Origin of the sequence: Litorilituus lipolyticus, assembly GCF_006439335.1 — a bacterium.
In the GTDB taxonomy this organism is placed as follows: domain Bacteria; phylum Pseudomonadota; class Gammaproteobacteria; order Enterobacterales; family Alteromonadaceae; genus Colwellia; species Colwellia lipolytica.
Genome location: NZ_SAWY01000036.1, coordinates 356 through 58,026, shown reverse-complemented (window position 1 = coordinate 58,026; position 57,671 = coordinate 356). Strand labels below are relative to the sequence as shown.

Genomic DNA, 57,671 nt, shown 5'->3' with positions numbered 1-57,671 from the left:
TAATAATAAAACTTTGATAAAAACGAGTGAAGTAGCCGGAATTTTAAGCAAGTCAGAGGCAACCATCAAAAGATGGGAGCTTGAAGGTAAAATCACTTCATTTAGAAATGAAAGAAATCATCGTTTATATTGTAAAGACGAAGTTTTGGGCTTAAAAACGACACTAGAGAATAAACATATCCCATCTGAGCATACATTACCTATATCTAGAGCAATAAAGCCCAAAGCCCATCCCGCACATTATTTAATGCATAAATATTGGGGAAGAAAACCACATAATGTAGTGTCAGAATATTTGGCAACTCATACAAAAAAAGGCGATAAAATATTAGACCCTTTTATGGGAAGTGGTGTAACAATAATTGAAGCCGCCAAACTTGAAAGACAAGTAATTGGCGTAGACCTTAACCCTATGAGTAAGTTTATTGTAGATAATACAATTAACAAAGTTAACATAGCAGAGTTTCAAGTTAGCTTTGAAAAAATCTACGATAAGCTATATGAACAATATAGATCATATTACAACTCTGCATGCCCCAACTGTAACTCAACAGTTGAATTTTCTTCTTTAGTTTGGGAAGAAAAAATTATCAGCACCATTAGACTTAATTGCTCAAATTGTAAGAAAGTAATTAAAATATCAGATGAAAATGATATTGCCTTAATATCATATATTGAGGCGAACTTTCATAAACTAATGAAAAACAAGTCATTTCCTATAGATAAAGTACTCCAATATGTAAAACGAAGCGGAAATGAAAGGATTGACGAATTATTTTCAAAACGAGCGTTAGTTATACTTTCATCGTTCATTGAAGAGTTTAATAAAATACAAGATAAAGCTATTCGTGATTTATTACTTTTTGTATTTTCTTCGGCACTACCAAATTGCTCCCGTATGTTACCCGGTGATGTCAAAACAGCCTCCTATAAATCTGGCTGGGTAATTAGTAAATTTTGGGTTCCTAAAACTCATACAGAAAGAAACGTATTTGAGTGTATAAAGTTACGCTATAAAGCTATTTTGAAAGGCAAAAGCGAAACTACACAGATAGACTCTAGGTTTGTGAAAACTTTTAACCAAGACTCAAAGTATTTATCACAAATAGAAGATGAATCTATTGATTACATTTGGACTGATCCACCTTATGGTGAAAGTATTGCCTATCTTGGGTTAAGTCATTTATGGAATTCATGGTTAGGATTTGAGCCTGACTATAGTAATGAGATAATTATTGATTCATTTCGAAGTAAAAAAATTGATAGTTTTGAAGAAGGTATGAATGGGGTATTTAGAGAACTCAACAGAGTACTAAAAAAAGGAAAATATATTTCTTTCTCTTTTCACAATAGGGATTTAAAAGTTTGGAAAGCGATTGTTGAACCATTACTCAGAAATGGCTTTCAATTAGTAAACGTAGTTATGCAACCACAAGCTGTTTCATCTGGTACACAAGGTATTAATAAAAACAATACGCTGAAAGGTGATTTTATTTATAATTTCATGAAAGTTTCAAAGCCAATAGAAACTTCTTTCGAGCATCACCCTGATGCATATAACTTAATAAAAAGTCTAACTACAGAGTATCTAAGAAAGCATGAAAAATGCAGTGCAGCCGAACTCTATGAGTACTTGATACCGCAAATAATTTTAAATCATGCTTTCATCGACAAAGACGGCAAAGTCATAGACGTTGAAGCTCTTTTAAACAAAGAATTTACTTACTTTTCAGAAGGAGATGAGTTTTTCTGGAAGAATAAGGTTCAACTATGTAATCAACCTCTTGGTGTTTTAGATTTATTCTCTGGAGCAGGAGGATTTTCAACAGGATTTAAAAAATCTGGCTATGTAGTAGCCTCAGCTGTTGAATTTGACAAAGAAATTGTTGCTACATATAAAAAAAACCACCCTGAAACAAATATTCACAATGTAGATATTAGAAAGCTACCCACTAGTGCAGTTATAGAGGACTTTAAAGAAAGAAATATTAAATGTGATGTAATTATTGGTGGGCCTCCGTGTCAAGGTTTCTCTATGTCAGGTAACCGAATTCGAAAAAGTTTCGAAGGAAAATTCGATGAACGAAATGAATTATTTATGGAGTTTTTCCGTTTTGTCAAAGATTTACGACCATCCTATTTTATAATTGAAAATGTAGAAGGTATTTTGAATTATAATAATGGACAAGTAAAAGATGAGATTTATCGCCTGTTTGACTCTATAGGATATAAACTCGATTCTAAAGTTTTATTAGCTGCAAACTATGGCGTTCCACAATTACGTAAAAGAGCTTTCTTTTTTGGAACGAATAAAGATATTGCTCCTAGCAAATTAATTCCCAATGAAACTCATGATGCAAATAGCTTTGTTTCTGTTTGGGATGCTATTAGCGATTTACCTAAGATTGAAAGCTCTGAAGGTTCGGATCTGCTCGTAAAAGATAAGCACCCTAAATATTCTGAATATCAGTTAAAATTAGGCGCTCATTCGCAAAATGTCATACACAATCATAAAGCCTCAATACACAGCAAAGAAACTATTAACAAGCTTAAAATGATTAATAACGGTAAAAAGCAATCTGATTTACCCGAACATATGCAAACTAAATCTGTTCATAGTGGTTCATGGGGGCGAATGGAAAAAGATAAACCTGCGTATACATTAACAACAAGAATTAACACTCCTTCAGTAGGTAGAATAGTGCATCCTGAAAGCAACCGAACAATTACACCGAGAGAGGCTGCTAGAATTCAATCCTTCCCTGATGATTTTATTTTCATTGGCGGTATTACAACTATAGGAAAACAAATAGGCAATGCTGTTTCGCCTCTGCTAGCTGAGCAGTTAGCTAAACAAATAAAAATAGCAGAACAATTACACAAAGATATTGGTCAGCAATCCAAAGAAGAAATAGAGAAACAAATAGCTAATTCTTTTGGATAGCCTTTGTTATCTGAACTAGCTTTCACAATCGAGCCTTAATTAATGAAGTTATTTTGGCTCTTTTGTTAGTTTTACGAAACGATCATTTCCCGTTCTTTTAATGACTCACCACTTTCATAAATCCAATGTTTTCGGCCATTAATGGCATAACCAACTAGAATGGCAGCTGCTTGTGATGGGCTTGTAAACAAACAATCTTGAGAAAAAACAAAAAGCCCATTTACTTCATTTAATATCTGGTTTTCTATGAGTTGTTTGCGAAATTTTTTATAACCATTTGATAAACTTTTCCTAACTGTTAATGCTCCCTGAGAGCCTTTTAAAACAATAAACCCTTCATCGCTTAGTAATGCCTTAGCCTTGATGTTACTAATCTCTAATCGAAGACTTGATTTAGAAATATTTAAATTATCACTTTCTGTGTCTTTAGACTGTTTTGTTAAAGACTCAAGCGTTTTATGGCCTAATACTCCAAGCAATATTTTTAAATTATTAAAATATTCTTCCATAGAGGATTGTTCACTTATAGGTAAAGCTGGTTTTTGAGGGGTATTCGCATTAAGAATATCTAGCCGGTTCGCAATTTTAGCCTCTGAAACCAAACTAGCTTCGAGATGCTTGACGTGTGCTTTTGTTAAATTTTCATCCTTGCTAGTAAAGAAGACAACTTCGTTCCAAAAATCTTTTTTAGCTAAATGGTTCTGTAACCTTTCATAAACATTTTCAGCCTCTCCAATATAAACAGCAGATTTTCCGGTGCTCTCATTTATCCCATATAAAAAATATACGCCCGGTTTTTGAGATTCTGCCCAACTATTAAGTCTTTTTACTTGTAGACGCGGGCATGAAATTGCTTGACCTGTCCAATTTACAATTTCAGCATGCTTTATACCTGAAACGGAACCGTCTTCTAGATATATCTTTATTGTTCTGCCCAAGGCCATATAAGTATCAATCTTTTTAATAAATTATTAGAGCTAACAAGCTATATCGTAACAATATTCTAGATATTTAAATATAGGCTTAACTACCCTTTTGCTTATCAAATTAAAATGACGCAGCAAATCTAGTATTGTTTGGCTATCACAAAATGCCACAACTGTTTTAAAAGTAAACTTTTGGGACTATACTGGGACACTGAGGTAGTTACTTGTAGTTATATATACTTTCTCGTAATTACCTTTCAACCCTAGCTGATCAGGGTTTGTTTGATAAATGGCTTATATATAGGCTCCCAGCTTTCGCCCTCCGGAGGGCGAGGCCGCAGGTTCGACTCCTGCAGGGTGGGCCATTTTTAAACTTGGTTACTTTCTATAACGATTAATAATTTGCTGATACTCTTGTTGAGTTTTCAACTCTATTAATGCTTTGTTTAACTTATCTACCACTGCATCTGGCACATTACTATTTAATGCTAAATAATTGCCTTGTGTATCTGGAATTTTGATTACAGGTTTTACCGCTGAAATATCACTTCCATTTTCAGATAAAATATAGGGTAGGACAATATCTGAACCAAGTATTAAGTCGACTTTTCCTGCTAAAAATGGCTTGGTATATTCAGCATTATAACTAAATAAAATGAGGTTTTTGTTTAACTCAAAACCTAAATCTTGAAATAGCTTTTGGTAAACATCACCTCGAACCACTGCAACCAAATACTGCTTAGCATCTTCGATTGAATTAACATGAATATCATTGCGTGAACTTAACTGGTACAAAAAACCTTTACCCGAGGCCAAGGGCCCAACCCATTTAAAAAGCTTTTCTCGTTCAGGAGTTCTAGCGGTTGAAATTAAACCTGCATTAGCTTCATTTAGGGTTAATTTATATGAGCGAACCCAAGGGTATAAATTAAATGTCGCGTTAATATTCGTTCGCTTTAATATGGCTTTGACAATGTCTACATTGATGCCAACGATATCATTACTTTCATTATAAAAATTATATGGCACCATCACCTCGGTATTAATATTTAGGTGATAGTCATTAGCATGGCTTAGCCAACTAAAGAATAAACAAAATAGCCAAATAAACTTTTTAAAATACATAGGTACTTACGACATAAGGTTGTCGACCACAAAGTTAAGTTGAGGAATAATTTTCAGTATAGACATAATTCTGAAAGGATCACCGCACAAAACTATAAAAATAACGACTAATCTAAGTTTTTCTTAAAGCGTAATGAAGAAATCAGTAAGCCCAACAAAGTAAAACCGATCAGCCAGTACATATCAAATTGCATCATAATTACTTCAACATCTCGCAATACTACCCCGCGAATTAAACGCATAAAGTGAGTAGCTGGCAGCACTTCGGCAATATATTGTGCAACCACGGGCATACCTTCATAAGGAAACATAAAGCCAGAAAGTAGAATTGACGGCAACAAAACAAATACCGTCATTTGCATCGCTTGTAATTGATTTTTAGCTATTGTTGAAATCACCAAACCAAGTACTAAACTTGCAGCAATGAATAGTAAAGTCGCGCCAGCCAATTGCCATAAACTGCCATTTATTGGCACATTAAAAACGTAATAACCTAAACCAAGAATAATAGCGACTTGAACTAAACCGATAAAGATATAAGGAATTATTTTACCTAACATCAGCTCATATGAACGCACAGGCGTGGTAATAAGCATCTCTAAATTACCTCGCTCTCGCTCACGAACAATGGCCGCAGAGGTAAACATTATCATAGTCATAGTTAAAATTACGCCAACCAAGCCTGGAACAATATTCACTACCGTTCTTTGTTCGGGGTTATAGAGTAGCGCTACTTCAAATGTAGGCGTTTGCCTGTTGCTTGGTTTGCTCAACAATTCAGTTAATGGCATAGATCGTAAGCTTTTTATCGCGCCTGCAATCATAGTATCAGAGCCATCAACAAGCCATTGAGCTATTGGCCGACTTGTTTCTTGATCGCTTGATGGGGGAGAGGCTAAACCAACACTTGCATGGCGAACTAAGCGCTGACTAACATCATCAGGAATAATGAGTACCGCCCTTACTTTTGCACTAGCAATAGCCAGCTCCGCTTGTTGAATGTCATGATAACTTTCAACAAAGTCAACTACTTGAGTAGCACTTACTGTTTGCACTAATACTCGACTTAAACCAGATTGGCTCTGATCCACCACGCCAACAGGGATATTTCTAATATTGGTATTAATAGCAAAACCAAACAGCATCAATTGAATAAGCGGGATCATAATAACCATGCCAAAGGTCATTCTATCGCGCTTTAATTGCGTTAATTCTTTAGAGAATATCGCCCGCACACGCAATAAAGAAATCATTGTCGACCCTCACCCGTACAAGTAACAAACACATCTTCTAAGCTAGGCCTTACTAGGGTTAACTCATCATTGTTATTTATCATCGGGTGCTGCATTAAAAAAGCTTTTGGCTCTGTAATAGTATTATTTACCAATACACGTAACCTTGCTCCTAACTGCGCCGCAGAGATCACTTGCGGAAAACTTAATAATTCCTGTTTTAATTGTCTTAAATTATCAGCGACTATTTCAACCACATTGGCATTCATGTTATTCATTAACTGCTGCGGACTACCATCTGCGCGTTTAATTCCTGCCTCTAAAATAGCCAGTTTATGACAACGCTCTGCTTCATCCATATAATGTGTTGAAACTAAAATAGTTGTGCCTTGATCAGATAGATCAAAAAGTTGTTCCCAAAAGTCCCTTCTATTTTCTGGATCAACCGCCGAAGTAGGTTCATCCAGAAAAAGTAGTTCTGGCTGATGAATAATTGCGCCAGCTAAGGCTAGACGTTGTCGTTGGCCACCACTCATACTACCCGCTAATTGGTTAGCTTTTTGATCTAAGCCATAAATAGCGAGCAACTCGTTAACGCGCTTATTTTGTACTTTTGCCGATAAACCATAAATTTTAGCTAAAAAATTTAAATTCTCTTTCACCGTAAGATCATCATAAAGAGAAAATTTCTGAGTCATATAGCCAATATTCAAGCGCAGTTTCTCAGCATCTTTTGGTAGGCTATACCCTAAAACATTAATGTCACCAGAGCTTGGTTTTAATAGCCCTGTTAATAAGCGAATGGCCGTTGTTTTACCACAGCCATTTGGCCCTAGAAATCCGTAAATACTGCCTTTTTCTACTTCAAGATCAAGTGATTGAATAGCTTTTAGTGAGGCAAAATTCCTAGATAATTGTTTAGCTTGAATTGCAAGTTGAGTCATCAGTTAGCAACTCACGGCAGTTCTACTTGTGCAGGTAGTCCATTAGGTAAGCTTTGTTCACTTTCAGGTAATTGAACTTCCGCTAAAAACATTAAGCGCGCTCGCTCATCTTGGTTTAAAGCATAATAGGGCGAAAATGCCGGCTCATGAGCAATCCAGCGCACTTTTCCTTCAATACTTTGCGCTAAACCATCAACATGAACCGTTAAGGTATCGCCAATATTCACTTTAACGCGGTAAGGTTCAGGTATATAAACGCGAGCAAAGGGGGATGTACCCGCTAAGACAATGGCTAATGGGCTACCTTGAGTAACTCGCTCTCCTAAATTCCAAGGTAAATTATCTAAAATACCATCACGAGTAGCACGAACTGTTAAATCATCTAACTTTTTCTGTTCGCTATTAACAGTGGCTTGCGTAGCAAGTAAATTAGCCTCCGCCATTTGCAAATCTTCAATACGTGTACCGTTGGTTAATTGACGTAAAGCCTCTTCAAACGCATGTAAAGTTGCGCGTTTTTTATCTCTTGAAGCTAAGGCACGATTTAAGTTAGCCTCACTAGCTAAGTTATCTTTAGCTAAGTTTTTTGCTCGTAAGTAGTTAGCTTCACTTTCAATTAATGCAGCTTTTGCTCCTTCCACATTAGCACTAGCTTGTGCGACTTCTTCTTCTCTTGCGCCTTGCCTGAGCTTTTCTAAATGTGCTTGACTTTGCATTAACTCAGCTTGGGCTTTTTTTAGTGATGACTGTTGTAAGTTATCATCTAGCACAACCAAAATATCGCCCTTTGATACCTGACTTCCAGGTAAAACAGGTAAACTGACGATAACTTCGTTCACTGTCGCTGTGTGTGCAATACGATCACGCTCTAACGTCCCCAAAGCAACATTAACTTGTTTACTTGGGTTACAAGCAAACAGCAGCAAACTGAGAACTGTACAGAACAAAATTTTCACGATGATTCCTTATTTCGTCTATGCACTATTAAGTTAACTTTACAACGACTTAAAAATAATACCTTAAACTGGCATAAATACTTAGCGGATATGCGCCAAATTCAGAAGTAAATTGTAGTTGATTTTGTTCATTTTCAACTTGATATTGCAGGTTATCGCCATGTGTTAAGAATACACCAAAATCTGAATATAAATTATCTGACCAACTGGTTTCGCTACTGATATTAATAAAGATAGAGCGATCATCTATATTATAAAAGGCACTGGTATTAACCGTCATTAATGGTGATGCAAGCCAAGTGACTGCCGGAATCAAGTAGTGTTGACCTAGTAAAAAAACACCCGCTTGTTGATACGGTGCTTGCTGAGCAAGTTCATGATATTTAGAAGTGTCTTTGCTACCTGCACCATTATAATGATATTCAAGCATTAAAATAATATCTTCATTAAGCGCATAGTCTGAACCCACAGAAGTGCGCCAATAATCATCTGTGTAAAGTGTTGGGGCATGACTAAGCGTTAAATCTTTATCTACAGTATTATCTAAGTTGTTATCTACTGGCTTTTGCTGCCAACGCATAAAAGCTGTTTCAAACCAAAAACCAAAGTCGCCAATAGCACGTTCAAGACCACCACCTAATAGCCATGCATCATCAAGGGCAATGGCCATAAGCTCAATATCGTTACCAGCAATAGAATTTTTTGTTCGTAAAAATGCAGCGCTGTGTTGTTTCTTGCCATCTTCACCGATAATAACGCCCATATCTAAAATGGAAAAGTCGTCTATATCTGCCGTATACCTTATTGCATCAATACCAACTCGATACTCTTGATTTAAGGTTTGAATGACAAAAGGAATGAATATGTCTGTCGGATTAATAAACCGAGAAGAGCCAAATGATAAAACTTGTCGCCCTATGGTTAAATCGCCATATTGATTACTGTATTGATAATTTAATCGATCTAGGTTTTGTAAAATAACAGCGTTATCGCCCACTTCGCTCATCAGCGCATCAAAATCTTTAAAGCGATACTGGGTATTAGCAATACTAATTGTTGCACCTAATCCACCTGAGCTTTTAGCAAACTCAGTGTTGGAAAAATACAAAGGCTGTACTTCATAATGCAGCTCAAAATTACCCTGCTCTGGTGATATATATGATGCCATTAATCGTAAAGCATTTTGAGATTGCCCATTTCCAGCAATAGTATAGTCGTTGTTTATCGTATCCATTGACTCAATGGTTAAACTGTCTTGAGCGAGAGCGTAGCTTTTTAAATAGCCGCTAAATGTAAGACTTTCAGCATAACTGTTATCACTACATAACAGTATCAATCCACTGATAATAAATGGCCTTATTACGCTCATTAATTACGACGCTCATCATCAACAACGCAGCCATCAACTAAACGTATAATCCGTTTTGCGCGCTCCATAATTTTAGGATCATGAGTTGAAAAAACAAAAGTCATGTTTTGTTGTTCATTTAAGGTCTTCATCATATCAAGTAATTCAATACCTGTTTTTGAGTCTAAGTTAGCCGTTGGTTCATCAGCCAATATAATACTAGGTTCAGAAACCATAGCCCTTGCAACAGCAACACGTTGTTGTTGACCACCAGAAAGCTCAGCAGGGCGCCTATCTTCTAAACCTTCAAGACCAACAGCATGCATTATGGTTGTGACACGCTTGGCTCTTTCATGGGCAGAAATACCTTGCAGTAGCATAATATATTCTATGTTCTCTTTTGCACTTAATACAGGTATCAAATTATAGGCCTGAAAGATAAAACCAATATGATCTCGCCTAAAGTCTGAAAGCTCAGAGCCCGTCATCTGACTAATGTGTCTGTTATCAAGCAATACGTCACCGCTTGTTGGACTATCGAGTCCACCAATGAGTTGCAACAGCGTTGACTTACCTGATCCTGATGGGCCAATAATGGCAGTAAACTCACCTCTTTCAATGGTTAAGTTGGCATTTGTTAATGCTTTAACTAAAGTATCTCCTTGCCCAAAATGACGACATAATGCTTTCGTTTCAATAACTGTCGCACTATTAGCTGAATCATCATTTTTTGGCTTTTTATTTTGAGCTAAAGTTGTCATAAAGGTGGCTCTTGTTAAAGTGTTTTTCGCATAGCAAAAGAGGGTTGTAGCCTAGCAGCATGAGCGGCTGGATATAAACAAGCAAGTACCGTAACCAATAACGTGGCTAATGCCATTTTTATAAAACTTGTGATATCTACTATTAAATAAATAGGCTCGTTAAGTGTCATACCTGTCATTTCTAAATCCGTGTAATCAATACCGACATTAGCGCCCCAATAACAGACAATATACGCCAGTAATAGCCCCAGCGTGACACTAAGTAAGCCGATGAAAAAACCTTCAAGTAGTATTTGTATAAAAAGCTGTTTTGGACGCGTGCCAATGGCCAATAAAATTCCAAACTCAGTTTGCCGCTCAAAAATAGACATAAACATTGTATTGATCAGCCCTAAACACACTAACACATACAAAATAATTGAAACGACCAAGGTAGAGTATTCGGTCATTGCCAACATACTGCTTAGTTGAGGTACCAGCTCTTGCCAAGACAGTGTTTCTAACGTTTCTGTATTAAATGTTTGCCAAAGTGGTAGTGATTTATCATCTGCTTGTTGTAGATTTTGCAGTCTTAGGGCGATTTCATGAACTCCGCTAATATTTAACAATTGTTGAGCTTGGCTTAAGTTAATGAATGCCATGCCATTATCCATATTTCTTTCATTAAAACTGAATAAGCCTGAAACACGAAACAAGGCTTGTGATAAATCACCACCATGAGCTTGCGATACTGTAACCACTAATCGATCACCTAATGATACTTCCAGTAACTCTGCCAACCGTTGACCCAGTAAAATCTCGCTTTCTTTGCCACTAAGGTAATCCCCCTCAACCATGGCTTGTTTTAGTTTGCTGACCTTAGCTTCTTTATGACCGTCAACACCATATATAATCGCTGAAGCAACATTATCTGATGATGAGGTCATCGCACCACTAATTACTCTAGGTGCATAGGCTTTTATAGTTTCTGTGTCTGCAATTTTTGCGTAAACATTCCTAGTGTTTTCAATATATAAATCAATATCATTTGTTGCTCTAAATCCTTGGTGATGTATTTGTGCTTCACCAAGAAAGGTTTGCGTTGATATTTTTACCATAGTACTGACCATGCCCCGCACAAAAGCATCGGTAAATAAAATGGCGACTAAACTGCATGATATGAGCAGAACGGTAAGTAAGGTTCGACGTGTATTACGAAAAATACTGCGTTTAGCTAAACGAGTTACAATAGCTGTTGCTGTATTTTCATTATGACTGGCGTTGTTATTTGTCATATTAAGACGCCTGTAATGCTTTTAATGGTGATATTTGTGCTGCTCTCATTGCGGGAATAAAGCTCACCAATAATGTACTAGCAATCACAACACCACTTGGCAGCAATACAACATACCAGCTAATTTCACCCAACATAGTATCAAAGATGATACCGCCCATATCGATAGGCTCAGGCATTGGAATACCACTTGTTGCTAACCAATAGCAAACAGGTAAAGATAACAGTAAGCCTAGTAGACAACTGAACATAGCTAATATAAATGATTCTAGTAGTATTAAGTTAAACACTGACATTGGGCGCGTACCTATGGCTTTAAGAACACCAAACTCTCTAGTACGCTCTAACGTGCCCATTAATATGGTATTTAACACCCCTATGGACACAATAAAAATAATAATGCCCATAGAAACATAACTGCCTTTTTTATCGGCTTGCATACTATTGTAAAAAGACGACTCAACCACTTGCCATGGTGCAACCGTTAATTCGCTCGCTAATAACTGCTGTTGTAATGATTTAGCAAAAGACTGAGCCAGTTGCTGATGTTCTAAAATAATGGCTAATTCATGAGCTTGACTTTGCTCACCTTGTCCCATAGCTAAAAACTGCTGCATTGCTGGCAAGCTCAAATATACATTCATTTTTTCATAAGAGTTAGCGTCACCAACGATGGCTTTAACAATAAATATATCGTTGGCAATAGAACCATCAATACCTTGAGAAATCAGTACTAATTCATCACCAACCGTTAGCGCTAAGTTATTTGCTAAGCTATAACCAACCATTGCTTCAAAATAGCCATCTTTTGTCATATTGCTGGTAAGGTATTGCCCAAGCTTCACTTTGCTTTTTAAGCGTGTTGTCTGTGCTTCTCGTTCCGTATCAATACCGATCACTTGGGCAGGAAAAGTTTTATTTTTGCCATAGGCAAGGGAAGGGCCATATATTCTAGGCGTAACACCAACCACTTGAGGGTTATTTTCAATTTTAGCGAGGATAGTGTCTAGTTTATCTATGGTTTTATAAAGTGAAGGGCGCTCTAAGTAATTAGTATGATGAATTTGTACATGACCTGTATGATCTTGGGTAAATATATTAATAATGTTGCTATAACTGCCTTCTGACATAGACAGTGTTAAACACAATAAAAAAAAGCCTCCGCCCATACTCAGTAATGTCAATAAAGAACGTCGGCGATTACGTAATATATTTCTAAAAGCTAATTTAATAATTAACACGGCATATATTCCATTGGCATCAAACTCAACTTATTTAACTAACCTTAACTAAAATCGAGTTTGTAAATTACGTAAAGTAAAAATATTCTCTTTTAATTTGCTATCAAACTTAGCATCAACATACTCAATAACGGTTTTATGACCTGACTTATTCAGAGGCACCATTGTCATGATTGCTGGCATTTTTTTACCTGAAAAATCTCTAACTTGAGAAAACGTCATTGCACGAATTTTCTCACCTTTTTCATTAAAGTAGTTTTGTTCCAGCGGAAGTAAGTCGGCCTTATTAACCACTATGGTTATTTTGCCCCAAACCGTTACTGTGCTTTGTTTAGGTAATAAGATTAATTGGTAAGTATCATCAAGTTCTGTTTTGCTGACATGATATTCTTCTACTAAGGACACCTCTCGAACCAAATCATCATTAGTAAAATCAGATCCCATCCATGATCCCATCATCATCGACGGGGGTACTTTAATAACCTTGTTTATTTTCGGAAAGAAATTCCACATTTCTTTATCTTTTTTTAATGTTGCAACACCACGATCTTTTCTCGGAGATAACACCCGAATAAAGGTATCCTCCATGCCCTGTGTCCAACTTTGCATTTCAAGAGTTCGTTGCCAGTTAGGCGTAGTTATTGTCATTTTCATGGTGGCGATGGATGTATTCGAACGAAAGAGTTCATCAATTTTTTTCAGTAATGCCACGCCATCTTCATCGGCTTGCACACATAAACTGAATGGCATCAGAAGAATAAAAAGTAGGAAATAGCGCAGTGCTAATAACATGATTTATTCCTTAAAGATATGTCTGTATTCAATACGTTAGTTCACTATAACAAGTTAATTTATAAATGCTATAGCAAGCTTAAACTAATGCGAATACTTAGCAGTACCCATAAAAAAACCAGCAAAGTGCTGGTTTTAAAATATATAAACTGTGCTTAAACCTGATTTACTCTTTGTTGTAGCTCATTTATATAGAATAACTATACTTCAATCGCTACGCCTTGATTAAATCACATTTAATTCGAACAAAATTTGTACCACAAAGTTCAACGCGCTCTAGTTTATCTTAGATAAGATCTCTTCAAGCTTTTCCAAGTTAGCATAGGAGATAACTAACTTACCTTTACCCTTTTTATTGTGAGATATAGCTACTTTTGCACCTAATTTATCTGCTAAACCTTGTTCTAAATCGAGTGTTTTAATATCTTTTTCAATCGCTTCTTTTTCAGCAACAGGATTTTGAATTTTCTTAATTAAACTTTCTGTTTCTCTAACAGTAAGCTCTTTAGTCGCTACTGTTTGTGCTGCTGTTGTTTGTACTTCACCTTCTAAGGCTAATAAAGCACGGGCATGGCCCATTTCAATATCACCATTTTCTAAAAAGGTTTTTACTTCTTCATTTAAATTATTTAAACGAAGCAAGTTTGTTACGGTTGTTCTTGATTTACCGACAGCAATGGCAACTTCTTGATGAGTTAAGTCAAATTCATTGAGCAAACGTTCTAGCGCTATTGCTTCTTCCATCGCATTAAGGTCTTCACGTTGAATATTCTCGATTAATGCGATAGCGACAGCTGATTCGTCGGGTATTTCTTTAACTAAACAAGGGACGACTTCTAATTGTGCCAACTTAGCAGCACGCCAGCGACGTTCACCTGCAATAATTTCGTAGCTATTTTCGCCAATTGATCGAACAACTATAGGTTGAATAATACCTTGAGATTGAATAGATAATGATAGCTCTTCAAGAGCAGCATCTGACATATCTCTTCTTGGCTGATATTTACCGGGTGATAAATACTTTACTGACAGTTCTTGTAATTCACTCTCTGGTGCAGCTTTAGTTGCTGAAGCTTGTTCAGCAGAACTTTCATTTACTGGACTGGTAGGTGTAAGTAGGGCATCTAAACCTCTTCCTAAGCGACTCGCACCTTTACGTTTTGCTGGACTCATATGTTTTCTTACACCTAAATTAATTGTATTTTTTGTTATTCAGCAATATTAACGTCTGCTGGTTGTTGTTTAGCAACTTTTTTATTGGAATCATTTCGTCTGATCACTTCACCCGCTAGCGCTAAATAAGCTTTTGCACCTGTTGAAGATTTATCATAATACATGGCGGGTGCGCCAAAGCTTGGCGCTTCTGCTAATCGGACATTTCTTGGAATAACACTGCGGTAAACTTTATCGCCAAAATGACGTTTTAATTGTTCAGATACGTCGTTTGCTAATCGGTTGCGCGGATCGTACATGGTTCTAAGAATACCTTCAATATGAAGACCTTCATTCACTACTGACGTAAGCTTAGTGATGGTATCCATTAACGCGGTAAGCCCTTCTAGTGCGTAATATTCACATTGCATAGGCACTAAAACAGAGTCTGCTGCGGTCATAGCATTAACCGTTAGCATGTTTAATGAAGGCGGGCAGTCAATGATGATGTAATCATAATAATCTTTCACCGGAGCCAATGAATTTTTTAACCGTTGTTCACGTGCAAAAACTTCCATCAGTTTAATTTCAGCAGCAGTAACATCAGTATTTGCAGCAAGTAGGTGGTATAAGCCAGAAGTTTCTTTTACCACAACTTCTTCAACACTTTGCTCTTCAATAAGTAATTCATAACATGTGGCATGTACTTGGTATTTATCAACACCACTAGCCATAGTGGCATTACCTTGAGGATCCAAATCAATTAATAATACTTTTCGCTTTGTGGCTGCTAATGATGCGGCTAAATTTACCGCAGTTGTTGTTTTACCTACACCACCTTTTTGGTTTGCAACAGCTATTATTTTTCCCACAAGCGCCTCGATTAGTAATTTTTATAATTGTTATTTTATTGTAATTCTCAGTATTGTTAACTTATTTTTTTCAATTCAAGTACATGTCTTTCGCCAACAAGCTGAGGAACCTTGATTTGACTGCTTTTAATCAATTCAATATTACTCGGTAAAAGGGCGACTTCATCGTGCGGAAATTGTCCCTTTAAGGCAAAAAATCGCCCATGTTCTATGGCAATAAGATGGTGACACCAGCTTACCATATCTGTTAATGATGAGAAGGCTCGACTTAATACACCATCAAATGGTTGTTCTGGTTGATACTCTTCAACTCTTGATTTAACGGGTTGAACATTAGTTAGCTTTAATTGAAAGACAACTTGTCTTAAAAAGGTAATACGCTTTCCTAAGCTGTCTAATAGAACAAAACTTCGTTCAGGATATAAAATCGCTAAAGGTATGCCTGGCAAACCAGGACCAGTTCCTACATCAATAAAAGAATTCCCTTCTAACACTTCGCCAACCATTAAACTATCCATAATATGTTTAACAAGCATTTCGTGAGGATCTCTCACTGAAGTTAAGTTATAGGCTTTATTCCATTTATCTAACAATTCAACGTATTGCACTAACAATTGAATTTGATGCTCAGTTACTTGTATATCAGTCTTATTAATTAAATCTGTAAGTTCTTGTATTAATGTCATTTTTATTAGGCAGTTTTTAATTGTTAATTAAAAACTGCCCCTAAATTATTGCTTATGCTTGTTTACGCAAAAGACCATGTTTTTTTAGATAAACTAATAATAACGAAATTGCTGCAGGAGTAATACCAGAAATTCTCGAAGCTTTTCCAATTGTTTCAGGCTTAGCATCAAGTAGTTTAGCTACCACCTCGTTTGATAAGCCCGAAATTTGCTGATAATCAAAGTCAGTTGGTATCAAAGTATCTTCATTTCGCTTTTTCTTGGCAATATCTTCAAGTTGACGTTCGATATAACCTGCGTATTTAATTTGAATTTCAATTTGCTCTGCTGCTTGTTTATCAGCCATAACAGGGCCTAAACCTTCGATATTGATCAAGTCATCATATCTTACTTCAGGACGTCTAATAAGATCTTCTAGGCTAGCTTCTTTGCTCATCGGCGTTTTTAGTAGTTCGTTTACTTGCTCAACAGCAGTATGATCTTTCTGAACCCAAGTAGATCGTAATCGTTGACGTTCTTGCTCGACATTTTCCATTTTTTCATTAAATCGCTGCCAACGAGCATCATCTACTAAGCCAATTTCACGACCTTTTTCCGTTAATCGAATATCTGCATTATCTTCACGAAGTAAAAGACGATATTCAGCACGAGATGTGAACATTCGATAAGGTTCTTTAGTACCTAAAGTCGCTAAATCATCAATAAGTACGCCCATATAAGCTTGATCACGACCTAAAATAAATTCATCTCGACCTTTAACTCTATTCGCAGCGTTAGCTGCAGCAATCAACCCTTGTGCACCAGCTTCTTCATAACCTGTTGTACCGTTTATCTGCCCTGCAAAATAAAGGTTACTAACAAATTTACTCTCTAAACTTTGTTTTAAATCTCGTGGATCAAAGTAATCGTATTCAATGGCATAACCAGGACGTGTGATGAAAGCATTTTCAAAACCTTTGATAGAGCGCACTAAGTTCATTTGAACATCAAAAGGTAAACTAGTTGAAATACCGTTAGGATAAACCTCATGTGTTGTTAACCCTTCAGGCTCAACAAAGATTTGATGAGAGGATTTATCTGAAAACCTTGTGATTTTATCTTCAATTGACGGACAGTACCTTGGACCAACTCCTTCAATGACACCCGTGTACATCGGTGATCTATCAAGTCCTTCACGAATAAACTGATGAGTTTGTTCATTGGTATGAGTGATATAACATGATATTTGCTCAGGATGATCGGCGGTAGATCCCATAAATGAGAATACAGGCCTTGGTGTATCTCCTGGCTGTTCTTCCATCACAGAAAAGTCTAATGATCTTGCATCTAATCTTGGTGGTGTCCCCGTTTTTAAACGATCCATTCTAAAAGGTAAATCTCGTAATTTACTGGCCAAGTTTACGCTTGCAGGATCGCCTGCTCGACCACCTTGATAGTTATTTAAACCAATATGGATTTGGCCTGCAAGGAAGGTACCCACGGTTAATACCACGGTGGTTCCTTTAAATTTTAACCCCATTTGAGTCGATACACCCACAACGCGATCATTTTCAAGGATCAAGTCATCACAAGGCTGTTGAAATATAGTTAAGTTTTCTTGATTTTCTAAGTAGTTACGTACGTATGAACGATATAATGCTCGATCCGCTTGTGCGCGAGTAGCTCGAACTGCAGGCCCTTTACTGGCATTTAATGTTCTAAACTGTATGGCGCTATGATCAATTGCTGTAGCCATTAAGCCACCAAGAGCATCAATCTCTTTAACTAAATGCCCTTTGCCTATACCACCAATGGCTGGATTACAAGACATTTGACCTAAAGTATCAATGTTATGAGTTAGCAATAACGTTTTACAACCCATACGGGCTGCAGCAAGTGATGCTTCTGTACCAGCATGACCACCACCAACAACAATTACGTCATAAGACTCTTGATACCACATAAATAAATAACCTTGAATAACTAACTAATACTCTACTTTTTTTGAGTATTTAAAAATAAGGGGACATATTTTAGCGCTTTTTTAAGTAAAACGATACGATCAAATCATTAAAAAAGATCTGTCGCGATCCTTAATATATAAAAAGAGATCTATATAAAGATCTTATTATTATTACTTATTAAGATCGCGTTTTTCTGTGTATAAGTGGTTTTTTCTTATAAATATTAGATAGTAACAGCAATGATAACTTTGTGATCAACACATGATCTATTAGCAAATAAGCTTTGATCAAAAGAGCTATTTATACACAGGCATAATTAATATTAATTTGTTCAACTGAATAATAATAGAAAAATAACGGGTTATTCATGCTTTTATCCACAATGGCTGTTTTATAATTGAATAGTTGTTAATAACTTATGGGTAATAGATCTATAGCCGATCCATATTTTGCTCAATCCATTGCTGTGCTAGATCTTCTGGATCAATTTCTTGGGACATATCTAGTGTCTTAATGCTTGTGATTTCAGTGCAACCTTTTGATATTAATATGTTATTTATATCTTTCCCAGCTTTACAAAAGGTATCGTAACTTGAGTCACCCACAGCTATCGTCAGAAAATTGATTGTTGATAGATCTTGATCACTATTAACTAGATCATTAACAAATGCTTTTAAGTTATCTGGATACTCACCAGCACCATGAGTTGAGGTACATATTAACCAAATGACTTTATCTGACGGATTAACCTGCAATGATCGATCAATAATTGAAGAAAAGTTAGGCGTTAAATGTAAGTCAATAGAATGGTTTTGGCTTTCAAGTATTTCTTCGCATGCTTCTGCAACATACTCAGTGCCACCAAGCATACTGCCAACGATTATTTGGATAGAACTCATAGTTAACTCGTATAGTCATTAAAATTAGCGCTATTGTAGTACTTATATAGCTAGACTCAACTAATTATTACTTTGTATGAGCTGACGTTGATTTAGTTAAATAAAATGACAATATAAGAGTAAACGTTAACGCCTTTTATTAATTATTAGTAATAAAAAAGGCCGTACTGATGACGGCCTTTGCTTGGTTTAGATAGTTATTTACCAATACAAAAGGAGGTGAAGATCTTTCCAAGTAGATCGTCACTGGTAAATTCACCTGTTATCTGATCTAATTCTTGTTGGCAAATACGTAGCTCTTCAGCTAGAATCTCACCTGCAACGTAAGACTCTAATTGATCTAAACCTGTTAAAAGATGGTTGTGAGCTCTTTCTAAAGCGACTAAATGGCGCCTTCTCGCCATAAACCCACCTTCCGTACTCCCTTGATAGCCCATGATTGCTTTTAAGTGTTCTTTTAAGCTATTTATGCCTTCACCTGTTTTAGCTGATAAGGTGATCACGCTATGCTGATGTTGTCGATTATCGATAAATTCAGATAAACCTGTTTCTATCGCTATTTTATCTGCTTTATTTCTTACTAAGGTTAGGCCTATATGCTCAGGTAGCTGTTCAAAAAACTCAGGATATAGGCTTTTGATATCTTGTTCGTCTTCCAATATGGTGTGTTGCTCACTTGCATCTACCATAAGCAGCACTCTGTCTGCTTGTTTTATCTCTTGCCATGCGCGCTCTATACCTATTTGTTCAACGGTATCTGTACTTTCACGAAGACCTGCGGTATCTATAATGTGTAACGGCATGCCATCTATGTGAATTTGTTCAGCTAGCACGTCACGTGTTGTTCCTGCAATATCAGTTACAATAGCGCTTTTTTTACCGCTAAGGGCGTTTAGTAAACTTGATTTGCCTGCATTTGGTCTGCCTGCAATAACCACACGCATACCTTCTCTAATAAGGCTACCTTGTTGTGCTTGTTTCCTTACTTTTTCAACGCGTTCAATAATTGCTTTTAAATCTGAAACAACTTTTTTATCGGCCAGAAAATCGATCTCTTCTTCAGGAAAGTCTATTGCAGCTTCAACATACATTCTCAAATGAATAATGCTATCAACCATTTCATGTACAAGTTTTGAAAAATCGCCTTGTAATGAATGTAGTGCCGAGCGTGCTGCTTGCTCTGAACTTGAATTAATAAGATCGGCAATAGCTTCTGCTTGGGTCAGATCCAGTTTATCGTTTAAAAAAGCTTGCTCACTAAATTCACCTGGCTTGGCCATTTGTACGTTAGGCAGTGCTAGGATCGCTTTAAGCAGCATGTCTAGAATAACAGGGCCACCATGACCTTGAAATTCAATTACATCTTCACCTGTGAATGAGTTAGGTGCTTTGAAATATAGGGCGATGCCTTGATCAAGAATTTGCTTATTTTCATCGAGAAAGGGCAGATATTCAGCTTTTCTCACTTCAGGCACTTTGCCTAGAATAGCTTGCGCTACATGCTTAGCTTCAGGCCCTGATACTCTGATAATACCTACACCTCCGCGACCAGGTGCTGTTGCTTGTGCTGCAATAGTGGTTTGTTGTGAAAAGGCTGTCATTTTATAGATTACTAGTAAATTGCTTTGTTATTATTTTACTTTATTTTTCTTTGCTGCACAGTTTTTATCAGTATTAAAAAAGGTAAATAAAAAAGGCGACCCTAAGGTCGCCTTTTTTATTGTTATTTTATTTAGCTTTCTTTGGCTGCTTTTTGCTTAGCCATTCCATCAAAGATGATTTTCATTTGTATGATTGATATAACGTTACTGATGAACCAGTAAAGTACTAAGCCAGACGGGAACCACGCCATAAATACTGAGAATACAACAGGCATATACTGCATGATCTTTTGTTGCATTGGATCTTGAATGGTCATAGGTTGCATTTTCTGCATAACATACATACTAATACCCATTAGAATAGGCAGTACGAAGAACGGGTCTTTAGCTGATAAATCTTGAATCCAGAAAACAAATGGCGCGTGACGTAGTTCTACACTTTCTAAGAATACCCAGTAAAGTGCTAAGAATATTGGCATTTGTAATAGTAAAGGTAAGCAACCACCAGCTGGGTTAACTTTCTCTTTACGATACATTTCCATGGTTGCTTGTGACATTTTTTGTCTGTCATCACCGTAGCGCTCTTTCAATTGCTGCATTTTAGGCGCTAAATCACGCATTTTAGCCATTGAAGTGTATTGTGCTTTGGTTAATGGATACATAGCACCTTTCACAATCATGGTGATGATGATAATTGCAACACCCCAGTTTGAAACAATATTCTGAATTTGTAGTAGTAACCAGAATAATGGTTGGCTAATCATCCACAAGAAACCGTAATCAATGGTTAAATCAAGGCTAGGTGCTAAAGTCTCTAAAACTGCTTGATCTTTAGGGCCAACATATAGAACAGCTGAAGTTTTACCTTGTTCACCGGCATCAATATTTATAGCTGGAGCTTTAAAGCCTATAACCGCTTCATAGTTGTTAGTGTAACTTGTGTAAAGTTGGTTAGTATCTTTACCATTTGGTACCCATGCAGAAACGAAGTAGTGTTCAAGCATAGCCACCCAGCCTCCAGCAGTTGGCTTGCTTAAGTTAGCTTCTGCAATATCTTCAAAATCATATTTTTCATAGCGTTCTTCAGTCGTTGAGTATGCTGCACCACGGTAGGTAGGTAACATGCCTGTTGAAGTATCAACAACTGTTGATTGCTTTAACTGGCCATACATCTGAACAGAAACCGTATTGCTAGTATTGTTGTTAACAATGTAATCAACATTGATTACGTAGCTGTCGGCTTTGAATGTAAATCGCTTGGTTACGTTCAAACCATTATCTGCTTGATATACCAAATCAACAATTAATTCTTCGTTACCATCTAGATCGTAGTTACTTTGCTGTGATGTATAAATTGGGCGACCTTTAACAATTCTGTCAACGCCATTAGCACCGGTTAAACCACTTTGAGCAATGTATTTTTGTGCGCCATTTTGTAAAACAGTAAATGGAATTTTGCTGTCTTGAACTGTTTCATATTTCAACAGTTTCACTTCAACAATATCACCGCCTTGGCTATTAATCTTCGCTGATATGGTATCTGTATTTACCGTAATCAGTTTGCTATTTGTAGCTGATGGAATTTTCTCTAATGCAGCAACTTGTTCAGAAGATTCAGGAACAAAATCACCACTATTTTCTTGAATACTTTGTTCTTGGGTCGTAGTGACTTGCTCTACTGGTGTTGCTTGTTCTTTTTGCCATTGACTAAATAGCAAATAAGTAACAACCATAAGCGCAATAAAAAGCAGACTGCGTTGGGATTCCATAAGGTTTATTTCTCTTTTTTTATGTGTTGGCACGGGATCATCACCCCCTGCATTAAGTGGATGACATTTTAATATACGTTTGCTTGCTAACCAAGTCCCTTTTATCACCCCAAAGCGATTAACTGCTTCAATTGCATAGGATGAACAGGTAGGGTTGAATCGACAATTTGAACCAAGTAAGGGACTAATAAAGCGTTGATAGCCTCTAATTAGTGTTATTACTATTTTTTGTGGCGTTGAATTATTTTTCGCCATATTTTTTCTAATTGTTGATTTATTTGATTGTTGTCTAGCTGATCAATCCCAGACTTTACCATAACAACTATATCTATATCAGGTAATTTATGTTGATTTAATCGAAAACTTTCTCTAACGAGCCTTTTTATACGATTTCTTTGAACAGCGAGTTTTACACGCTTTTTAGCAATTGCTAAACCTAATCGGTTATTTGGGTCTACGGTAGAGTTTTTATCACTAGGCGTAATAAGTAGGGTAAAGTGGTGTGAACCGTAACGAGTTGGTTTAGAAAAAACTCGTTGAAAATGACCGGGAGTCAACAAACGTGACTCCCGATTAAATTTATAAGTAACCATTATAAGGCTAGCTTATGATATTCTATAGTAAGAATATTAATTAAGCGCTTAGGCTTGCACGGCCTTTAGCACGGCGACGAGCTAAAACAGCACGACCGTTTTTAGTTGCCATGCGAGCACGGAATCCGTGGTTACGCTTACGTTTTAATACGCTAGGTTGAAATGTTCTTTTCATTACGCTAATCCGTCGGTTGTTGTTGCCCTGGCAAAACCGCCGTTTGAGCACACTGGTCTAAAAAAAGAGGCCGAATATTAATGCCTGTTGGCCTATTTGTCAATTATTAATCACTACTATTTTGTAATAAATGATCCTTTAAGTGGATCTTTTCGATCTTCATTTGTTCTGGTGATCTTTTTTTACCCACAGCTTTATACAAAATAGACAATATTTTCCTTTTCTATATATATTTCTGTTATAGAACTGTGCTGTATTCTTATGTTTTAGTATTTAAAAATAGGGCTAAAACCAATATTTATTCATTAATTCTGACTTTATTCTAAAAAAGGGCTATTAACGCAAAAGTCAATATTGCACTTGTGGATAACTCAATAGATAATAGCAAAATATATTTATAATCATATCATGTTTTCCGTTTCTTCCCCGCAGTGAGTACGGTCTGTTATTCGACGAGTTTTTAAGTCGTTTTGATATAATTAAACGTTTTTTGGAGTTTTGGTTGGACCTTTCACCTTGGCAACGATGCCTTTCTATTCTACAAGAAGAGTTGCCCGCTCAGCAATTTAGTATGTGGATCCGTCCGTTGCAATGTGTCATCACTGATAATGTTATGACATTATATGCTCCAAATCGCTTCGTTCTAGATTGGGTAAGAGATAAGTATGTTAATCGTATCAATGAGTTAGTCACTCTTCATGATACTGACAACCCTTTATTACTACGATTTGATGTCGGAAGTAAACCGCTAGTGAATGCTAGCCCCGAAGGAGAAGTAGCAGTGCCTGCCGCTCACCCTTCAGGATCAAATATGTTTTCTCAGTCTATTAACAGTGATCTCAAACCTAAGGAAACAGAAAGCAATTTACCTAAAAAAACCAATGTTAGAGTTAATTATACTTTTGATAATTTTGTTGAAGGTAAATCAAACCAATTAGCAAGAGCTGCTGCTTCTCAAGTGGCAGACAATCCTGGTGCTGCATATAATCCGTTATTTATATATGGTGGAACTGGTCTAGGTAAGACTCATTTACTTCATGCGGTAGGTAATGGCATCTTGTTGAATAAACCAAACGCTAAAATTGCCTATATGCATTCTGAACGCTTCGTTCAGGATATGGTCAGAGCGCTTCAAAACAACGCAATGGAAAAGTTCAAGCAATATTATCGAAGCGTCGATGCATTATTAATCGATGATATTCAATTTTTTGCTGGTAAAGAACGTACTCAGGAAGAATTTTTTCATACTTTTAATGCGCTTCTTGAAGGTAACCAGCAGATTATTCTAACTAGCGATCGTTATCCTAAAGAAATTGATGGCGTTGATGACAGACTTAAATCTCGTTTTGGTTGGGGTTTAACCTTGGCTATTGAACCACCAGAACTTGAGACGCGTGTTGCTATTTTAAAGAGAAAGGCGGAAGAGAGTCATATAAATCTGGCTGATGAAGTTGCTTTCTTTATAGCAAAACGACTGCGTTCTAATGTAAGGGAGCTAGAAGGTGCTTTAAACCGAGTGATTGCTAATGCCAATTTTACTGGTAGAGCTATAACCATCGATTTCGTTAGAGAAGCATTGCGTGATTTGCTAGCACTTCAAGATAAGCTTGTGACTATTGATAATATTCAACGTACAGTTGCTGAATATTACAAAATTAAAGTAGCAGATTTATTATCAAAAAGAAGAAATCGCTCTGTTGCTAGACCAAGGCAGATAGCCATGGCATTATCTAAAGAATTAACGAACCACAGTTTGCCTGAAATTGGTGATGCCTTTGGGGGTAGAGACCACACAACTGTGCTTCACGCTTGTCGTAAAGTAAAGTCTTTGCGTGAGGAAACTCATGATATAAAAGAAGATTATTCTAATCTAATTAGAACTTTATCTTCATAATAATAATGTTCAATGCTTAAGTGGGTATAAGAATGAAGTTTTCATTAAATAGGGAATTATTACTAAAGCCATTACTATTAGTTTCTGGTGCTGTAGAAAGGAAGAGTACATTACCGATTTTGGGAAATATTCTTTTTGATATTAGTGGGCAATCACTTACTTTAACGGCTACAGATTTAGAGCTAGAGATGGTTTCATACGCAGAAATCAATAATGAAGGTACTGATGGTAAGATAACTATTCCTGCTAGAAAGCTACTCGACATATGCAAGAGTCTCCCTGACAGCGCTACGATTACTTTCTCCACAGAAGGTGAATCTGTTATGCTTGCTTCAGGAAGAAGTCGTTATTCGCTCTCAACGCTTGCTGCTTCTGACTTCCCTAATATTGAAGAATGGAAGGGCGATGTAGAATTTAAATTGATGAAATCTGAATTGCTTAGATTAATTGAAAGTACCCATTTTTCCATGGCTAATCAGGATGTTCGTTATTATTTAAATGGTATGTCCATCGAGTGTGAAGGTAACGAGATCAGATCTGTAGCTACTGATGGACATAGATTAGCTATTTGTAAAATTGTTAATGAAAGTTTAGCCTTACCTGCGCGCCAAGTTATTGTTCCCCGTAAAGGAATTTTAGAAATAATCAGGTTGTTAAATCCTGTTGATGAAGAAGTCCAAGTTTTCTTGGGTTCAAACCATGTTCGTATAGTTGATACCGAGTTTTCTTTCACAAGTAAGCTAGTAGATGGTAGGTTTCCAGATTATCGTCGTGTTCTACCTCGTAATGGTGATAAGGTTTTTGAAACTAATAAAGATCAATTAAAGCAAGTTTTATCCCGTGCTTCTATTTTATCAAATGAAAAATTTAAAGGCGTTCGATTAAATTTTTCTAATTCATTATTAAAGATAACAGCTAATAATCCTGAGCAAGAACAAGCTGAAGAAGAGTTAGAAATTAACTTTCCTTACGATGACTTAGAGATTGGTTTCAATGTCAGTTATGTTTTGGATGTATTAAATGCTGTCAAAGATGAAGAGGTTAAGTTTACCTTAGCTGATGCAAACAGCAGCGTTGTTATTGAAGGTGCTAATTCTGGTGAGGCGTTATATGTCGTTATGCCAATGAGACTTTAATCTCTTTCATAATGAGTGTAGATAACTTTGTAACAGAAAATTTTCGTAATCTTGTATCTGCGCAAATTGTATTGCACCCTAAGTTAAATTTTTTTATTGGGCAAAATGGTAGTGGTAAGAGCAGTTTGCTTGAAGCTCTTTTTTTTCTGGGTCATGGTAAGTCTTTTAGAACAAATAAATTAGAGCACATTGTTTCTTTTTCACATGATAACTTCATTGTGAGTGCGAAAGACGCAAATGATAACCAATTAGGTTTAAATAAAAATATAACTAATCAGGTAACTAAACTAAAACTAAATGGTGAAGTTACCTATAAACTTTCTAATTTGGTTGAACATTTTGCAGTGCAAATTGTTACTCCAGAAAGTTTTAAATTGTTTTTTGGTGGGCCCAAAGAGCGGAGAAAGTTTATCGATTTAGGAATGTTTCACGTGAAACATGATTTCTCTGGATTATGGCGTAAGTTTAATCAGGTACTTAAACAGCGAAATGCAGGTATAAAAAACAAATTTTCAAAAGTTGAATTAGAATATTGGAATAATGTTTATTGTGAATTATCTAATGTAGTAGCAAAACATAGAGCAGATTATGTGGAATTGTTAGAGAAAGAATTGAATGTAATGCTAGGTTTATTACTGCCAGATTTATCAAACCAAGTTTCAATACAATATTTACAGGGATGGCCTAAAAACAAAAATTTATATCAATGTTTAGAACAGGCATATGATAGAGAATTAGCACAAGGATTTTCTGTCTATGGTGCTCATCGGTTTGATGTTAAGTTTTTATATGGTAATCATAGCATCGAAGCATGTTTATCGAGAGGGCAACAAAAGTTGTTTTTATTGGCACTAACTTTTGCTCAAGCAAAATTAATTGAGAAAGTTAAGCGACTAAAACCAATTTTGTTAATAGATGATATTGGTGCAGAATTAGATGTTAATTCAAGAACTATATTAGCAGATACGATTTTGCAAATGAACTGCCAAGCGGTTATTACCGCTATAGATGAAGAAATGATAAAGCCATTTATTATTAACTTTAGCAGTATTCATAATAATGGTGAACAGCAAGAGTTTAAGATGTTTCACGTGGAACATGGTAAAGTTATTGCTAAAAATGAAATAAAAATGAGTGAATAGGCTGAAACTATGACAGTAGAAAACGAATATGACTCGTCCAGTATTAAAGTACTAAAAGGACTTGATGCAGTACGAAAAAGACCAGGAATGTACATCGGTGATACAGATGATGGTACTGGCTTACATCACATGGTTTTTGAAGTTTTGGATAACTCAATTGATGAAGCTTTAGCTGGTCATTGTAGCGATATCATTGTAACTATTCATTTAGATGGCTCTGTATCTGTGAAGGATGATGGTCGAGGAATACCAACAGAAATTCACCCAGAAGAGGGTGTATCTGCTGCTGAAGTTATCATGACAGTACTTCATGCTGGTGGTAAATTTGGTGGTGAAGATTCAGGATATAAAGTCTCTGGTGGTCTTCATGGTGTAGGTGTTTCGGTAGTAAATGCTTTAAGCGAAAAATTAAAACTAACAATTCGTAGAGATGGAAAACTCTTTGAGCAAATGTATAGCATTGGTGAACCAGATGCGCCATTAGCAGTAGTAGGTGAAAGCGATAATAACGGTACCGAAATTAGATTTTGGCCTAGTTCTGAAACGTTCTCAGATACTCTTTTTCATTACGATATTTTAGTTAAAAGAATTCGAGAGCTTTCATTTTTAAACTCAGGTGTATCGATAAAATTAATCGATGAACGTGAAGAAGGACGCGAAGAGCATTTCTGTTACGAAGGTGGTATTCAAGCATTTGTTGATTATTTAAATACCAATAAAACCGCCGTTAATGAAAATATCTTTTACTTTGATTTAAGTAGAGAAGACGGCATTGTTGTTGAAGTAGCAATGCAATGGAATGATGGCTTCCAAGAGAACATATTCTGCTTTACAAATAATATCCCTCAGCGTGATGGTGGTACTCACTTAAGCGGCTTTAGAACAGCACTAACACGTACCTTGAACTCTTACATGGTAAAAGAAGGCTTGAATAAGAGTAAAAAGGGTGAAACTAACGCAACAGGTGATGATGCTCGTGAAGGTTTAACAGCTGTTATATCAGTGAAAGTACCTGATCCAAAATTCTCGTCTCAAACAAAAGATAAGCTTGTTTCATCGGAAGTAAAAACTGCAGTAGAACAAGCCATGGGTGAAAAATTAGGTGAATACCTATTAGAGAACCCAGGTGTTGCTAAAACGATTATTATGAAGATTGTCGATGCTGCTAGAGCTCGAGAAGCGGCACGTAAAGCAAGAGAAATGACACGCCGTAAAGGTGCATTAGATATAGCAGGCCTACCTGGTAAGCTTGCAGATTGCCAAGAAAAAGACCCTGCATTATCTGAACTATATATTGTGGAGGGTGATTCAGCAGGCGGATCTGCCAAACAGGGCAGAAATCGTAAAAACCAAGCAATTTTACCACTGAAAGGTAAGATTCTGAATGTTGAAAAAGCAAGATTTGATAAGATGATATCTTCTCAAGAAGTAGGTACGCTTATTACAGCTTTAGGTTGTGGGATTGGCCGTGATGAGTATGACCCGGAGAAACTAAGATACCACAGCATTATTATAATGACCGATGCTGATGTCGATGGATCTCACATACGTACTTTACTACTGACATTTTTCTATCGTCAAATGCCAGAAATTATGGAACGTGGTCATATTTTTATAGCACAACCTCCTCTTTATAAAGTGAAAAAAGGTAAACAAGAGCGATATATCAAAGACGATGAAGCATTAACTGAGTACCTTACAACGTTAGCTTTAGACAATGCATCTATTCATGTAAATGAGCAAGCACCAGCGATAATGGGTGCAGCATTAGAGCAACTGGTAAATCAATATAGAAATACTATGGAAACCATTAAGAGGATTTCTAGACAGATACCAAGCGACATTTTAGAAAAAATGGTTTATAGCAGTACTATTGCCCCTGAGGCATTTAACGATAAAGTTAAAGTGGAAGCTTGGACAAATGATTTAATAACACAATTAGAAAACCAAGACGGTAATGGTTCTATCTATAGTGTTACAGTAGAACAAGATCATGAAAGAAACATTTTCTATCCGAGATTTAATGTAAGGCAACATGGTATTGATAAGCAATATAACTGTAGCTATGACTTTATTAATTCAAAAGAATTTACGGCAATTCAGTCATTGAATGAAGCAATTAATGGTTTAATGGAAGAAGGTGCTTATGTTAAACGTGGAGAGAAAGTTAACGGCGTTTCAAGCTTCGAACAAGCATTGAACTGGCTAATGGCTGAATCTAAACGTGGTCAATACATACAGCGATATAAAGGGTTAGGTGAGATGAACCCTGAACAGCTATGGGAAACAACCATGGACCCAGAAACAAGGCGTATGCTACGCGTTACAATTGAAGATGCAATTGCAGCCGATCAATTGTTTAATACGCTCATGGGTGATCATGTTGAACCGAGAAGAAACTTTATTGAAGACAATGCCTTAAGAGTTTCAAACTTAGACGTATAGTACTTCTAACAACCAATATTGATGCCCGGTCTTCATAAGCCGGGCATTTTTGCTCTTAACACAGGGCAAACAAAATAGATTAAATACTCTACAGTGTTATAATCTGACGAGAACATATAAATAACGGCGAAATTGAGACAGATGACAAATTTCAACATAAAAACATTCCAAGGCCTTATCTTGCAATTACAAGATTTCTGGTCAAGACAAGGTTGTGTAATTGTTCAGCCCTTAGATCTAGAAGTAGGTGCTGGTACTTTCCATCCAATGACGTTCCTACGTTCTATTGGTCCTGAACCAATGAGTAGTGCTTATGTACAGCCGTGTCGTAGACCAACTGATGGTAGGTACGGTGAAAATCCGAATAGATTACAGCATTACTATCAATTCCAAGTTATGTTGAAACCTTCTCCTGACAACATTCAACAACTGTATTTAGACTCATTAGAAGAGTTAGGTATTGATACATTGGTTCATGATATAAGATTCGTTGAAGACAATTGGGAATCACCAACGTTAGGTGCATGGGGCTTAGGTTGGGAAGTTTGGTTAAACGGTATGGAAATAACTCAGTTTACTTACTTCCAACAAGTAGGTGGCTTAGAGTGTTCACCAGTTACAGGTGAAATTACATATGGTTTAGAGCGTTTGGCTATGTACATCCAAAACGTAGATAGCATTTATGATCTTGTTTGGACTGATGGTCCAATGGGAACTGTTTATTACCGAGATGTGTTCCATCAAAACGAAGTGGAGCAGTCGACCTATAACTTTGAACATGCTGATGTTGATGCTTTATTTAAGCAATTTGATCAATGTGAGAAAGATAGTGAAAAACTTATTGAAGCGAATTTACCATTACCAGCATACGAACAGGTAATGAAAGCATCACATGCATTTAACTTATTAGATGCAAGACATGCAATATCAGTCACTGAGAGACAAAGATATATATTACGTGTAAGAGCTTTATCAAAAGCATGTGCCGAAGCGTATTATCAAAAAAGAGAAGAATTAGGGTTTCCACTTTGTAAAGATAGCCAAGCTAAACAAGGAGCTAAATAATGTCAACAGAAACACTCCTTATTGAACTTGGTACAGAAGAATTACCGCCGAAATCTTTAACAAAACTAGCGACGGCTTTTCATGATGGAATACAGAGTCAACTTGATAAAGCAGCATTATCTTATGAAGAGATTAGCTGGTATGCCTCGCCTAGACGACTTGCAGTTGAAGTAAAAGTACTTGCTGCAAAACAAGAAGACAAGCAGGTTGAAAAGCGTGGACCCGCGGTAACAGTAGCCTTTGATGATCAAGGCAATCCAAGTAAAGCTGCAGAAGGTTGGGCGCGTTCAAATGGCATCACTGTTGAACAAGCAGAAAGACTTGTAACAGAAAAAGGTGAGTGGTTACTACATCGAGCAAATGTTAAAGGTAAATCAGTTAAAGAAATTATACCTGAGATAGTAAGCTCAGCATTAACAAAACTGCCTATTCCAAAGCCAATGCGCTGGGGTAATGCTCGCACACAATTTATCAGACCAGTTCATACGCTAACTATCATGTATGGTAATGAAATATTGCCATGTGAAACATTAGGTGTAAGTTCAGATAATAAATTACAAGGCCATCGCTTCCATCAAAAAGATAAGGTTACGCTGACTCATGCCGATGAATATATCACGACCTTGAATAAAGCGTTCGTTATTGCTGATTTCTCTGAAAGAAAAGCCAAAATTGTAGAGCAAATTAATCAAGCAGCAGAACAAATAGATGCAGTGGCATTGATGGATGAAGAATTACTTGAAGAAGTTACAGCTTTAGTTGAATGGCCAGTAACTCTTGTAGGTACCTTTGATGAAGAGTTTCTTAATGTTCCAGCTGAGCCATTAATCTATTCAATGAAAGACCACCAAAAGTACTTTCCAGTAACGAATAAAGCCGGTGAATTAATAAACAAATTCATATTTGTTGCAAATATTGAATCTAAAGATCCTCAACAAGTTATTTTTGGTAATGAAAAAGTAATTAGACCAAGATTAGCTGACGCTGAGTTTTTCTATAAAACAGATAAAAAGCAACGCTTATCAGACCGGTTAGATAAATTAGCTAATGTACTATTCCAAAAGCAATTGGGTACAGTTAAAGATAAATCAGAACGCATTGCAACTTTAAGTCAGTCCATTGCTCGTACTATTAATGAAAATACTGAAGAAGCCTACAGAGCAGGTTTATTAAGTAAAACAGATTTAATGACAGATATGGTATTAGAGTTCCCACAAGTACAGGGAACAATGGGTAAATACTACGCAAGGCATGATGGTGAGAGTGAAGCGATAGCGCAAGCGTTGGAAGATCAATATCGTCCAAGATATGCTGGTGACAGCTTACCTGAAGCAAATATAGGTTGCGCAGTTGCCATAGCAGATAAAATTGACAGCTTGGTAGGTATCTTTGGCATTAACCAACCACCTAAGGGTGATAAAGACCCATTTGCACTAAGAAGAGCTGCTATTGGTATCATTCGTATCATTATAGAAAAAGAGCTGGAAATTGACCTTACAGCGCTTATAGAGGAAAGTATTGTACTGTTTGGTGATAAATTAAGTAATACCAATACTGCAAATGAAGTGCTTGATTTTATTATGGGACGCTATAGAGCATTTTATCAAGAGCAGGGCATCAATATAGATGTGATACAAGCAGTTATGGCGAATAAACCCAGTTCACCATTAGATTTTGATAAACGCATAAAAGCAGTAAGCTACTTTAGAACATTAGATGCAGCGGTGACATTGGCTGCGGCTAATAAGCGTGTTGGAAATATATTGGCGAAATTTGAAGGTCAATTATATGAAGGTTTTAAACTTGAATTAGCTCAGGAAGCGGAAGAAAAAGAGTTAGCGCAAGTTTTTGCTAAAGTAAATGAGCAAGTTAAGCCTTTAATGGCGTCAAAAAATTATCAAGGTGCCTTGACACAACTTGCACAATTGAAAACATCAATTGATGTCTTTTTCGATAATGTCATGGTAATGAGTGATGATGAAGCGGTAAAAACTAACCGTTTAACACTACTTAATGAAATTAGAAATTGCTTCTTTGAAATTGCAGATATTTCTCAGCTTCAGTAGCAATAAATAAGAAAAAGTTAAATTAAGAGGGTATGGCAACATACCCTTTTTTTATGGGTAAAATTTAACAAAAATAGCAGCAATAAAAGCTAAAAAAAATTGTGCTAGATCAACAATAAAATAAACAGTAAGAGTATGGTGGTTATAGAGAAAAATAAAGCGATATATGCTAATAAAACAGCAATATTAAGGAGGATCTTATGCCAAATAAACAACTAGCTGCAGCACTTAAAGAAAAGCAACATGAGCTGGCAACACGGATTAATGCGATAGAAGCAGATTTTCATAAAGGTAGATCTCAAGACTTTGCAGAACAAGCTACTGAAACAGAGAACGATGATGTTCTTGATGAGATACATCACGAAGCAAAAATAGAGCTGAAATTAGTCAATGAAGCATTGATTCGTTTAGAAAAAGGCATCTATGGAAATTGCAGCAACTGTGACGAACCAATTAACCCAAAAAGATTAACAGCATTACCCTATACAACCACCTGTATAGATTGTGCAAACTAGGAGTAACATATGACTTTAGAAAAACATGATCTTCATCACGAATTTCCAGAATACCATGATGAAATACATCATTTAAAAATGAATGATTCGCACTTTTCTCGTTTATTTACCGAATACCATGAAGTAGACCAAGAAGTTCACCGTATTGAGCAAGGTGTTGAAAATACCAGTGATGAATATTTAGAAACTAAAAAGAAAGAACGACTATTGTTAAAAGATAAGTTACTAGTCATCATTAAAAAAAGTAAAGAAACCGCATAATCTATAATAGCGTAATAAGCCAATCATTTACTGGTATGCGTAGATGATTGGTTATTTTTTTCTAATAATGTAAATAAAGGGACTACTACTTACTTTTTGATAAGTTAATTCATGTTCCATAAAGCGACAGAAACTTGGAATATCACGTGTTGTGGATGGATCATCACACTGGACTAACAGGGTTTCGCCATTAGCAATTTTTCGAATATTCTTACGTACCATCATCACAGGCTCAGGGCACCTTAAGCCAATAGCATCAAGGAAATGATCTGCACTTGGGGGATTTTCATTGTTCATAATAAAGTGAGTGTAAATTCAGCAATAAAGCACAATTATACCTGATAGCAATTAATGAAACCTAGCATAAGAGATAAAAAAGAGAATACGCTATACTTACCTGCGAATGTTTATCGCGTTATGATGCAACGCAGCCTTTTGATAAACCAGAAATTCGACTTAAGATAAATCGTTTCATACTTATGACAAAAAAACTAATATCCAATATTTTCTTTATTCTTTTTTCCTGGCAAGTAATTGCAAGTGAATCTTTCATCATTACCAGTGATCAAACACAGCAACAAACATTTCAAAGAGCAGAAAAATACGTATCTCAACCTAACTCAAGACAATATGTAGACTTATATAATCAATTACATTACTACCCTCTACAGCCTTATTTAGACCAGCGCCGCTTGATGCATAAAATAAAATTATCTGATGCTGCAGAAATTGATAAGTTCTTAACTAAATATGAAGGTTCACCACTTGATTGGCCACTGAGAAAGGCATGGTTGAATTACTTAGCGAAAAAAAATAGACCGCTATTATTTATCAAGTATTTTAAACCGACCTCAAATGCAGAGCTAACATGTAAGCATTTGAATTTTTCTTTAAAGGCTGGCTTACCAGAAAGTACAGTTTTACCGCAAGTTACCAAACTATGGTTAGTTGGAAAGTCACAGGATAAATCGTGCGATCCGTTATTTAAACTGTGGGAAGCTGCAGGTTATAGAACGCCAGATGTTGTATGGCAAAGAGTAGGGCTAGCTGCAGACGGGGGTAAGCACACGCTACTGCCATACCTGACAAAACTACTACCAGAAGAAGAAAAATATTTAGGCAGCTTATGGCATAAAGTACGCAGAGACCCAGCAATAGTTTCACGTTTAAATTACTTTCCTAAAAAGTCAGTAAAAGAAAGTCAAATCTTTACCTATGGTATTAAACGTTTAGTGTGGCGTGATCCTAATAGAGCTGTTAAAACCTATAAAAAAGCACAAAAAGTGTTTGAATTTTCAGACCAACAAATACAACAAATTGATGAGAAGTTTGCCTTAGCTTTAGCAAATAAAAACCATCAATCAGCAAGAGAGTGGTTGGAGAAATTAGATCCAGCCCAGCTTAATCGAAATATGTTGCAATGGCGCTTAACACAAGTACTAAAACAACAAGACTGGCAACGAGTCATTAAAGAGTTAGAACTACTACCTGAGTCACATAAAGGCGATTTACAGTGGCAATATTGGTATGGCAGAGCATTAATTGAAACAGGAAGAAAAGCAGAAGGTAATGAAGTAATGAATAAGCTAGCTAATAAACGCCATTATTATGGTTTTTTAGCCGCTAGCTATTTAAAAGCGCCTGTGAGCTTAGAGCATATTCCTGTGGGTACAACCTATGCTGAGAAACTAAAAGTACTCAACCACCCTGCAGCAAAACGTGCTTTTGAATTGTTTTATTTAAAACGCTATACGCAAGCACGAAGAGAGTGGAATTTTTGGCTATCTAAACTTACTAATCAAGAAAAATTAGTTGCAGCTAAAATTGCCAATGAGAATCAATGGTTTGATCGAGCTATTTTTACATTATCACAGGTAGGTTATTTAAATGATGTATCGTTAAGATTTCCAAAAGCCTTTGATGAAAAAATTAATCAGCACGCTAACAAAGCCAATATAGAACCTGCTTGGGCATTTGCTATTACCCGAAGAGAAAGCTCATTTATGACTGACGCTCACTCATCTGCTGGCGCAAGAGGATTAATGCAAATCATGCCTAAAACAGCAAAATCGTTAAAGCGCGGTAAGGTGAGTAAGAAATATTTATTAAATGCAGAAAATAACATCCAGTTAGGAACAAAGTATTTGCGGGAATTACTTGATCAAAATAAAGGAAATCAGGTACTGGCAACAGCATCCTATAATGCCGGGCCATACCGAGTAAAACGCTGGTTAAAGAACTTAAAATCTATGCCAGCAGATATTTGGATTGAAACAATACCATTCAAAGAAACAAGAAATTACGTGAAAAGCGTTTTGGCCTATCAAGAAATTTATCAACACAAGCCAGGTCAGGTGAGTAGTGTTTTTGAAAATGTAATTAATATGAATATTGGTGACTAGTAAGTTTAGCTGCCAAGCAAAATGAACAGTTAGTAAAAATAATATTAATACTCAAATCAATGAGTATTAATAGGCTATGCTATGATGTCTAAAAAAATGGAGACTGATCAAATGACTGCACTAATTGATAAATTGGCTAACCTTTATCCTGCCCATATAACTCAACTTCAACAAACGACAAAAACGGTATTAAAAAGAGAAAACCTTGAAGGTCTAGTTATCCATTCAGGTCAAGAAATCAAAGCATTCTTAGATGACAATAGTTATCCATTTAAAGTGAACCCACATTTTAAGTATTGGCTTCCTCTAACTGAAATAACTAACTCGTGGTTAGTGGTTAATGGTGAAGACAAGCCAACAATTATTTATTACCAGCCCGTTGATTTTTGGCATAAAGTTACTCCTCTTGATGAAAGCTATTGGGGTAAACACTTCACCATTAAAATTCTCAAAAAAGCAACAGAAGTAGACCAGCTATTACCTTACGATAAAAAAGGTTATGCCTATATTGGTGAACATATAGAAGTCGCAAGGGCATTAGGGTTTGATAATATTAACCCTGAACCTTTGGTAAGTTATATTCATTACCATAGAGCCTACAAAACAAGCTATGAACACGAGTGTATGCGTCAATCGAATAAGTTGGCAGTAACAGCACATAAAGCGGCTAAAACAGCATTTTTTAAGGGTGAAACCGAGTATGATATTCAACAAGCTTATTTAACTGCGATAGGCTTTACCACGAACGACACGCCGTATGGAAATATTGTTGCCTTAAACAAAAATTGTTCAATTCTTCATTATACGGCCCTTGAACGAACACCTCCCCAAAGCCATCAATCATTTTTGATTGATGCCGGTGCAAACTTTAATGGTTACGCATCAGATATTACTCGAACCTATGCATACAAAGACAACAAATTTGCCGAGTTAATAAAACGTATGGATCAGTTGATGTTGTCGGCTGTTGCAGGTTTAAAACCTGGACTAAGTTATGTGGATTTACATATTCAAACTTATTTAGAAATAGGAAAGGTATTAAAAGAGTTTGATTTAATTAATGTTGATGCTGAATTAGCGGCGGAATCGGGCATTATTTCTACTTTTTTCCCACACGGGTTAGGTCATCATTTAGGGTTACAAACTCATGATGTTGGTGGCTTTATGGCTGATGAGCGAGGTACACATGTTAATGCGCCTGAAGCACATCCTTTTTTAAGAACGTCTAGAGTGATTGAAGCAAACCAAGTATTTACTATTGAACCAGGACTCTATTTTATTGATTCATTGCTCGCAGACCTTAAAAGTTCGAGTAATGCTGACCAAGTTAATTGGCAAAATGTTGAAGAGCTTCGCGATTTTGGTGGTATTAGAATAGAAGATAATATTATTGTTCATCAATCTCACAATGAAAACATGACGCGTGATCTTGAATTAAATTAATCTTATCGATATTGAATGAATGACCAAATCATATTTAATTGCGACGAATGAGGTAGTTGATGAAACAATCGTAAGTCGCAGTCGTTTTATTTGCTACCTAAAGCCTTGTGACTCTTCTGAAAAAGCAAAAGAAATAATTAAAACCATTCAGGAGTTGCACCCACAAGCAAATCATCATTGTTATGCTTTTGTTACTGGCGCTTCGCAAAATAGTCAAGGCTATGGTTTTTCTGATGATGGCGAACCAAGTGGCACGGCAGGTCGTCCTATGCTGTCGGTTTTGCAGGGCTCTGGTATTGGACAAGTATGTGCCATTGTGGTTCGCTACTTTGGTGGTACAAAGCTAGGCACCGGCGGTTTACAAAGAGCTTATGGCGGGAGTGTTAGACAAGCGCTCACTTTTTTACAGTCAAAAACTAAAATAGCTATGGTGCATAAAAGGTTAGCGTGTCAATATAGTCAGGTTAACGATATTTTGCATTTACTCGCTATAGCCGAGGGTGAAGTGATTAGTCAAGAGTATCAGCAAGCAGTTGAATTTGAGCTCGCTATTCCATGGGATAAAGTGGAGAGTTTTCAACAGCAATTACAAACAATGTCTTCAGGGCAGCTTGTATTATCAAAAGAGAGTGAATAGATATATTCATTAAAGTAAAAAAGAATAACCGTGCAATATAAAAATATTATTAGGATCTTAGGGTTATTGGTCGCACTGCTTAGTGTCACTATGTTACCGCCAGCACTTATCTCTATGTTATATCGTGATGGTGGTGGTGTTCCTTTTTTGATGGCATTTTTATGGTGCTTATTTACCGGTATTATTGCTTGGTACCCTAACAGATATGAAAAAACAGATTTAAGAGCGCGAGAGGGCTTTTTAATTGTTGTACTATTTTGGCTTGTACTTGCTAGCTTCTCAGCCATTCCCTTACTTTTACTTGAGCAACCCAACTTATCTGCAACAGATGCATTTTTTGAATCTTTTTCTGGTTTAACCACTACAGGCGCAACCATTTTAACTAACATTGACTCATTACCTCACGCGGTATTGTTTTACAGGCAACAGTTACAGTGGCTTGGTGGTATGGGGATTATTGTATTAGCCGTCGCTGTACTTCCTATGCTTGGTATTGGTGGTATGCAGCTTTATCGAGCTGAAACCCCAGGTCCAGTAAAAGACTCAAAAATGACCCCCAGGATAGCCGATACGGCAAAACATCTTTGGTATATTTATTTATCTTTAACCGTGGCTTGTGCCGTTGCATATTGGCTGGCTGGCATGAGCGCCTTTGATGCTATTTGTCACTCATTTTCAACAATTGCTATTGGTGGTTTTTCAACCCATGATGCCAGTATGGGCTACTTTAACAGTCCACAAATTAATTTAGTGTGTGTATTCTTCTTAATTATTGCCGGGGTAAATTTTGCTCTTCATTACGCTGTTGTACAAAGCAAATCGTTAAAAAATTACTTTTATGATCCTGAGTTTAAGGTGTTTATTGCTATTCAGGTTATACTGACATTAATTTGCTTCTTTGTTTTAATGGCTTCTGGTACTTATCAAAATGAAGATACCGCCTTAGATCAAGCACTATTCCAATCCGTTTCTATTAGCACCACCGCAGGTTTTACCACAACTTCATTTGCAGACTGGCCAACGTTACTTCCTATTTTATTGATATTTTCTAGTTTCATCGGCGGGTGTGCGGGCAGTACTGGTGGTGGTATGAAAGTTGTTCGAGTGGTTTTACTGTATTTACAAGGTGTTCGAGAACTCAATAAACTAGTACACCCTAAAGCTATTTTTAGTATTAAACTAGGTAAGAAAGTCCTTCCTGATAGGGTTGTCGAGGCAGTTTGGGGCTTTTTCTCAGCTTATGCTGCTGTCTTTGTTATCTGTATGTTGCTTTTATTAGCGGCAGGAATGGATGATATAACAGCCTTTACCGCCGTTGCTGCATGTATTAATAACCTAGGTCCAGGATTAGGTGAAGTGGCGGCAAACTTTGCCAGTATTAATGACATGAGTAAATGGGTATTGATAATGGCAATGTTGTTTGGTCGTTTAGAAATTTTTACTCTCTTAGTGTTGTTCACCCCAGCTTTTTGGCGCTCATAATTTATATAACGAAGGCTATCTTGTATATACAAGTAAAGTTGTGTTGTATATACAAGATAGCATAAAGTACTAATTTTATTAAAATTGGTGGCTTATCCCAATCCAACCTTGAGTATCTGACTTTTGATTTTCAGGGTTTACTTGTGCAACGCCGTAATTAATGACTAAATCCGTTATGCCAGTAAAACCAAAGTCGTTATGAATGGTTCCTGTGAAGCCATAACTATCTATAACTTCTTGTTTATCCATTTTATGACGACGATAAAAAACCTTACCAATACTTACCGGAATATATGCTTGCATTTGCTCATAGTCGTTGGCTTGTTGGCTATAAAAAGCCAGTTCAGGTGTTAATAATTTATTCAAATGAGCTTTCTCTTGTATGAGAGAGGCTGAATAACCGCCCAAAGAAAGTATATTACCTGCTTCACTGCTACGATTTGCCCACAGATATGAGACACCTAGGCCATAACCTTTAAAGTGAGCGTTCATGTCAAATTCACCATTATTACCTTGGTATGATGAATCAGAGATTTGCTGAGAGAAGTCATCTTCACCCTGTAAAAAGGTAGTATTGAATTGTTGATGTAAAGCCCAGTTTTGCTTATCTAAAGACCAGCTTTGTTGCAAGCCTACTGAAAAATAGTGACTATCAAAACTAGCCGTTTTGGCAACTTTTCCTTGAACAAAGCCATTAAGTTTTAATGTCTCAAATTGCATGGGATAACTGGCTTCAAAAAATAAACCCCGTTCTTTTAAGTGACCTAAATTAATTGCATCCTCAAACTGTTGGTTAGTTTTAAGTTTAAATTGATAACCATGAGCGAGTAACTTCACTGGCCAGCCATGCCAACGAACACTGGCAGAACCGCCAGAAAGAATATTACTCGAAAAGTCTTGGCTAATATGAGCTTGCCAATCGAAACGACCAAGTACATCACCACTTTTATATCCCAACTCAAGCATTGTCGAACTCGCAGAATAAAAGTTTCCACCTAGGGTGATAGTGCCTTGCTGAGGTCCAACACCATAATTAGATTGCTCACCAATAGAAGAATCCACAATGATATCTGCAGCTTCTAGTTTATAAGAAGAAGCTAAGCTACTTGTTACAGAGGCATTGGTAGTTGTATCTGTTATGGTGGTTTTATTCGCGTTATCGATGGCTAATTGATAAATGTCAGGGCCATTGTCATTTATGGCAAGGTGTAATAGTTCATTTTCATCCTTAAAAACTGGCCAAGTGATTGGTTGTTCTCCTGAGGTGAGGGATGATAGCTCTTTAACGGTAAAGTCGTATTGATACAGCTTAGTTTGCTGATCTAGTCCTGCAACGAAAAATATTGATTTACCATCTTTTGCCCACTCAGGAAAAGACAAGAACTGATAGTTCTCAGGTACTGGTACGGTTGCTATTTTACCTGTTAAGATGTTTTTGATTTTTAAAGACCATTTATTATTTAGTGAGCTAACAAGATAAGCAAGTTGTTGTTGATCAGGGCTAATGCGCGGAAAATCATATACATGGTGCAAACTTGCGGCTGTTAATTCACTCTCAATGCTCGCCTCTTTATTTGTATTGAGCGATAGTTTAACTAACTGTGATTTACCATAACGGTTTCGTTCTGCGTAAATTGTTTGGCCATTATCCGCGATATCAAATCGTCTTAGATTTTGCTCTCTGGTTAATTGGGTGACGGTATTGCTTGATAGTTGCCATATAAATAAGTCTTGGTGAAACTCGTTGGCACTCGATAAACTGGTAGAGCGGTATACTATATGGTCATCATCAAGCCATCGCGGATCATTGATGCCCCGACTATTGGTTTGATGTAAACTATAGGCTTGCTTACGCTTAAAAACTTTGGGTGCTTTTGCTGCAATATCCTTAGGGTCATCTTTGAGTATCTTAGCTACTTCTTCATTAAATTCTTTTTTAGCTTCGGCATTTTCTTCGGTTTTATAAACGTGAAGAGACACTTTTGTCTCTTCATCATTACGTGTTTTTTCGACAACAGCTAAATGTTCGCCATTAGGACTAATGCTTGGCGCACTCACATAGCCAGATAAATCCAGCCAGAGATTCGAATCTATCTCAGGATAGTGTGCTTCTTTTTGTAGTGCCTGATGAGTATATTCTGCAATAAAACGTTGATATAAGCTTTTTGCGGACTGAGGAAAAACACCATTAAATGCTTGATTAAATGTACGGTTTTTTACTGCTGTCCAACGGGTCCAAACGGCATCTAGTGTATCTTCACCATAGTTTTCTTCTAACCACTGTAGGTATCTAACACCGACTAAGTACGCCATTGAGCCTGACATAAAATCGTTATTGATATTACTAAGTTGGCTGTATGAGGGCAGGGCACCTTGGCGGGCAAATTGCTGCAGTATTGATTCAACATAATTGTTGTACAATCTGCCACGGCCAGTCATTTTAGATTCTAGTAAGGTTGCGTAGCCTTCTGCTACCCAACGCTCCCCTTTAATTTGGCTGGCGTCATAGAGATCATACCAACCCGCAATTTTACTACGGATATTTGAGCGACTTTTCTGAGCAAGGTGGACTAAATGAACATACTCGTGGAGCACTAATAACTGTTGCCAACCGGTTGAGTTTGAAATAACACTATCAGACATTGGTGGTGTTGCGAATAAAGCCATATATGGTTTGTGACTTAATGGTACGGCAAAACCATTGGCAGCATTAAGAGGGTCAATGATATAGGCGTCTACTTTTTCTGATAAAACTCTGCCTTGTTGCTGTTCTACTAATGTGCGAACGGCTTCCATTTCGCGCGCACTTGATAATGCCCACTTTTCATATTCGGGAGTAAAATGAACGCGGAAGTTCTCAGTTTCGAAAGTTTGCCAATTCTTTGTGTTGTCTAATTGGTCGGCTTGAGCATAACTTGAGCTAGCAAAAAGAGCTAAACTAATTGCTTTGAGGGTTTTGCTAAATTGCATAAACATCCCTTTTTATGATGAATTGTCATGAGATTAAAGGGATATTATTACAGCTATTCATCTTAAAAATAAGGTAATAGCTGTAAGAATTTATTTAAAAAGTGTTAAAAATAAATAGCACTTACTTGAAAGAGTTTCTCAACGTCAGTTATGTAACGTTTATTCACTAGAAATAAAATCACGTGATCTTCTTCTCTAATTAAGGTGTTTGAGTGAGCAATTAGCACTTCGTTACCACGGACAATGGCACCAATCGTTGTACCAGGTGGTAGCTTGATTGATTTAATTGCTCGACCGACTACTTTTGATGATTTTTCATCACCCTTGGCAACAATTTCAATAGACTCTGCGGCACCACCACGTAAGCTATAAACATTATCTATAGTGCCGCGTCTCACATGAGTTAACAGTGCTGAGATTGTGGCCTGTTGTGGTGAAATTGCTATATCAATAGTACTGCCGTGAACGAGATCTATGTATGCATCACGTTGAATAAGCACCATAGTTTTTCGAACACCTAAACGTTTGGCTAGTAATGAGGACATAATATTGGCTTCATCGTCATTGGTAACCGCAATGAAAACATCAAATTGATCAATGCCTTCTTCGTTTAATAACTCTTGATCGGAAGAGTCACCTTGAAAAACTAAAGTATCATTGAGTTCAGAAGTTAGTTGTTCTGCGCGCTTAGCTGAGCGCTCTATCAGTTTTACTTGATGATTTTTCTCTAATATTCTTGCTAAACCGGCACCAATATTACCACCGCCCGCTATCATAATACGCTTGTAGGCGGGTTCTAGTTTTTGTAATTCATTCATTACTGCACGTATATGAATACTTGCGGCAATAAAGAATACTTCGTCATCTGCTTCGATTACCGTTGTGCCAAGAGGTCTGATAGGTTTACCATTTCGATAAATAGCTGCCACCCGTGTATCAACATTAGGTATGTGATCTTTTAAGGTGGATAGAGCGTGACCGACGAGCAGACCTCCATAATAAGCTTTTACCGCAACTAAGCTGACTTTACCTTGAGCAAACTCAAGAACTTGCAGTGCACCCGGGTAATCAATAAGACGCGCAATATCACGAGTAACTAATTGTTCAGGTGCGATGATATGGTCAACAGGGATTTCTTTTTTATGAAATAACTCGTCAGAATACTTTAATACTTGGTTGGAGCGTATTCGCGCTATTTTCTTGTGAGTATTAAATAATGAAGAGCAAATTTGACAAGTGATCATGTTGGTTGCATCGTCACTAGTAACTGCTATCACCATATCAGCATCTTCGCCGCCGGCATTTTTTAATACGTCGGGGTAATAACCTTGACCAGCGACAACTTGCAAATCCATTTTATCTTGCAGGTTACGTAACTTTTCGGCGTCAATATCAACAACCGAAATGTCATTGTTTTCACCTACTAGATTTTCGGCTAATGTGCCGCCAACTTGACCAGCACCTACTATGATAATTTTCATTTGTTTTTATTGTTCTCGTTTAAATGGAGCAAAAACTTTGCCGAGTTATTGTTTTTTTATCAGCTTAGCGTAATAAAAACCATCCATATTTTTATCATCTGGTAATAACTGCCAGCCGATATCATCTTCTTCATCGGTAATAGCGATTAATTGCGCATCAGTATTGTCTTGAATGAATTTAGCTATTTGCTGGCTGTTTTCTTCAGGTAATATACTACAAGTAGCATAGAGTAAAGTACCACCAGGCTTTAAAAGTGACCATATGCTTTTTAGTATTTGTTGCTGCAAAACAACTAAAGCATCAATATCGCTCGATTTTCTTAACCACTTAATGTCAGGATGGCGTCGAATAACGCCTGTACCAGAACAAGGTGCATCTAGCAATATACGATCATATAACTGTCCATCCCACCACGCATTCGGATTGGCTGCATCAGCAGTAATTACGTTAGCATTTAGTTTCAATCTTGTTAGGTTTTCTTTGACTCGTTCTAGCCTTGCTTCTTCAATATCAATGGCGGTCATTGAAGCGATATTGGGTGTTGTTTCAAGCACATGACATGTTTTGCCACCAGGTGCTGCGCAACAATCTAGAACAACATCGTCAGTTTTACAGTCTAATAATCTAGCCGCCTGTTGTGCCGCAGCATCTTGTACAGAAACCCAACCCTCGTTAAAACCAGGTAATTTTAGCACATCAATGGGTCGAGCTAATTCAATGGCATGAGAGAGAGGGTCGATAGTTTTAACAGCTATATCACTATCAGCCAATAAACTCAGATAGTTTTCAGGCGTTTTGACTTGTTGATTAACACGTAACCACATTGGTGGCTTTACTTGGTTGGCAGATAAAATACTTTGCCACTGTTTAGGGTAGCCAAGCTTTAGTTTTTTAATAAACCAACCGGGATGGTTAAAATTTACCGCATCAGCTAATGCTGAATTGTCTGGTTTTTCTGCACTCTGTTGCCTAACAAAATTACGTAATACACCATTAACTAGTGCTTTCATGTGTCGGTTTTTTAATACACTGGTAGCTGCAACTGTTTCACTAACAGCGGCGTGATCAGGTATTCGCATATATTTTATTTGATAGACACCAACAATTAATAGGAAATGGAAAACCCGTTGTTTACCCGTGAGAGGTTTTTCCATTAATTGCCTAACGTCATGTTCTAACTCAGGAAGGTAGCGAAGTACGCCGTAGCATATTTCTTGTAACAGACCTTTGTCTTTACCTTCGAGTTTGTCTTGTTGTTTTGGTAATTCATCACTAAGGCTACGGCCTTGATCAATGACGCTGTAACAACACTTTGCTGCTAATGCTCTAATATTCTTTGACATTGTTTACCTAGATTAAGCCATTAATGTTATTACCAACTTGGAACCATTCACTACGGCCATTTAATAGTTCCGCTACTGTTAGTGGCTTCTTGCCCGGTAACTGTAGTTTCAGTAAACGAATAGCCGAGTTATTGGTGGCGACAAGAATCCCTGCTTTATCTGCACTGAGTATTGTGCCAGCAGTTTCTTTGCCTGAGTATTGTTCTGCTGCTGCTGACCATACACGAATCCTGTGCTGTTTTTCATTTTCTTCCGTAAAAGTGAACTGGGCTACTGGCCATGGAATATAGGCACGTATTTTACGATTAAGTGTCGCTGCATCAAGCTGCCAGTCCAACTCTGCTTCAGCTTTATCAAGCTTGTGTGCATAGGTTGCTTGTACATTATCTTGAACCGTATTGTGTTTTATCGCATCAAAACTTGGCGCTGCCATAATATCAAGTGTTTCTAGTAGTGCTTTCGGGCCAAGTTGAGCGAGTTTTTCATAAAGGCTGGCGCTAGTATCGTTCTCGCTAATGTTGCAGGTTGATTTTAAAATCATATCGCCCGTATCTAGCCCTTTGTCCATTTGCATTATGGTAACGCCAGTTTCAATATCTCCGGCTTCTAAAGAACGTTGAATTGGTGCTGCACCTCGCCATTTGGGTAATAATGAGCCATGCACATTAATACAACCTAACTTTGGCGTTGATAAAATAACTTCTGGTAACAATAAGCCATAGGCCACTACCACCATAATATCTGCGTTATAACCTGCTAACGTTTGCTGAGCCGAAAGCTCTTTAAAATTTTTTGGTTGTTCAACAGGTAAGTTATGTTCAGTTGCTAACAGTTTTGTCGCACAAGCGGTTAATTTTTTCCCACGTCCTGCAGGTTTATCAGGAGGGCAGTAAACAGCAACTATATTGTGGTGACTGTTAATTAATGCAGCCAAATGTTGAGCGGCAAAATCAGGTGTGCCAGCAAAAATAATATTCAATGGTGTAGACAAGGTATTTTCCTAATAATATTGTAAGTACTAACTTACGAGTTTGCTCTGTTTAAACGTGCTTCTTTTTCAAGCTTTGTTTTAATGCGCTGACGCTTAAGTGGTGAAAGGTAATCAACAAATAACACCCCATTAAGGTGGTCTATTTCATGCTGAATACAAATACTTTGTAAACCCGTGGCATTAATTGTGAATTCCTTACCTGATCCATCTTGCGCTTTTACTGTACATGCTTCATGTCTATCTACTTTGGCATATGTGCCAGGCACTGATAAACAACCTTCCTCATTGATTAGTTTCTCATTACTTTTAGCTATAATTTCCGGGTTAATTAAGACAACTGGCGAGTTACTTTCTTCAGAGGTGTCCATAACAACAATGCGCTGGTGAATATCTACTTGTGTTGCCGCAAGACCAACACCTTTTTCTTCATACATTGTTGCCAACATATCGTCTATAATAGTGGCTGTAGCTTCAGTTATTTCAGTTACAGGTTGTGCTTTTGTGCGTAAGCGCGGATCAGGAAAACGTAAAACGGTTAAAATAGTCATATTTTGTTAAAAGAATTAGCGATAATTCATCTAGAGTGTTATGTTCTAATTTTAGCCATTAAATTACATTAATCATAGTGCTTTACAGTAAAAGCATTAAAAAGGAATGAGCTCTATGCTTAAAAAAATAATACTAACGCTATCAGTACTCAGTTACCCTTTGATCACACTGGCAGATCAACTTACCCTTAATGAAGATGCTCCTAAAACTTATGTTGTTGAAAAGGGCGATACCCTTTGGGATATCTCATCGGTATTTCTAGAGCAACCCTGGCTTTGGCCTAAGCTTTGGAAGTTAAATCCTGAGGTGAATAACCCTCATCTAATTTACCCAGGTGATGTCTTAAGGTTAACCCAAGATGAAAATGGTGATCCTGTTTTAGTTATTGCTGAAGATGATGGTGAAAAGACTATAACTCCTATAGAGGAAGTTCAGCAGGTTAAAGAAAAACCAAGCTTTAAATGGTCCCCGAAAATTCGTCAAGAAGATAAAAATGATTCAGCGATTAGTTTATTACCACTTGAAACTGTAGCGCCTTTCTTAAGATACGATCACTTTTTTACCGGAGAAGAACTCGCAGAATTACCTCATATTGTGGGTAGTGATGAAGGCTACAGAATGAGTGTAGATGGCTTTAAAGTGTATGTTAATCGTGATGTTGAATTAGCTAAAACTTACGCTATTTATGATAAAGGCGAAGAGTTATTCGACCCTGAAACAGAAGAGTCACTTGGTTATTACGTTAACTTAGTTGGTACAGCACAAGCATTACGCACGGGTAATATGGCTAATAATGAGCCTTCAACGTTAAAAGTTACTACAGCGAAGCGTGAAATTCATAGTGGTGATTATGTTGTGCCTGTTCATGAAGGTCAATTATTCCCTTCTGTATTTACCATGAAAGCGGCTGATGAGTCACTTCGAGGCGCAATTATTAAAGCAGCAAGTGATGGTCGAGAATTTGGTAAGCTAGAAGTTGTCATGCTAAATAAAGGTACTGACCATAATGTAGCCTTAGGTGATGTTATGGCAATAAAGCGTCCAAGCCCTGCAGTATTAAAAACAGATAAAGGACCTGTTTATAAAATAGAGGCGCCTCGCTGGAACCGTGTTGTAAGCGATGAAGAGACAGAGTATAAAATGCCAGAAGAAACACTCGGTGAACTTATGGTCTTTAAAGTGTATCCACAAGTAAGTATGGCGCTTATTTTACGCACAGAAAAGCCTGCAAGATTAAACGATCTTATTACCGCTCCATAAATACCTCTATAAAGCTGGCAGATAATCTGCCAGCTTTTTTAGCTAAACTTGTTCTTAGGGAGAAGACAAGTGCAAGCAAATAATTTACCTCTATGGCTAGCCTTAAAATTTGTACCTAGGTTGGCTGTTCACAAAAAGATTGCACTAGTTGAAGAGTTTGGTATAAAGCCATTATTCACTACAAAACAGTCACGCTCGATTTTAACATCATCTCATGGACTAACAGCAAAGCAGTTAGCTGCATTTGAAGCGCCTGATTGGCAAAAAATTAATGCAGTAATTGAGCAAAGCATTCAATGCAGTAGTGAACTTATTCCTTTTGAAGATGACTGTTATCCTCAATTACTAAAACAAATATATGACCCTCCACTCGTTTTATTTATTCAAGGTAATAAAAAATTATTAAATAGGCCACAGCTTGCCATCGTTGGTAGTAGAAACGCGAGTATAGAAGCGAGAGAAGTGAGTTTTGCTATAGCACAAGAGTTAAGCCAAAGTCATTTTGTTGTCACAAGTGGTTTAGCTTTAGGAGTTGATGCTGCAGCTCATAAAGGTACTTTATCAGTAAGTGAAGCGACTATTGCCGTTGTGGCAACAGGCCTTGATAGTATTTATCCAAGCCGTCACAAAAAACTCGCTCAGGATATTCTTAAGAAACAGGGTGCTATTATTAGTGAGTTTCTTCCTGGAACTCAAGCAAGAGCAGGGCATTTTCCGAAAAGAAATCGCATTATCAGTGGTTTAAGTTTAGGTGTTTTGGTTGTTGAAGCAACGATTAAAAGTGGCTCTCTTATTACAGCTCGCTGTGCAATAGAGCACAATAGAGAAGTCTTTGCTATTCCAAGTAGTATTAACAATGCGCAAGCAAAAGGGTGTCATTGGTTAATTAAACAAGGGGCTAAACTTGTTGAAAGTTTTGCCGATATAGTGGAAGAGTTAAACCCTGTTGATATTTCTGGTCTACACTTAGAAGTAGAAAGACAAGATCAGCAAAAACCTCAACAGAAAACAAATAACATAGAACAGAAAAAAAATCCGCAAAAGGACTTGTGCAAAGATGCATTGTTGGCTAGTGTGGGATTTGAAATCACTCCCGTAGACAGAGTAGTTTCCCGAAGTAAACTTCCCATAGAGGAAGTGCTCACTCGATTAACCGTGCTTGAACTTAGTGGTCTGGTATCTGCGGTACCCGGAGGCTATCTTAGAGTTAAATAGGGGCTAGTTATGTTTGATATCTTGATGTATCTTTTTGAAAATTATATTCATAGTGAAGCCGAAGTGATGGTTGATCATGATGTACTTACTGACGAACTGACTAGAGCGGGGTTTCATCAAGATGAAATCTATAAAGCGCTAAATTGGCTTGAAAAATTAGCCGCTCTACAAGACACCGATGCTTATCCTTACTTAACGCGTGTAGCGAGCACATCAGTTCGTATATACACCGCTGAAGAAATGCAATTACTTGATACGCAAAGTAGAGGCTTTCTGTTGTTTTTAGAGCAAGTAAATGTCTTAGACTTTTCTACACGAGAAATGGTGATAGATCGTGTTATGGAGCTTGATACTAAGTACTTCTCTATGGACGATTTAAAATGGGTTATTCTGATGGTGCTTTTTAACGTACCAGGTAAAGAGTGCGCATATTCTCAAATGGAAGATTTAATCTTTGAAGAGCAAGAAGGACCTTTGCATTAACTCTATAATTCACTCATTGGTTTGTTTTAATGGCCAGTGAGTGAAGACCATATTGTTTAATCGACAATTATGGCATAATGGCAACCTTGAAATCAGTCACCAATAATTGCGATCATGTCAAAATCTGATAAACCATTATTTTCTCATCATGAGCATGCTTTAGAAAAAGAGTACCAAGTGTGCCCTGAATGTGGTTCAGAGCTAACTATAAAGCATGGAAAAAGTGGCTCTTTCTTTGGTTGTGCCAATTATCCTAATTGTCAATATACCCGACCAGTTGTTGAGCACGAACGTGTTGAAGATAAAATATTACCAGGTTCAGAGTGCCCTAAATGCAACCATAATTTAGCAGTTAAGCAGGGACGTTATGGTATGTTTATTGGCTGTAGCAACTTTCCTGAGTGCGACTATATTGAGCACGAAGAAGAAAAACAGCTAATAGAGATCCCGTGCCCAAGTTGCCATAAGGGAGCCTTAAAGGAAAAGACTAGTCGCTATGGAAAAAAATTCTATTCGTGTGATGCTTATCCTAAGTGCAAGTTTATTGTGAACTTTGAACCTGTTAAAGGTGTTTGTCAGAAATGTAGTTTTCCATTGTTACTGAAAAGAAATATGGCAGCTGGCATTAAATATCAATGTGCTAATAAAAAATGTTCAGCAATGCAGTCAGCATAAAAAAAGACGCATATTGGCGTCTTTTTTTGTATTTGAACCTATTTATTATTACTTATTGGCGAGATAGCTTTGTGCAAACTCCGCTAAATCAGGAAAAGCGGAGGCGGGTAATAGCGTTGCTAGCTGGACTAAACGTTGAGCTAAAATTAATTCACTTTCACCACTCACATTAATGTGACCCATTTTACGTCCTGCTCGTTTACCTTTGTTATACCAGTGTATAGTAACACTAGGAATAGCAAGTACGTCATTTGAAACTTCATCTTCTCCAATGATGTTGATCATTGCGGTCGGACGAACCAGCGAGGTACTACCTAGTGGCAGATCACAGATTGCTCGTAAATGGTTTTCAAATTGACAAGTATCCGCGCCTTGTTGAGTCCAATGACCTGAATTATGGACGCGTGGTGCTATTTCATTCACTAATAATGTTTCGCCTACTTGGAAGAACTCTATAGCTAAAACACCAACGTAGTTAAGTTCTTCAGTGAGTGCTTTAAATACCTCACCTGCTTGCTTTTGCAGCGTTTCATTTACAGGCGCAGCAACAGAAACACTTAATATACCTTGGGTATGGTGGTTTTCTGTAAGAGGATATACAGCTATATCACCATTTTTTCTGCGAACACCAACCAAAGATACTTCGCGATCAAATGGTACCATTTGTTCGGCTACAATGCTTTGGGTGTCTTTAGCATCAGCTAAAAACTTAGCCATATCTAACCAAACAGCCTCAGCATCTTCTGGAGTTTTTAAACGCCATTGTCCTTTACCGTCATAACCTTCTAGTGCACTTTTAAAAATAATAGGCAATGACAATGCTGAAATGGCTTGGTCAAAATCCGCTTTGTTATTGACAAAGTAGTGCTTAGCATTTGCTGCCTGACATGACTCTAAAAGTGATTTTTCTAGTCGTCTGTCACCACCAATTTTGATAGCGTTACTGCTAGGGTAAAGTTTGCTTGAAGCTTCACACTCGCTTAGCGTGTCATGAGCAACATGTTCAAACTCAGCAGTTATCACATCAGCGTTAGCAATACCTTGCGCTAAATTCCCATACTCATGTTCTGGGCTTATCGGTTGTACGACCTTAAGACTTCTAACGTCGAATGCTTTAACATCAAGGTTTAATGGTGTTCCTGCTAGCTCCATCATACGAGCTAATTGACCGGCACCAAGTACTAGAACTTTTTTCATTAGTGTATCTATTCTGCTGGATTAGGGTTATCTAAAATCGTTTGAGTTTGTTTGCTTCTAAACTCTTCAACATTTTTTTGTACTTGTTCATCAAAAGTACCAATGATTTGCGCGGCTAGTAAGCCTGCATTGGCTGCGCCGGCCGTACCTATGGCTAAAGTACCAACAGCAATGCCTTTTGGCATTTGCACAATGGATAAGAGAGAGTCTTGACCACTAAGTGCTTTAGATTGCACTGGAACACCTAAAACGGGTAAGCTCGTGTATGCTGCTGTCATTCCTGGTAAATGAGCTGCGCCGCCTGCACCGCCAATAATGACTTTTATGCCTCTATCTTTTGCACTTTCAGCATATTCAGCAAGTAAGTGAGGAGTACGGTGTGCAGAAACAACTTTTGTTTCATAAGATACACCTAATGAATCAAGCATTTCTGCTGCATGCTGCATTGTTGGCCAATCTGATTTTGACCCCATGATAATACCCACTGTCATGAATTTATGCCCTTTGAAAAATAAAGTTCAGCTATTATTTGTGAACAAGGTTAATAAGAAAGCTGGTAATTATAACCTTGTTTCGCGCAATACGGAATGATGAAGTTTTTTTCAATGAATATTCAGTAAAGTTAGACGTGAATTTATTGCTTTTGCTAATATATATGCTTTGAAATTAGTGATAAGAGAAATTTGTGAATAATTCCACTGCTGTTGATGTTTTTTTTGATGGAGGCATTATTGCCTATCCTACAGAAGCTGTATTTGGTTTAGGTTGTGATCCAGATAATAAGGCAGCAGTAGAAAAGCTCTTAGCAATAAAAAAGCGCCCGATTGAAAAGGGGTTAATTTTATTAGCGGCTAATTACTCACAGTTGTTGCCTTATATTGAAGATAGCTTGATCCCTCAAGACAAACGCTTTCAGGTGTTATCTCGTTGGCCTAATGGTATAACCCAAGTCGTTCCAAAAAATAAGCAGACGCCAGCTTGGTTATCGGGTCGTTTTGATACTATTGCTGTTCGGGTGACTGATCAGCCAGATGTTGTTGCTTTATGTAAGCAAACGAATAGACCTATTGTATCAACCAGTGCTAATTTAACAGGTGAAGAGCCAGCAAAGACATGGCAAGCTGTAGAGCAAAATTTGGCACTCTCTTCAAACGTGGACTTTATCATTAAAGGTAACACTTTAGGTTTTACTCAACCATCAACCATTATCGATGCATTAACAGGAGAAACATTTCGCTCATGAATGAAGTCAATATAGATACAGTAATAGATTTTTTAAAATCATTACAAGATAACATCTGTGATGCATTAGAAGTTGCTGATGGCAGCGGTCAATTTGTTGAAGATAATTGGCAACGTGCTGAAGGTGGTGGTGGCCGTACGCGTGTTCTGACCAATGGTACGGTTATTGAACAAGGTGGAGTCAATTTTTCGAGAGTGTCAGGTAATAAATTACCTCCTTCGGCAACGGCTCATAGGCCTGAGTTAGCAGGTCGATCATGGCAAGCCTGCGGAGTGTCATTGGTTATTCACCCTAAAAACCCACACATACCGACTTCACATGCCAATGTTCGTTTCTTTGTTGCTGAAAAAGAAGGTGAAGAACCTGTTTGGTGGTTTGGCGGAGGTTTTGATTTAACACCTTTTTATCCCGTAGAAGAAGATGTAGTCCATTGGCATCAGACTGCTTTTGATCTCTGTAAACCATTTGGAGATAACGTCTATGCTGAACATAAGAAATGGTGTGATGATTATTTTTACTTAAAGCACCGCAATGAAACTCGCGGGGTTGGGGGATTATTCTTTGATGACTTAAATCAATGGGATTTTACCAAATGCTTTGATTATATTAAGTCTGTTGGTCAAGGTTTCATCGATGCTTATGTGCCGATAATTAATAAGCGAAAAAATACCCCTTTTACTGATCATCAACGACAGTTTCAATTATACCGCCGAGGTCGTTATGTTGAATTTAATTTAGTTTTTGATCGAGGAACTTTATTTGGCTTACAATCTGGTGGTCGAACAGAGTCGATATTAATGTCGATGCCACCACTAGCAAGGTGGGAGTATAACTATCAACCTCAAGCTCATTCACCGGAAGCACTGCTATATGAGCGATACTTAACACCACAAAACTGGTTATCTGTACAATAATCAACAATTCACCATGTGTACGGCAAGCTTAGCAAAAGCTTGTCGCATTTGTGTTTTTACCCGCTCATCTTCAACCGTATTATTTAACGCATTATTCATGCATAACATCCACAAGCTACTTTGCTTCTTGGTGACCTTAAAAGGCATATGTCTTGCTCTTAGTTGAGGATGTCCGTACTTTTCTACATAAAGGCCTGGGCCACCGAGCCACCCAGAAAGAAATTCAAAAAATTTTATTCTAATGCCGTCTAAAGGTTGTTTATGTATTGCGAGCAATTCACGCAGATGTATATTTTTCTCCATTTCGTCATAAAAGGCGTTGGAGAGTGCGAGTGTTCCTTTTTCCCCTCCTATTTTTTGATAAAGCGTTTGCTCAAGTTTTTCTAAGAGTTCTTTAGAGTTACTTTTACTGGGGAGCAATCGTTTTATTTGTTTTAACATTTTAAGATGAAAGTATTTAAGTGTTTACCACATTATAACTAAATTTACTTTGCACCGTATAAGGATGGTTTATTAAAAGCAACACCCTCGGCCACAAATGAAATGTGATTAATGTCACAATAAGTTGTTGTTTAAGCAGGAAACAACAACAAAATTAGAGTAATTACTTGATCAAAATCAAGTTAATCTTCGTAAAGAAATATCAGCTCAAAAAGCTTGATCTAGATCAAAAAATTCTTTGCTTGTAGGCATAATATACCCACAATTTTAACAAGGAATTAAAATCATGAAAAAATCTTTATTAGCAATAGCATTACTTTCTTCTTTTTCTTTTACTACGTTAGCTAACCAAGCTGGTGATATTCTAGTGCGCGGCGGTGCTACGATGATAAGTCCTGATTCATCAAAAGCGGGTGTAGCGCTTGATGGAACCATGACACCATTATCAATCTCAGTTGACGATAATACTCAGCTTGGCTTAAATGTTGTTTATTTCTTTGACAGCAACTGGGCTGTTGAGTTACTTGCTGCAACACCATTTACCCATGATGTTGTTCTACATGATCCACAAGGTGTTACCGAGGCTGTTTATGGCGCAAACCTAGATGGCGCTATATTAGCAGAAGTAACGCATTTACCTCCGACACTAAGCGCGCTTTATTATTTTGACACTGGCAGTGCTTTCAAACCATATGTAGGTGCAGGTATTAACTATACAGTATTTTTTGATGAAGAATTTACTGCTACACCAGCTTCTGTAGGCTTTAAAAACTTAGAATTAGATAGTTCTTTTGGTTTATCGTTTCAAGTTGGTGCTGACTATGAGTTAAATAAAAATTGGTCTGTTAATGTTTCTGCTCGCTATATTGATATTGGTACTGAAGCAACATTTGACTTAGAAGACCCACACAATGTTGGTTTAGCAGGAAACGGTAGTGCAAGTATTGATGTTGACCCTATGGTTTATTCAATTATGCTCGGTTACAAGTTTTAATTAACATGAATGGGCTTGTTGATCTTTAGAGCAGTTTCTACAGTCCTTACTAATAAGTAAATAAAGCAGTAACATATTCCAAAGTGTTACTGCTTTTTTGTTTGCATCTAACAATATATCTATTAGCATTAACCTATTCTCAGCTACTACCTAAATATTATGGATAAATACCTCGTTTTTGGTAACCCGATAAAGCAGTCTCGATCGCCCAATATTCATAGAGCGTTTGCCGATAGCACTAATCAACTAATTGAATATGACCGACAACTTTCACAAGTTGATCAATTTGAGAATGACGTTAAAGCATTCTTCGCGCAAGGTGGAAAGGGAGCTAATGTTACTGCTCCTTTTAAAGAACAGGCACTGTTGTTATCAGACAAATTAACTGATCGTGCAAAGCTTGCTGAAGCGGTAAATACATTGAGCTACATTGATGGGAAAATATATGGTGACAATACTGATGGTATAGGTTTGGTGCAAGATCTATTAAGGCACAATGTTGTATTAAAAAGCAGTAACATACTAATATTAGGAGCAGGTGGGGCAGCAAAAGGTGTTATTTTACCTATTCTAGAGCAAGAGCCAGTAAGGGTCGTCATTGCCAACCGAACAGTGTCTAAAGCGGAGAAAATATGTCATCAATTTGATAGCTTTAGTGATAAAAAATTACATGCCTGCGGCTTTGATAACTTACAGGATGGTAGGTTTGATATAATTATTAATGCGACATCAGCAAGTTTGTCTGGACAATTTCCTGCAATACCTAGCTCAAACATCACGGACAGTACGGTTTGTTATGATATGGTTTATGGCGCAACTCTCACCCCGTTCTTACAATGGGCAGAGCAACAAGGTGCTGCTAAGGTAATTGATGGCTTAGGTATGCTTGTAGGGCAGGCCGCTGAAAGCTTTAACATTTGGCGAAAAGTGAATCCTGATGTCGAAAGTGTTCTTAAAACCCTAAGAGCAGAAATGAGCACTGCATTGTAGGAACTATTATGAATCAAGCTTTTCTATTTAATGATGATTTATCATTTAACAAAGAAGAAGATGCATGGAGTATAACCGCACAACACTGTGGTCAACTTGTAACTATCTTTTATCATTCATTTGAATTGAAGCAGCTAACTACAATTGATACCTGTACTAAGTATGATTTAGAAGAAGTCGCAGAACTTTGGCTAGAAAAGAATGATATTGAAGGCAATATCATTCATATAAACATTTCATAGTTACTGATTGAGGTAGTCGTTTTTTAGCTCAACGTAATTATCGGCAGACTGTTTTAAAAATTCACTTTCACTTTGTTTGAGTTTTCTGGCTTGTTTGACAGGATTACCAACATATAAAAAGCCACTCTCCAGTGTTTTATTTGGTGGGACTAGGCTACCAGCTCCAATGAATACATCATCCTCAACAGTGACACCATCCATAATGATAGCGCCCATTCCAACTAGAATTCGATTACCTAGAGTGCAACCATGTAGCATACACTTATGGCCAACGGTTACGTCTTCGCCGATTATTAAGGGGTTGCCAAGAGGGTTATTGTTACTTTTACGTGTAACATGTAAAACAGTACCATCTTGAATATTTGATCTTGCACCTATAGTGATTATATTCACGTCGCCCCTAGCTGCAACTAAAGGCCAAATACTCACATCCTTGGCTAATGACACATCACCAACAATGACAGCTGATTCATCAATATAACAAGAATCACCAATACTAGGTAATATTCCCTGATAGGGTCGAAGGTTACTAACAGTCATCAATACACCTTAATACATATAAAATAAAAATGTTTGATAAGTAAAATACCATAAATTAGACAAAAATGATCATCAATAACAGTAAAATTGGTGAGCGCGTAATAAATAGAAAATTTATGTAAAACGAGAAATGTAGATAAATAGAACGAAAACAAGTGAATAAAACACCAGAAAACACAAGGGCTGTACGAATATCGTGCGAACGAACAAAAAAACTATAAAAAATGAAAATAATGGTTGACCTTAAATTAAAAGTCTCTAGAATGCGCATCCACTTCCACGGGGCAACTCAGGAAGGTTTGTATAGGAAATACAGAGTAGGCCGTATCAAGAAGATGAAAGGTCTGTTTTGACAAGTTAAGTGATTTGATTAAGAAACATTTAACCCAGTTAACGTTAAAAAGTGAGTTAAAAAATAAATT

51 protein-coding genes and 1 pseudogene (1 of these 52 cut by a window edge) are annotated in these 57,671 nt (G+C 37.1%); 23 read left to right on the top strand and 29 right to left on the bottom strand.

The genetic code is table 11. The features are described 5' to 3' along the window. Positions 1–634: pseudogene (locus EPA86_RS18475) on the top strand (DNA methyltransferase); its annotated part reaches 11 nt to the left of the window's first position; the annotation flags it as partial. A 63-nt stretch (positions 635–697) separates the two neighbouring features. After that, on the top strand, positions 698–2,944 hold the full coding sequence (gene dcm / locus EPA86_RS18495) for a DNA (cytosine-5-)-methyltransferase (protein ID WP_342777401.1): 2,247 nt from the start codon (positions 698–700) through the stop codon (positions 2,942–2,944). Positions 2,945–3,015: 71 nt separating this feature from the next. On the opposite strand, the gene EPA86_RS13745 is transcribed toward dcm, so the two are convergent. The 19 genes from EPA86_RS13745 to rpmH form a co-directional block, all read right to left on the bottom strand. After that, a complete protein-coding gene (locus EPA86_RS13745) occupies positions 3,016–3,888 on the bottom strand; it encodes a GIY-YIG nuclease family protein (RefSeq protein ID WP_140604560.1) in 873 nt (290 codons plus the stop codon). Between the two features lie 360 nt (positions 3,889–4,248). Further along, entirely contained in the window at positions 4,249–4,995 is a 747-nt protein-coding gene (locus tag EPA86_RS13740; protein ID WP_140604558.1) for a substrate-binding periplasmic protein, read from the bottom strand. A 107-nt stretch (positions 4,996–5,102) separates the two neighbouring features. Continuing rightward, the gene (locus EPA86_RS13735; protein WP_140604556.1) at positions 5,103–6,248 is read right to left on the bottom strand and encodes an ABC transporter permease; all 1,146 of its coding nucleotides are present in this window, start codon (positions 6,246–6,248) and stop codon (positions 5,103–5,105) included. Next, positions 6,245–7,171, bottom strand: coding sequence for an ABC transporter ATP-binding protein (locus tag EPA86_RS13730; RefSeq protein WP_140604554.1), 927 nt, complete (start codon positions 7,169–7,171; stop codon positions 6,245–6,247). The genes EPA86_RS13735 and EPA86_RS13730 overlap by 4 nt, the downstream gene beginning before the upstream one ends. A gap of 11 nt (positions 7,172–7,182) precedes the next feature. Beyond that, positions 7,183–8,127: an HlyD family secretion protein gene (locus EPA86_RS13725; RefSeq protein WP_425462574.1), complete on the bottom strand. Its 945-nt coding sequence runs from the start codon at positions 8,125–8,127 to the stop codon at positions 7,183–7,185. Between the two features lie 49 nt (positions 8,128–8,176). Beyond that, the gene (locus EPA86_RS13720; protein ID WP_140604550.1) at positions 8,177–9,496 is read right to left on the bottom strand and encodes a hypothetical protein; all 1,320 of its coding nucleotides are present in this window, start codon (positions 9,494–9,496) and stop codon (positions 8,177–8,179) included. Next, a complete protein-coding gene (locus EPA86_RS13715; RefSeq protein ID WP_140604548.1) occupies positions 9,496–10,236 on the bottom strand; it encodes an ABC transporter ATP-binding protein in 741 nt (246 codons plus the stop codon). Before EPA86_RS13715 ends, EPA86_RS13720 begins: the two co-directional genes overlap by 1 nt. 14 nt (positions 10,237–10,250) lie before the next feature. Next, positions 10,251–11,510, bottom strand: coding sequence for an ABC transporter permease (locus EPA86_RS13710; protein WP_140604546.1), 1,260 nt, complete (start codon positions 11,508–11,510; stop codon positions 10,251–10,253). Position 11,511: 1 nt separating this feature from the next. Then, complete coding sequence (locus EPA86_RS13705) at positions 11,512–12,750, bottom strand: ABC transporter permease (RefSeq protein WP_140604544.1); 1,239 nt, start codon at positions 12,748–12,750, stop codon at positions 11,512–11,514. A gap of 48 nt (positions 12,751–12,798) precedes the next feature. Beyond that, a complete protein-coding gene (locus EPA86_RS13700) occupies positions 12,799–13,542 on the bottom strand; it encodes an outer membrane lipoprotein-sorting protein (protein WP_140604542.1) in 744 nt (247 codons plus the stop codon). Positions 13,543–13,818: 276 nt separating this feature from the next. Then, on the bottom strand, positions 13,819–14,715 hold the full coding sequence (locus EPA86_RS13695; RefSeq protein WP_140604540.1) for a ParB/RepB/Spo0J family partition protein: 897 nt from the start codon (positions 14,713–14,715) through the stop codon (positions 13,819–13,821). 35 nt (positions 14,716–14,750) lie between these two features. After that, complete coding sequence (locus tag EPA86_RS13690; protein ID WP_140604538.1) at positions 14,751–15,566, bottom strand: ParA family protein; 816 nt, start codon at positions 15,564–15,566, stop codon at positions 14,751–14,753. A 56-nt stretch (positions 15,567–15,622) separates the two neighbouring features. Beyond that, complete coding sequence (gene rsmG / locus EPA86_RS13685) at positions 15,623–16,252, bottom strand: 16S rRNA (guanine(527)-N(7))-methyltransferase RsmG (protein WP_140604536.1); 630 nt, start codon at positions 16,250–16,252, stop codon at positions 15,623–15,625. 52 nt (positions 16,253–16,304) lie between these two features. Continuing rightward, complete coding sequence (gene mnmG / locus EPA86_RS13680) at positions 16,305–18,194, bottom strand: tRNA uridine-5-carboxymethylaminomethyl(34) synthesis enzyme MnmG (RefSeq protein WP_140604534.1); 1,890 nt, start codon at positions 18,192–18,194, stop codon at positions 16,305–16,307. A 432-nt stretch (positions 18,195–18,626) separates the two neighbouring features. Then, positions 18,627–19,094, bottom strand: coding sequence for a flavodoxin domain-containing protein (locus EPA86_RS13675; protein ID WP_140604532.1), 468 nt, complete (start codon positions 19,092–19,094; stop codon positions 18,627–18,629). Positions 19,095–19,291: 197 nt separating this feature from the next. Beyond that, entirely contained in the window at positions 19,292–20,695 is a 1,404-nt protein-coding gene (gene mnmE / locus EPA86_RS13670; protein WP_140604530.1) for a tRNA uridine-5-carboxymethylaminomethyl(34) synthesis GTPase MnmE, read from the bottom strand. 131 nt (positions 20,696–20,826) lie between these two features. Continuing rightward, positions 20,827–22,719, bottom strand: a complete 1,893-nt coding sequence (gene yidC / locus EPA86_RS13665; RefSeq protein WP_140604528.1) for a membrane protein insertase YidC — start codon at positions 22,717–22,719, stop codon at positions 20,827–20,829. Next, positions 22,686–23,024 (bottom strand): ribonuclease P protein component, encoded by a 339-nt coding sequence (gene rnpA, locus EPA86_RS13660; protein ID WP_246058399.1) that lies wholly within the window; start codon positions 23,022–23,024, stop codon positions 22,686–22,688. Before rnpA ends, yidC begins: the two co-directional genes overlap by 34 nt. Positions 23,025–23,097: 73 nt before the next feature. After that, positions 23,098–23,232 (bottom strand): 50S ribosomal protein L34, encoded by a 135-nt coding sequence (gene rpmH / locus EPA86_RS13655; protein ID WP_118959841.1) that lies wholly within the window; start codon positions 23,230–23,232, stop codon positions 23,098–23,100. A gap of 502 nt (positions 23,233–23,734) precedes the next feature. On the opposite strand from rpmH, the gene dnaA reads away from it, so the two are divergent. The 8 genes from dnaA to EPA86_RS13615 all read left to right on the top strand — a co-directional run bounded on the left by dnaA (position 23,735) and on the right by EPA86_RS13615 (position 33,756). Then, positions 23,735–25,126 (top strand): chromosomal replication initiator protein DnaA, encoded by a 1,392-nt coding sequence (gene dnaA, locus EPA86_RS13650; protein WP_140604524.1) that lies wholly within the window; start codon positions 23,735–23,737, stop codon positions 25,124–25,126. Positions 25,127–25,158: 32 nt separating this feature from the next. Then, positions 25,159–26,262 (top strand): DNA polymerase III subunit beta, encoded by a 1,104-nt coding sequence (dnaN, locus tag EPA86_RS13645; RefSeq protein WP_140604522.1) that lies wholly within the window; start codon positions 25,159–25,161, stop codon positions 26,260–26,262. Between the two features lie 11 nt (positions 26,263–26,273). Beyond that, on the top strand, positions 26,274–27,404 hold the full coding sequence (gene recF / locus EPA86_RS13640) for a DNA replication/repair protein RecF (protein ID WP_140604520.1): 1,131 nt from the start codon (positions 26,274–26,276) through the stop codon (positions 27,402–27,404). A 9-nt stretch (positions 27,405–27,413) separates the two neighbouring features. Beyond that, positions 27,414–29,849, top strand: coding sequence for a DNA topoisomerase (ATP-hydrolyzing) subunit B (gyrB, locus tag EPA86_RS13635; RefSeq protein ID WP_140604518.1), 2,436 nt, complete (start codon positions 27,414–27,416; stop codon positions 29,847–29,849). 141 nt (positions 29,850–29,990) lie between these two features. Further along, positions 29,991–30,914 (top strand): glycine--tRNA ligase subunit alpha, encoded by a 924-nt coding sequence (gene glyQ, locus EPA86_RS13630; protein WP_140604516.1) that lies wholly within the window; start codon positions 29,991–29,993, stop codon positions 30,912–30,914. After that, positions 30,914–32,980, top strand: coding sequence for a glycine--tRNA ligase subunit beta (glyS, locus tag EPA86_RS13625; RefSeq protein ID WP_140604514.1), 2,067 nt, complete (start codon positions 30,914–30,916; stop codon positions 32,978–32,980). Before glyQ ends, glyS begins: the two co-directional genes overlap by 1 nt. 200 nt (positions 32,981–33,180) lie before the next feature. Further along, positions 33,181–33,495, top strand: coding sequence for a TraR/DksA family transcriptional regulator (locus EPA86_RS13620; protein WP_140604512.1), 315 nt, complete (start codon positions 33,181–33,183; stop codon positions 33,493–33,495). 9 nt (positions 33,496–33,504) lie between these two features. Further along, positions 33,505–33,756: an HP1242/YdcH family protein gene (locus tag EPA86_RS13615; protein WP_140604510.1), complete on the top strand. Its 252-nt coding sequence runs from the start codon at positions 33,505–33,507 to the stop codon at positions 33,754–33,756. A 51-nt stretch (positions 33,757–33,807) separates the two neighbouring features. On the opposite strand, the gene tusA is transcribed toward EPA86_RS13615, so the two are convergent. After that, the gene (tusA, locus tag EPA86_RS13610) at positions 33,808–34,053 is read right to left on the bottom strand and encodes a sulfurtransferase TusA (protein WP_140604508.1); all 246 of its coding nucleotides are present in this window, start codon (positions 34,051–34,053) and stop codon (positions 33,808–33,810) included. 182 nt (positions 34,054–34,235) lie between these two features. On the opposite strand from tusA, the gene EPA86_RS13605 reads away from it, so the two are divergent. The 4 genes from EPA86_RS13605 to EPA86_RS13590 all read left to right on the top strand — a co-directional run bounded on the left by EPA86_RS13605 (position 34,236) and on the right by EPA86_RS13590 (position 39,720). Continuing rightward, on the top strand, positions 34,236–36,158 hold the full coding sequence (locus tag EPA86_RS13605) for a transglycosylase SLT domain-containing protein (RefSeq protein WP_140604506.1): 1,923 nt from the start codon (positions 34,236–34,238) through the stop codon (positions 36,156–36,158). A gap of 123 nt (positions 36,159–36,281) precedes the next feature. Next, the gene (gene pepQ / locus EPA86_RS13600; RefSeq protein ID WP_140605027.1) at positions 36,282–37,601 is read left to right on the top strand and encodes a Xaa-Pro dipeptidase; all 1,320 of its coding nucleotides are present in this window, start codon (positions 36,282–36,284) and stop codon (positions 37,599–37,601) included. A 19-nt stretch (positions 37,602–37,620) separates the two neighbouring features. After that, positions 37,621–38,238 (top strand): YigZ family protein, encoded by a 618-nt coding sequence (locus EPA86_RS13595; RefSeq protein ID WP_140604504.1) that lies wholly within the window; start codon positions 37,621–37,623, stop codon positions 38,236–38,238. A gap of 30 nt (positions 38,239–38,268) precedes the next feature. Continuing rightward, positions 38,269–39,720, top strand: coding sequence for a TrkH family potassium uptake protein (locus EPA86_RS13590; RefSeq protein ID WP_140604502.1), 1,452 nt, complete (start codon positions 38,269–38,271; stop codon positions 39,718–39,720). A 78-nt stretch (positions 39,721–39,798) separates the two neighbouring features. On the opposite strand, the gene EPA86_RS13585 is transcribed toward EPA86_RS13590, so the two are convergent. The 5 genes from EPA86_RS13585 to def all read right to left on the bottom strand — a co-directional run bounded on the left by EPA86_RS13585 (position 39,799) and on the right by def (position 47,054). Beyond that, the gene (locus EPA86_RS13585; protein WP_140604500.1) at positions 39,799–42,690 is read right to left on the bottom strand and encodes a TolB family protein; all 2,892 of its coding nucleotides are present in this window, start codon (positions 42,688–42,690) and stop codon (positions 39,799–39,801) included. Positions 42,691–42,794: 104 nt separating this feature from the next. Next, complete coding sequence (gene trkA, locus EPA86_RS13580; protein WP_140604498.1) at positions 42,795–44,171, bottom strand: Trk system potassium transporter TrkA; 1,377 nt, start codon at positions 44,169–44,171, stop codon at positions 42,795–42,797. 45 nt (positions 44,172–44,216) lie between these two features. After that, positions 44,217–45,515 carry a 16S rRNA (cytosine(967)-C(5))-methyltransferase RsmB gene (gene rsmB / locus EPA86_RS13575; RefSeq protein ID WP_140604496.1) on the bottom strand — a complete coding sequence of 433 codons (1,299 nt, stop codon included), beginning with the start codon at positions 45,513–45,515 and terminating at the stop codon, positions 44,217–44,219. A 7-nt stretch (positions 45,516–45,522) separates the two neighbouring features. Next, on the bottom strand, positions 45,523–46,506 hold the full coding sequence (gene fmt / locus EPA86_RS13570) for a methionyl-tRNA formyltransferase (RefSeq protein ID WP_140604494.1): 984 nt from the start codon (positions 46,504–46,506) through the stop codon (positions 45,523–45,525). Positions 46,507–46,538: 32 nt separating this feature from the next. Then, positions 46,539–47,054 carry a peptide deformylase gene (gene def / locus EPA86_RS13565; RefSeq protein WP_140604492.1) on the bottom strand — a complete coding sequence of 172 codons (516 nt, stop codon included), beginning with the start codon at positions 47,052–47,054 and terminating at the stop codon, positions 46,539–46,541. Between the two features lie 115 nt (positions 47,055–47,169). Here def and EPA86_RS13560 point away from each other — a divergent pair, with 115 nt between their 5' ends. The 4 genes from EPA86_RS13560 (at position 47,170) to EPA86_RS13545 (ending at position 50,688) form a co-directional block, all read left to right on the top strand. After that, positions 47,170–48,315, top strand: coding sequence for a LysM peptidoglycan-binding domain-containing protein (locus EPA86_RS13560; protein ID WP_140604490.1), 1,146 nt, complete (start codon positions 47,170–47,172; stop codon positions 48,313–48,315). 69 nt (positions 48,316–48,384) lie between these two features. Then, positions 48,385–49,530, top strand: coding sequence for a DNA-processing protein DprA (gene dprA, locus EPA86_RS13555; RefSeq protein ID WP_140604488.1), 1,146 nt, complete (start codon positions 48,385–48,387; stop codon positions 49,528–49,530). Positions 49,531–49,539: 9 nt separating this feature from the next. Next, complete coding sequence (locus EPA86_RS13550) at positions 49,540–50,013, top strand: DUF494 family protein (protein WP_140604486.1); 474 nt, start codon at positions 49,540–49,542, stop codon at positions 50,011–50,013. A gap of 114 nt (positions 50,014–50,127) precedes the next feature. Then, positions 50,128–50,688, top strand: coding sequence for a DNA topoisomerase family protein (locus EPA86_RS13545; RefSeq protein ID WP_140604484.1), 561 nt, complete (start codon positions 50,128–50,130; stop codon positions 50,686–50,688). A gap of 48 nt (positions 50,689–50,736) precedes the next feature. On the opposite strand, the gene EPA86_RS13540 is transcribed toward EPA86_RS13545, so the two are convergent. Both EPA86_RS13540 and purE read right to left on the bottom strand, forming a co-directional pair. After that, positions 50,737–51,885 (bottom strand): 5-(carboxyamino)imidazole ribonucleotide synthase, encoded by a 1,149-nt coding sequence (locus EPA86_RS13540; RefSeq protein ID WP_140604482.1) that lies wholly within the window; start codon positions 51,883–51,885, stop codon positions 50,737–50,739. Between the two features lie 8 nt (positions 51,886–51,893). Next, a complete protein-coding gene (gene purE / locus EPA86_RS13535) occupies positions 51,894–52,376 on the bottom strand; it encodes a 5-(carboxyamino)imidazole ribonucleotide mutase (RefSeq protein ID WP_140604480.1) in 483 nt (160 codons plus the stop codon). A gap of 194 nt (positions 52,377–52,570) precedes the next feature. On the opposite strand from purE, the gene tsaC reads away from it, so the two are divergent. Both tsaC and hemF read left to right on the top strand, forming a co-directional pair. Then, positions 52,571–53,128: an L-threonylcarbamoyladenylate synthase type 1 TsaC gene (tsaC, locus tag EPA86_RS13530; RefSeq protein ID WP_140604478.1), complete on the top strand. Its 558-nt coding sequence runs from the start codon at positions 52,571–52,573 to the stop codon at positions 53,126–53,128. Continuing rightward, on the top strand, positions 53,125–54,042 hold the full coding sequence (gene hemF, locus EPA86_RS13525) for an oxygen-dependent coproporphyrinogen oxidase (protein ID WP_140604476.1): 918 nt from the start codon (positions 53,125–53,127) through the stop codon (positions 54,040–54,042). The genes tsaC and hemF overlap by 4 nt, the downstream gene beginning before the upstream one ends. Here hemF and EPA86_RS13520 read toward each other — a convergent pair whose 3' ends face one another. Continuing rightward, entirely contained in the window at positions 54,043–54,483 is a 441-nt protein-coding gene (locus tag EPA86_RS13520; RefSeq protein ID WP_140604474.1) for a group II truncated hemoglobin, read from the bottom strand. A gap of 286 nt (positions 54,484–54,769) precedes the next feature. Between EPA86_RS13520 and EPA86_RS13515 the strand changes: the two genes are divergently transcribed. From EPA86_RS13515 to EPA86_RS13505, 3 genes are all read left to right on the top strand, one after another. Next, positions 54,770–55,477 carry an OmpW/AlkL family protein gene (locus EPA86_RS13515; RefSeq protein WP_140604472.1) on the top strand — a complete coding sequence of 236 codons (708 nt, stop codon included), beginning with the start codon at positions 54,770–54,772 and terminating at the stop codon, positions 55,475–55,477. Positions 55,478–55,636: 159 nt separating this feature from the next. Beyond that, a complete protein-coding gene (gene aroE, locus EPA86_RS13510) occupies positions 55,637–56,467 on the top strand; it encodes a shikimate dehydrogenase (protein WP_140604470.1) in 831 nt (276 codons plus the stop codon). 8 nt (positions 56,468–56,475) lie between these two features. Next, the gene (locus EPA86_RS13505) at positions 56,476–56,709 is read left to right on the top strand and encodes a hypothetical protein (RefSeq protein WP_140604468.1); all 234 of its coding nucleotides are present in this window, start codon (positions 56,476–56,478) and stop codon (positions 56,707–56,709) included. Here the strand turns inward: EPA86_RS13505 and EPA86_RS13500 are convergent, their stop codons facing one another. Next, entirely contained in the window at positions 56,710–57,249 is a 540-nt protein-coding gene (locus EPA86_RS13500; protein ID WP_140604466.1) for a gamma carbonic anhydrase family protein, read from the bottom strand. It lies immediately after the preceding gene. Between the last annotated feature and the right edge of the window lie 422 nt (positions 57,250–57,671).

What these genes read in the sequence shown, in the direction of transcription:
- dcm (WP_342777401.1), top strand. Translation starts at nt 698, where the DNA reads ATGAAAAACAAGTCATTTCCTATAGATAAAGTACTCCAATATGTAAAA.
- EPA86_RS13745 (WP_140604560.1), bottom strand. Translation starts at nt 3,888, where the DNA reads ATGGCCTTGGGCAGAACAATAAAGATATATCTAGAAGACGGTTCCGTT.
- EPA86_RS13740 (WP_140604558.1), bottom strand. Translation starts at nt 4,995, where the DNA reads ATGTATTTTAAAAAGTTTATTTGGCTATTTTGTTTATTCTTTAGTTGG.
- EPA86_RS13735 (WP_140604556.1), bottom strand. Translation starts at nt 6,248, where the DNA reads ATGATTTCTTTATTGCGTGTGCGGGCGATATTCTCTAAAGAATTAACG.
- EPA86_RS13730 (WP_140604554.1), bottom strand. Translation starts at nt 7,171, where the DNA reads ATGACTCAACTTGCAATTCAAGCTAAACAATTATCTAGGAATTTTGCC.
- EPA86_RS13720 (WP_140604550.1), bottom strand. Translation starts at nt 9,496, where the DNA reads ATGAGCGTAATAAGGCCATTTATTATCAGTGGATTGATACTGTTATGT.
- EPA86_RS13715 (WP_140604548.1), bottom strand. Translation starts at nt 10,236, where the DNA reads ATGACAACTTTAGCTCAAAATAAAAAGCCAAAAAATGATGATTCAGCT.
- EPA86_RS13710 (WP_140604546.1), bottom strand. Translation starts at nt 11,510, where the DNA reads ATGACAAATAACAACGCCAGTCATAATGAAAATACAGCAACAGCTATT.
- EPA86_RS13700 (WP_140604542.1), bottom strand. Translation starts at nt 13,542, where the DNA reads ATGTTATTAGCACTGCGCTATTTCCTACTTTTTATTCTTCTGATGCCA.
- EPA86_RS13695 (WP_140604540.1), bottom strand. Translation starts at nt 14,715, where the DNA reads ATGAGTCCAGCAAAACGTAAAGGTGCGAGTCGCTTAGGAAGAGGTTTA.
- rsmG (WP_140604536.1), bottom strand. Translation starts at nt 16,252, where the DNA reads ATGACATTAATACAAGAACTTACAGATTTAATTAATAAGACTGATATA.
- mnmG (WP_140604534.1), bottom strand. Translation starts at nt 18,194, where the DNA reads ATGTGGTATCAAGAGTCTTATGACGTAATTGTTGTTGGTGGTGGTCAT.
- EPA86_RS13675 (WP_140604532.1), bottom strand. Translation starts at nt 19,094, where the DNA reads ATGAGTTCTATCCAAATAATCGTTGGCAGTATGCTTGGTGGCACTGAG.
- mnmE (WP_140604530.1), bottom strand. Translation starts at nt 20,695, where the DNA reads ATGACAGCCTTTTCACAACAAACCACTATTGCAGCACAAGCAACAGCA.
- yidC (WP_140604528.1), bottom strand. Translation starts at nt 22,719, where the DNA reads ATGGCGAAAAATAATTCAACGCCACAAAAAATAGTAATAACACTAATT.
- rpmH (WP_118959841.1), bottom strand. Translation starts at nt 23,232, where the DNA reads ATGAAAAGAACATTTCAACCTAGCGTATTAAAACGTAAGCGTAACCAC.
- dnaN (WP_140604522.1), top strand. Translation starts at nt 25,159, where the DNA reads ATGAAGTTTTCATTAAATAGGGAATTATTACTAAAGCCATTACTATTA.
- recF (WP_140604520.1), top strand. Translation starts at nt 26,274, where the DNA reads ATGAGTGTAGATAACTTTGTAACAGAAAATTTTCGTAATCTTGTATCT.
- gyrB (WP_140604518.1), top strand. Translation starts at nt 27,414, where the DNA reads ATGACAGTAGAAAACGAATATGACTCGTCCAGTATTAAAGTACTAAAA.
- glyQ (WP_140604516.1), top strand. Translation starts at nt 29,991, where the DNA reads ATGACAAATTTCAACATAAAAACATTCCAAGGCCTTATCTTGCAATTA.
- glyS (WP_140604514.1), top strand. Translation starts at nt 30,914, where the DNA reads ATGTCAACAGAAACACTCCTTATTGAACTTGGTACAGAAGAATTACCG.
- EPA86_RS13620 (WP_140604512.1), top strand. Translation starts at nt 33,181, where the DNA reads ATGCCAAATAAACAACTAGCTGCAGCACTTAAAGAAAAGCAACATGAG.
- EPA86_RS13615 (WP_140604510.1), top strand. Translation starts at nt 33,505, where the DNA reads ATGACTTTAGAAAAACATGATCTTCATCACGAATTTCCAGAATACCAT.
- tusA (WP_140604508.1), bottom strand. Translation starts at nt 34,053, where the DNA reads ATGAACAATGAAAATCCCCCAAGTGCAGATCATTTCCTTGATGCTATT.
- EPA86_RS13605 (WP_140604506.1), top strand. Translation starts at nt 34,236, where the DNA reads ATGACAAAAAAACTAATATCCAATATTTTCTTTATTCTTTTTTCCTGG.
- EPA86_RS13595 (WP_140604504.1), top strand. Translation starts at nt 37,621, where the DNA reads ATGACCAAATCATATTTAATTGCGACGAATGAGGTAGTTGATGAAACA.
- EPA86_RS13585 (WP_140604500.1), bottom strand. Translation starts at nt 42,690, where the DNA reads ATGCAATTTAGCAAAACCCTCAAAGCAATTAGTTTAGCTCTTTTTGCT.
- trkA (WP_140604498.1), bottom strand. Translation starts at nt 44,171, where the DNA reads ATGAAAATTATCATAGTAGGTGCTGGTCAAGTTGGCGGCACATTAGCC.
- rsmB (WP_140604496.1), bottom strand. Translation starts at nt 45,515, where the DNA reads ATGTCAAAGAATATTAGAGCATTAGCAGCAAAGTGTTGTTACAGCGTC.
- def (WP_140604492.1), bottom strand. Translation starts at nt 47,054, where the DNA reads ATGACTATTTTAACCGTTTTACGTTTTCCTGATCCGCGCTTACGCACA.
- EPA86_RS13560 (WP_140604490.1), top strand. Translation starts at nt 47,170, where the DNA reads ATGCTTAAAAAAATAATACTAACGCTATCAGTACTCAGTTACCCTTTG.
- EPA86_RS13550 (WP_140604486.1), top strand. Translation starts at nt 49,540, where the DNA reads ATGTTTGATATCTTGATGTATCTTTTTGAAAATTATATTCATAGTGAA.
- EPA86_RS13545 (WP_140604484.1), top strand. Translation starts at nt 50,128, where the DNA reads ATGTCAAAATCTGATAAACCATTATTTTCTCATCATGAGCATGCTTTA.
- EPA86_RS13540 (WP_140604482.1), bottom strand. Translation starts at nt 51,885, where the DNA reads ATGAAAAAAGTTCTAGTACTTGGTGCCGGTCAATTAGCTCGTATGATG.
- purE (WP_140604480.1), bottom strand. Translation starts at nt 52,376, where the DNA reads ATGACAGTGGGTATTATCATGGGGTCAAAATCAGATTGGCCAACAATG.
- hemF (WP_140604476.1), top strand. Translation starts at nt 53,125, where the DNA reads ATGAATGAAGTCAATATAGATACAGTAATAGATTTTTTAAAATCATTA.
- EPA86_RS13520 (WP_140604474.1), bottom strand. Translation starts at nt 54,483, where the DNA reads ATGTTAAAACAAATAAAACGATTGCTCCCCAGTAAAAGTAACTCTAAA.
- EPA86_RS13515 (WP_140604472.1), top strand. Translation starts at nt 54,770, where the DNA reads ATGAAAAAATCTTTATTAGCAATAGCATTACTTTCTTCTTTTTCTTTT.
- aroE (WP_140604470.1), top strand. Translation starts at nt 55,637, where the DNA reads ATGGATAAATACCTCGTTTTTGGTAACCCGATAAAGCAGTCTCGATCG.
- EPA86_RS13505 (WP_140604468.1), top strand. Translation starts at nt 56,476, where the DNA reads ATGAATCAAGCTTTTCTATTTAATGATGATTTATCATTTAACAAAGAA.
- EPA86_RS13500 (WP_140604466.1), bottom strand. Translation starts at nt 57,249, where the DNA reads ATGACTGTTAGTAACCTTCGACCCTATCAGGGAATATTACCTAGTATT.